This is a genomic window from Devosia sp. RR2S18 (assembly GCF_030177755.1).
Classification (GTDB): domain Bacteria; phylum Pseudomonadota; class Alphaproteobacteria; order Rhizobiales; family Devosiaceae; genus Devosia; species Devosia rhizosphaerae.
Genome location: NZ_CP126539.1, coordinates 1,200,105 through 1,254,038 on the forward strand (window position 1 = coordinate 1,200,105; position 53,934 = coordinate 1,254,038).

58 protein-coding genes and 1 pseudogene (2 of these 59 running past the window's edge) are annotated in these 53,934 nt (G+C 62.2%); 24 read left to right on the forward strand and 35 right to left on the reverse strand.

What is annotated here, in order from left to right:
* Nucleotides 1-130, forward strand: partial view of a branched-chain amino acid aminotransferase gene (locus QOV41_RS05790; protein WP_284580140.1) — the 3' end only. 761 nt of this gene lie to the left of the window's left edge; the window shows 130 of its 891 coding nt (coding positions 762-891); its start codon lies off the left edge, out of view; the stop codon is at nucleotides 128-130.
* Between the two features lie 48 nt (nucleotides 131-178).
* Here the strand turns inward: QOV41_RS05790 and QOV41_RS05795 are convergent, their stop codons facing one another.
* The 6 genes from QOV41_RS05795 to QOV41_RS05820 all read right to left on the reverse strand — a co-directional run bounded on the left by QOV41_RS05795 (nucleotide 179) and on the right by QOV41_RS05820 (nucleotide 5,618).
* Entirely contained in the window at nucleotides 179-625 is a 447-nt protein-coding gene (locus QOV41_RS05795; RefSeq protein ID WP_284580141.1) for a molybdenum cofactor biosynthesis protein MoaE, read from the reverse strand.
* Between the two features lies 1 nt (nucleotide 626).
* Nucleotides 627-878: a MoaD/ThiS family protein gene (locus QOV41_RS05800; RefSeq protein WP_284580142.1), complete on the reverse strand. Its 252-nt coding sequence runs from the start codon at nucleotides 876-878 to the stop codon at nucleotides 627-629.
* Nucleotides 875-1,441, reverse strand: coding sequence for a CDP-diacylglycerol--glycerol-3-phosphate 3-phosphatidyltransferase (gene pgsA / locus QOV41_RS05805; protein WP_284580143.1), 567 nt, complete (start codon nucleotides 1,439-1,441; stop codon nucleotides 875-877). The genes QOV41_RS05800 and pgsA overlap by 4 nt, the downstream gene beginning before the upstream one ends.
* A 145-nt stretch (nucleotides 1,442-1,586) precedes the next feature.
* A complete protein-coding gene (locus QOV41_RS05810; protein ID WP_284580145.1) occupies nucleotides 1,587-2,660 on the reverse strand; it encodes a 3-deoxy-7-phosphoheptulonate synthase in 1,074 nt (357 codons plus the stop codon).
* Nucleotides 2,661-2,961: 301 nt separating this feature from the next.
* On the reverse strand, nucleotides 2,962-4,842 hold the full coding sequence (gene uvrC, locus QOV41_RS05815; RefSeq protein WP_350150711.1) for an excinuclease ABC subunit UvrC: 1,881 nt from the start codon (nucleotides 4,840-4,842) through the stop codon (nucleotides 2,962-2,964).
* A complete protein-coding gene (locus QOV41_RS05820) occupies nucleotides 4,839-5,618 on the reverse strand; it encodes an SDR family oxidoreductase (protein WP_284580146.1) in 780 nt (259 codons plus the stop codon). Before QOV41_RS05820 ends, uvrC begins: the two co-directional genes overlap by 4 nt.
* Nucleotides 5,619-5,819: 201 nt before the next feature.
* Here QOV41_RS05820 and QOV41_RS05825 point away from each other — a divergent pair, with 201 nt between their 5' ends.
* A complete protein-coding gene (locus tag QOV41_RS05825; protein ID WP_284580147.1) occupies nucleotides 5,820-6,740 on the forward strand; it encodes a DMT family transporter in 921 nt (306 codons plus the stop codon).
* Here the strand turns inward: QOV41_RS05825 and QOV41_RS05830 are convergent, their stop codons facing one another.
* Nucleotides 6,741-7,136: a DUF2177 family protein gene (locus tag QOV41_RS05830; protein WP_284580148.1), complete on the reverse strand. Its 396-nt coding sequence runs from the start codon at nucleotides 7,134-7,136 to the stop codon at nucleotides 6,741-6,743. It lies immediately after the preceding gene.
* Nucleotides 7,137-7,258: 122 nt separating this feature from the next.
* On the opposite strand from QOV41_RS05830, the gene QOV41_RS05835 reads away from it, so the two are divergent.
* Complete coding sequence (locus tag QOV41_RS05835; protein WP_284580149.1) at nucleotides 7,259-7,702, forward strand: hypothetical protein; 444 nt, start codon at nucleotides 7,259-7,261, stop codon at nucleotides 7,700-7,702.
* Between the two features lie 26 nt (nucleotides 7,703-7,728).
* On the opposite strand, the gene QOV41_RS05840 is transcribed toward QOV41_RS05835, so the two are convergent.
* Nucleotides 7,729-8,223: an SH3 domain-containing protein gene (locus QOV41_RS05840; protein WP_284580150.1), complete on the reverse strand. Its 495-nt coding sequence runs from the start codon at nucleotides 8,221-8,223 to the stop codon at nucleotides 7,729-7,731.
* Nucleotides 8,224-8,366: 143 nt separating this feature from the next.
* Nucleotides 8,367-8,762 (reverse strand): MarR family winged helix-turn-helix transcriptional regulator, encoded by a 396-nt coding sequence (locus tag QOV41_RS05845; protein ID WP_284580151.1) that lies wholly within the window; start codon nucleotides 8,760-8,762, stop codon nucleotides 8,367-8,369.
* A 171-nt stretch (nucleotides 8,763-8,933) separates the two neighbouring features.
* Between QOV41_RS05845 and QOV41_RS05850 the strand changes: the two genes are divergently transcribed.
* The 3 genes from QOV41_RS05850 to hemH all read left to right on the forward strand — a co-directional run bounded on the left by QOV41_RS05850 (nucleotide 8,934) and on the right by hemH (nucleotide 12,619).
* Nucleotides 8,934-9,833 (forward strand): LysR family transcriptional regulator, encoded by a 900-nt coding sequence (locus QOV41_RS05850; protein ID WP_284580152.1) that lies wholly within the window; start codon nucleotides 8,934-8,936, stop codon nucleotides 9,831-9,833.
* A gap of 22 nt (nucleotides 9,834-9,855) precedes the next feature.
* Nucleotides 9,856-11,502, forward strand: a complete 1,647-nt coding sequence (locus QOV41_RS05855) for a HoxN/HupN/NixA family nickel/cobalt transporter (protein WP_284580153.1) — start codon at nucleotides 9,856-9,858, stop codon at nucleotides 11,500-11,502.
* A 79-nt stretch (nucleotides 11,503-11,581) separates the two neighbouring features.
* Nucleotides 11,582-12,619, forward strand: a complete 1,038-nt coding sequence (hemH, locus tag QOV41_RS05860) for a ferrochelatase (protein WP_284580154.1) — start codon at nucleotides 11,582-11,584, stop codon at nucleotides 12,617-12,619.
* On the opposite strand, the gene QOV41_RS05865 is transcribed toward hemH, so the two are convergent.
* The 3 genes from QOV41_RS05865 to QOV41_RS05875 form a co-directional block, all read right to left on the reverse strand.
* Nucleotides 12,620-12,985 (reverse strand): SH3 domain-containing protein, encoded by a 366-nt coding sequence (locus QOV41_RS05865; RefSeq protein ID WP_284580156.1) that lies wholly within the window; start codon nucleotides 12,983-12,985, stop codon nucleotides 12,620-12,622.
* Between the two features lie 75 nt (nucleotides 12,986-13,060).
* On the reverse strand, nucleotides 13,061-13,567 hold the full coding sequence (locus QOV41_RS05870) for a pyridoxamine 5'-phosphate oxidase family protein (protein ID WP_284580158.1): 507 nt from the start codon (nucleotides 13,565-13,567) through the stop codon (nucleotides 13,061-13,063).
* 676 nt (nucleotides 13,568-14,243) lie between these two features.
* Nucleotides 14,244-14,438 (reverse strand): hypothetical protein, encoded by a 195-nt coding sequence (locus QOV41_RS05875; RefSeq protein WP_284580159.1) that lies wholly within the window; start codon nucleotides 14,436-14,438, stop codon nucleotides 14,244-14,246.
* A 158-nt stretch (nucleotides 14,439-14,596) separates the two neighbouring features.
* On the opposite strand from QOV41_RS05875, the gene QOV41_RS05880 reads away from it, so the two are divergent.
* The 3 genes from QOV41_RS05880 to QOV41_RS05890 all read left to right on the forward strand — a co-directional run bounded on the left by QOV41_RS05880 (nucleotide 14,597) and on the right by QOV41_RS05890 (nucleotide 15,906).
* A complete protein-coding gene (locus tag QOV41_RS05880; RefSeq protein WP_284580161.1) occupies nucleotides 14,597-15,172 on the forward strand; it encodes an NAD(P)H-dependent oxidoreductase in 576 nt (191 codons plus the stop codon).
* Between the two features lie 147 nt (nucleotides 15,173-15,319).
* Nucleotides 15,320-15,670 (forward strand): endonuclease domain-containing protein, encoded by a 351-nt coding sequence (locus QOV41_RS05885; protein ID WP_284580162.1) that lies wholly within the window; start codon nucleotides 15,320-15,322, stop codon nucleotides 15,668-15,670.
* A gap of 110 nt (nucleotides 15,671-15,780) precedes the next feature.
* The gene (locus QOV41_RS05890) at nucleotides 15,781-15,906 is read left to right on the forward strand and encodes a hypothetical protein (RefSeq protein ID WP_284580163.1); all 126 of its coding nucleotides are present in this window, start codon (nucleotides 15,781-15,783) and stop codon (nucleotides 15,904-15,906) included.
* A 211-nt stretch (nucleotides 15,907-16,117) separates the two neighbouring features.
* Here the strand turns inward: QOV41_RS05890 and uvrB are convergent.
* Nucleotides 16,118-18,223, reverse strand: a pseudogene (gene uvrB / locus QOV41_RS05895) (excinuclease ABC subunit UvrB); the annotation flags it as partial.
* A 641-nt stretch (nucleotides 18,224-18,864) separates the two neighbouring features.
* A complete protein-coding gene (locus QOV41_RS05900; protein WP_284580164.1) occupies nucleotides 18,865-19,263 on the reverse strand; it encodes a hypothetical protein in 399 nt (132 codons plus the stop codon).
* Nucleotides 19,264-19,530: 267 nt separating this feature from the next.
* Here QOV41_RS05900 and QOV41_RS05905 point away from each other — a divergent pair, with 267 nt between their 5' ends.
* On the forward strand, nucleotides 19,531-20,655 hold the full coding sequence (locus tag QOV41_RS05905) for a mechanosensitive ion channel family protein (RefSeq protein ID WP_284580166.1): 1,125 nt from the start codon (nucleotides 19,531-19,533) through the stop codon (nucleotides 20,653-20,655).
* Nucleotides 20,656-20,658: 3 nt separating this feature from the next.
* Here QOV41_RS05905 and QOV41_RS05910 read toward each other — a convergent pair whose 3' ends face one another.
* The 6 genes from QOV41_RS05910 to QOV41_RS05935 all read right to left on the reverse strand — a co-directional run bounded on the left by QOV41_RS05910 (nucleotide 20,659) and on the right by QOV41_RS05935 (nucleotide 24,804).
* A complete protein-coding gene (locus tag QOV41_RS05910) occupies nucleotides 20,659-21,165 on the reverse strand; it encodes an HIT family protein (protein ID WP_284580167.1) in 507 nt (168 codons plus the stop codon).
* A 97-nt stretch (nucleotides 21,166-21,262) separates the two neighbouring features.
* On the reverse strand, nucleotides 21,263-21,889 hold the full coding sequence (locus QOV41_RS05915) for an SH3 domain-containing protein (RefSeq protein ID WP_284580168.1): 627 nt from the start codon (nucleotides 21,887-21,889) through the stop codon (nucleotides 21,263-21,265).
* A gap of 347 nt (nucleotides 21,890-22,236) precedes the next feature.
* Complete coding sequence (locus tag QOV41_RS05920; protein WP_284580170.1) at nucleotides 22,237-22,818, reverse strand: SH3 domain-containing protein; 582 nt, start codon at nucleotides 22,816-22,818, stop codon at nucleotides 22,237-22,239.
* Nucleotides 22,819-22,940: 122 nt separating this feature from the next.
* Nucleotides 22,941-23,606, reverse strand: a complete 666-nt coding sequence (locus tag QOV41_RS05925; protein ID WP_284580171.1) for an SH3 domain-containing protein — start codon at nucleotides 23,604-23,606, stop codon at nucleotides 22,941-22,943.
* A gap of 205 nt (nucleotides 23,607-23,811) precedes the next feature.
* On the reverse strand, nucleotides 23,812-24,207 hold the full coding sequence (locus QOV41_RS05930) for an acyl-CoA thioesterase (protein WP_284580172.1): 396 nt from the start codon (nucleotides 24,205-24,207) through the stop codon (nucleotides 23,812-23,814).
* 3 nt (nucleotides 24,208-24,210) lie between these two features.
* Nucleotides 24,211-24,804 (reverse strand): thymidine kinase, encoded by a 594-nt coding sequence (locus QOV41_RS05935; RefSeq protein WP_284580173.1) that lies wholly within the window; start codon nucleotides 24,802-24,804, stop codon nucleotides 24,211-24,213.
* A 324-nt stretch (nucleotides 24,805-25,128) separates the two neighbouring features.
* Between QOV41_RS05935 and QOV41_RS05940 the strand changes: the two genes are divergently transcribed.
* On the forward strand, nucleotides 25,129-25,518 hold the full coding sequence (locus QOV41_RS05940; protein ID WP_284580174.1) for a DUF2147 domain-containing protein: 390 nt from the start codon (nucleotides 25,129-25,131) through the stop codon (nucleotides 25,516-25,518).
* Here QOV41_RS05940 and QOV41_RS05945 read toward each other — a convergent pair.
* The 3 genes from QOV41_RS05945 to QOV41_RS05955 all read right to left on the reverse strand — a co-directional run bounded on the left by QOV41_RS05945 (nucleotide 25,506) and on the right by QOV41_RS05955 (nucleotide 28,445).
* Nucleotides 25,506-26,402: a DMT family transporter gene (locus QOV41_RS05945; RefSeq protein ID WP_284580175.1), complete on the reverse strand. Its 897-nt coding sequence runs from the start codon at nucleotides 26,400-26,402 to the stop codon at nucleotides 25,506-25,508. The two genes, QOV41_RS05940 and QOV41_RS05945, sit on opposite strands and share 13 nt — an antisense overlap.
* A gap of 3 nt (nucleotides 26,403-26,405) precedes the next feature.
* Entirely contained in the window at nucleotides 26,406-27,638 is a 1,233-nt protein-coding gene (locus QOV41_RS05950; protein WP_284580176.1) for an aminotransferase class V-fold PLP-dependent enzyme, read from the reverse strand.
* A 174-nt stretch (nucleotides 27,639-27,812) separates the two neighbouring features.
* Nucleotides 27,813-28,445, reverse strand: coding sequence for a hypothetical protein (locus QOV41_RS05955; protein WP_284580177.1), 633 nt, complete (start codon nucleotides 28,443-28,445; stop codon nucleotides 27,813-27,815).
* Between the two features lie 113 nt (nucleotides 28,446-28,558).
* Between QOV41_RS05955 and QOV41_RS05960 the strand changes: the two genes are divergently transcribed.
* From QOV41_RS05960 to QOV41_RS05970, 3 genes are all read left to right on the forward strand, one after another.
* Entirely contained in the window at nucleotides 28,559-28,945 is a 387-nt protein-coding gene (locus QOV41_RS05960) for a GNAT family N-acetyltransferase (RefSeq protein ID WP_284580178.1), read from the forward strand.
* 486 nt (nucleotides 28,946-29,431) lie between these two features.
* Nucleotides 29,432-29,851 (forward strand): DUF4864 domain-containing protein, encoded by a 420-nt coding sequence (locus QOV41_RS05965; RefSeq protein ID WP_284580180.1) that lies wholly within the window; start codon nucleotides 29,432-29,434, stop codon nucleotides 29,849-29,851.
* 73 nt (nucleotides 29,852-29,924) lie between these two features.
* Nucleotides 29,925-31,127 (forward strand): pyridoxal phosphate-dependent aminotransferase, encoded by a 1,203-nt coding sequence (locus QOV41_RS05970; protein WP_284580181.1) that lies wholly within the window; start codon nucleotides 29,925-29,927, stop codon nucleotides 31,125-31,127.
* A gap of 994 nt (nucleotides 31,128-32,121) precedes the next feature.
* Here the strand turns inward: QOV41_RS05970 and QOV41_RS05975 are convergent.
* The 5 genes from QOV41_RS05975 to QOV41_RS05995 all read right to left on the reverse strand — a co-directional run bounded on the left by QOV41_RS05975 (nucleotide 32,122) and on the right by QOV41_RS05995 (nucleotide 35,832).
* A complete protein-coding gene (locus QOV41_RS05975) occupies nucleotides 32,122-32,826 on the reverse strand; it encodes an HAD family hydrolase (RefSeq protein WP_284580182.1) in 705 nt (234 codons plus the stop codon).
* A 9-nt stretch (nucleotides 32,827-32,835) separates the two neighbouring features.
* Nucleotides 32,836-33,729: a LysR family transcriptional regulator gene (locus tag QOV41_RS05980; protein WP_284580183.1), complete on the reverse strand. Its 894-nt coding sequence runs from the start codon at nucleotides 33,727-33,729 to the stop codon at nucleotides 32,836-32,838.
* Nucleotides 33,730-33,766: 37 nt separating this feature from the next.
* Nucleotides 33,767-34,717: a thioredoxin-disulfide reductase gene (trxB, locus tag QOV41_RS05985; RefSeq protein WP_284580184.1), complete on the reverse strand. Its 951-nt coding sequence runs from the start codon at nucleotides 34,715-34,717 to the stop codon at nucleotides 33,767-33,769.
* A 164-nt stretch (nucleotides 34,718-34,881) separates the two neighbouring features.
* The gene (gene greA / locus QOV41_RS05990; RefSeq protein ID WP_284580185.1) at nucleotides 34,882-35,355 is read right to left on the reverse strand and encodes a transcription elongation factor GreA; all 474 of its coding nucleotides are present in this window, start codon (nucleotides 35,353-35,355) and stop codon (nucleotides 34,882-34,884) included.
* Nucleotides 35,356-35,622: 267 nt separating this feature from the next.
* Nucleotides 35,623-35,832 carry a cold-shock protein gene (locus tag QOV41_RS05995; protein ID WP_284580186.1) on the reverse strand — a complete coding sequence of 70 codons (210 nt, stop codon included), beginning with the start codon at nucleotides 35,830-35,832 and terminating at the stop codon, nucleotides 35,623-35,625.
* 482 nt (nucleotides 35,833-36,314) lie between these two features.
* On the opposite strand from QOV41_RS05995, the gene QOV41_RS06000 reads away from it, so the two are divergent.
* Both QOV41_RS06000 and ltaE read left to right on the forward strand, forming a co-directional pair.
* Entirely contained in the window at nucleotides 36,315-37,292 is a 978-nt protein-coding gene (locus QOV41_RS06000; RefSeq protein WP_284580187.1) for a methyltransferase, read from the forward strand.
* 53 nt (nucleotides 37,293-37,345) lie between these two features.
* On the forward strand, nucleotides 37,346-38,371 hold the full coding sequence (gene ltaE, locus QOV41_RS06005; protein WP_284580189.1) for a low-specificity L-threonine aldolase: 1,026 nt from the start codon (nucleotides 37,346-37,348) through the stop codon (nucleotides 38,369-38,371).
* Here the strand turns inward: ltaE and QOV41_RS06010 are convergent, their stop codons facing one another.
* Nucleotides 38,372-39,169 (reverse strand): phytanoyl-CoA dioxygenase family protein, encoded by a 798-nt coding sequence (locus QOV41_RS06010; protein ID WP_284580190.1) that lies wholly within the window; start codon nucleotides 39,167-39,169, stop codon nucleotides 38,372-38,374.
* 202 nt (nucleotides 39,170-39,371) lie between these two features.
* Complete coding sequence (gene carB / locus QOV41_RS06015) at nucleotides 39,372-42,683, reverse strand: carbamoyl-phosphate synthase large subunit (RefSeq protein WP_284580191.1); 3,312 nt, start codon at nucleotides 42,681-42,683, stop codon at nucleotides 39,372-39,374.
* 297 nt (nucleotides 42,684-42,980) lie between these two features.
* Here carB and QOV41_RS06020 point away from each other — a divergent pair, with 297 nt between their 5' ends.
* From QOV41_RS06020 to QOV41_RS06030, 3 genes are all read left to right on the forward strand, one after another.
* Nucleotides 42,981-44,723 (forward strand): sensor domain-containing diguanylate cyclase, encoded by a 1,743-nt coding sequence (locus QOV41_RS06020; RefSeq protein WP_284580192.1) that lies wholly within the window; start codon nucleotides 42,981-42,983, stop codon nucleotides 44,721-44,723.
* A 143-nt stretch (nucleotides 44,724-44,866) separates the two neighbouring features.
* Nucleotides 44,867-45,730 (forward strand): flagellar motor stator protein MotA, encoded by an 864-nt coding sequence (gene motA / locus QOV41_RS06025; protein WP_284580193.1) that lies wholly within the window; start codon nucleotides 44,867-44,869, stop codon nucleotides 45,728-45,730.
* A 12-nt stretch (nucleotides 45,731-45,742) separates the two neighbouring features.
* Nucleotides 45,743-46,663 (forward strand): flagellar motor protein MotB, encoded by a 921-nt coding sequence (locus QOV41_RS06030; protein WP_284580195.1) that lies wholly within the window; start codon nucleotides 45,743-45,745, stop codon nucleotides 46,661-46,663.
* 6 nt (nucleotides 46,664-46,669) lie between these two features.
* Here the strand turns inward: QOV41_RS06030 and clpS are convergent, their stop codons facing one another.
* Nucleotides 46,670-47,026: an ATP-dependent Clp protease adapter ClpS gene (clpS, locus tag QOV41_RS06035; RefSeq protein WP_284580196.1), complete on the reverse strand. Its 357-nt coding sequence runs from the start codon at nucleotides 47,024-47,026 to the stop codon at nucleotides 46,670-46,672.
* A gap of 19 nt (nucleotides 47,027-47,045) precedes the next feature.
* On the opposite strand from clpS, the gene QOV41_RS06040 reads away from it, so the two are divergent.
* A complete protein-coding gene (locus QOV41_RS06040) occupies nucleotides 47,046-47,219 on the forward strand; it encodes a DUF1328 family protein (protein ID WP_284580197.1) in 174 nt (57 codons plus the stop codon).
* 105 nt (nucleotides 47,220-47,324) lie between these two features.
* Entirely contained in the window at nucleotides 47,325-48,161 is an 837-nt protein-coding gene (locus QOV41_RS06045) for an aldo/keto reductase (RefSeq protein ID WP_284580199.1), read from the forward strand.
* On the opposite strand, the gene QOV41_RS06050 is transcribed toward QOV41_RS06045, so the two are convergent.
* Nucleotides 48,158-48,625 (reverse strand): GNAT family N-acetyltransferase, encoded by a 468-nt coding sequence (locus tag QOV41_RS06050; protein ID WP_284580200.1) that lies wholly within the window; start codon nucleotides 48,623-48,625, stop codon nucleotides 48,158-48,160. The genes QOV41_RS06045 and QOV41_RS06050 overlap by 4 nt on opposite strands.
* 104 nt (nucleotides 48,626-48,729) lie before the next feature.
* On the opposite strand from QOV41_RS06050, the gene QOV41_RS06055 reads away from it, so the two are divergent.
* Nucleotides 48,730-48,933, forward strand: a complete 204-nt coding sequence (locus tag QOV41_RS06055) for a hypothetical protein (protein WP_284580202.1) — start codon at nucleotides 48,730-48,732, stop codon at nucleotides 48,931-48,933.
* A 53-nt stretch (nucleotides 48,934-48,986) separates the two neighbouring features.
* Here QOV41_RS06055 and QOV41_RS06060 read toward each other — a convergent pair whose 3' ends face one another.
* On the reverse strand, nucleotides 48,987-49,421 hold the full coding sequence (locus QOV41_RS06060; protein ID WP_284580204.1) for an organic hydroperoxide resistance protein: 435 nt from the start codon (nucleotides 49,419-49,421) through the stop codon (nucleotides 48,987-48,989).
* A gap of 109 nt (nucleotides 49,422-49,530) precedes the next feature.
* Here QOV41_RS06060 and QOV41_RS06065 point away from each other — a divergent pair, with 109 nt between their 5' ends.
* Nucleotides 49,531-49,977, forward strand: coding sequence for a MarR family winged helix-turn-helix transcriptional regulator (locus QOV41_RS06065; RefSeq protein ID WP_284580205.1), 447 nt, complete (start codon nucleotides 49,531-49,533; stop codon nucleotides 49,975-49,977).
* 15 nt (nucleotides 49,978-49,992) lie between these two features.
* Here QOV41_RS06065 and QOV41_RS06070 read toward each other — a convergent pair whose 3' ends face one another.
* Together QOV41_RS06070 and QOV41_RS06075 are read right to left on the reverse strand one after the other, a co-directional pair.
* Nucleotides 49,993-50,709 (reverse strand): ribonuclease T2, encoded by a 717-nt coding sequence (locus QOV41_RS06070; RefSeq protein ID WP_284580208.1) that lies wholly within the window; start codon nucleotides 50,707-50,709, stop codon nucleotides 49,993-49,995.
* A gap of 53 nt (nucleotides 50,710-50,762) precedes the next feature.
* Complete coding sequence (locus QOV41_RS06075) at nucleotides 50,763-52,739, reverse strand: bifunctional 2',3'-cyclic-nucleotide 2'-phosphodiesterase/3'-nucleotidase (RefSeq protein ID WP_284580209.1); 1,977 nt, start codon at nucleotides 52,737-52,739, stop codon at nucleotides 50,763-50,765.
* Nucleotides 52,740-53,017: 278 nt separating this feature from the next.
* Here QOV41_RS06075 and ypfJ point away from each other — a divergent pair, with 278 nt between their 5' ends.
* Nucleotides 53,018-53,934, forward strand: the 5' portion of a protein-coding gene (ypfJ, locus tag QOV41_RS06080; protein WP_284580210.1) for a KPN_02809 family neutral zinc metallopeptidase. The gene runs 19 nt beyond the window's last position; the window shows 917 of its 936 coding nt (coding positions 1-917); it begins with the start codon at nucleotides 53,018-53,020; the stop codon falls past the right edge of the window.

Consider the following 53,934-nt stretch of genomic DNA (forward strand, 5'->3'; position numbering starts at 1 on the left):
CGGCACCGCGGCGGAAGTTACGCCAGTCAGCGAGATCGGCGAGTTCAAGTTCGCACCGGGCGAGGGCTGCCGTACATTGATCGACGCCTATGCAGCGGAAGTGCAACCCAAGCGGGCCGCCGCGGAGTAATCTGCCCCCACTACCTGCTTCGAAAAGCCGGGTTCATGCCCGGCTTTTTCATGTCCAGCGTTGCCGGGCGGCATCGTCATCCGGCTTGGCCTCGACCCAATCCGTGCCGGCGGCAGTCTCCTCCTGTTTCCAGAAGGGGGCGTCGGTCTTGAGATAGTCCATCAGGAACTGTGCGCCATCGAAGGCAGCCTGCCGATGGGAGGCCAGGGTCATGACCTGCATGATCGGCTGGCCGGGCAGCAAGCGACCATGGCGATGCACAATGCTGGCATCGAGCAAGGCGAAACGTTTTATGGCTTCCGCGCGCAGGGTGGCGATCTCGTTTTCGGCCAGTTCAACATAGCATTCGAGGATCAGGGCGGTGATAGGCCGATCCGGTGTAGAGCGGACGATGCCGGTGAAGGTCACGGCGGCACCGGCGCTGTCGCTTTGCGCGAGAAATGCGTTGCTGAGCGCGCCGGGGTCAAAGGGGGCGCCGGTGATGGTGACGCTCATCTCACCCGCCCGTCATGGGGGGCAGAATGGCGATGGTCGAGGCTCCGGCGATCGGTGCGTCGTGCGGCTGGATCCGAGCGTCGAGCGAAACTTTGAACTGCGCAGGGTTGGCGAGGGCGAGCGCAAGGGCTTCGTCCTGGTTGGCGAGCCAATTGAGAAGGTCTGCAATGGTGGTGACACTCGGAGGCGGTGTTACCTCGTCTTCCCCGCGATTGAGGCGTTCGCGGAGCCAGGCGAAATAGAGGATTTTCACTTCGCGGTTTCCGAAAGGTGCGGCCAGGCGGAGCGGAAATAGTCGATCCCGGTCCAGAGAGTCAAAATGCCGGCGAGCCAAAGCAAGGCGTCGCTGAGCAGCCAGATGGCGGGGAAAACACCTTCGAGCAGCACCATTGCGAGGGCAACCAGTTGAATGGTGGTCTTCCACTTAGCGAGGTTCGTCACGTGGAGAACGACTTGGGCATTGCCCAAAAACTCGCGCAGGCCGGGGATAAAAAGCTCGCGGAAGAGGATGGCCACGACAGGGATCATATCCAGGGCCGAGAAGCTACCATCCCAGGCGAGCGCCGTAACGAGAATACCAACCAGCATCTTGTCAGCGATTGGATCAAGCATGCGCCCGAGCGGGGAGCCCTGGTCCCAGGCCCGTGCTAGATAGCCGTCGACCCAGTCGGATGCCGCTGCGACCACATAGAGCACGAGTGCGATGAGCCGCATGATGGGGTCATCCGCCATCACCAACGCAACGATCGGAATGATCGCCAATATACGGGCGATGGTGATCTGATTGGGGATGAGTAGCAGCGGGTTTTGGGCCATGGACCGACAGAACAGGATGGATGTTTGGGGGTCAAGCCACTGCGGCGCTGTTGGTTGCTTCTCTCGCTCGCCCCAACCTTAGAAGTAACCCCCGCCCCGACCCTCCCCCTGAGAGGGGGAGGGAGGAAGGTGCTTTCGGCGGGAGCTAGGCGACGGCCCTGCTGGTGACAGAGCGGCGTCGCTCGACGGCGCGGGCGAGATCCTCCAGAGCGGTGACTGTGGTATTCCAGTCGATGCAACCATCGGTGATGGACTGGCCGTAGACTAGATCTTGGCCAGGCACGAGGTCCTGCCGTCCGGCGACCAGGTTGGACTCTACCATCACGCCGATGATGCGGCGCTCACCTGCGGCCAGTTGCTGGCCGACATCCGCCAGCACTAGGGGCTGGTTCTCGGGCTTCTTGCTGGAGTTAGCGTGGCTCGCATCAATCATGATGGCTGAATTCACGCCCGCCTTTTTGGCTGCAGCGGCGGCAGCTTCGACGCTGGCGGCATCGTAGTTGGTCGTTTTGCCGCCGCGCAGAATGATGTGGCAGTCGGGATTGCCACTAGTCGCCGCGATCGCCGAGCGACCATCCTTGGTGACGGCCATGAAATGATGCGGCTGGCCGGCCGAGCTGACCGCGTCGAGGGCGATCTTCACATTCCCATCGGTGCCGTTTTTGAATCCGACGGGACAGGAGAGGCCCGATGCCAGTTCACGGTGGATCTGCGATTCCGTGGTCCGGGCGCCGATGGCGGCCCAACTGACGAGGTCGGCAATGTATTGTGGGGTTGTCATGTCGAGGAATTCGCAGGCGGCGGGCAGGCCCAGATTGCTGATCTGGAGGAGCAGGTCGCGGGCGATATGAAGTCCTTGATCAATGGCGAAACTGCCGTCGAGATTAGGGTCGTTGATAAGACCTTTCCAGCCAACGGTGGTACGGGGTTTTTCGAAATATACCCGCATGATGATCTCCAGCCGGTCGCCCAGGGACTTGCGCAGCACCACTAGGCGCTTGGCATAGTCCAGCGCCGCGGCGGGATCATGGATAGAGCAGGGGCCGACAACCACCGCCAGCCGATCATCCTGACCGGTGATGATATTATGGAAGTCATGACGTGCGGCGATCACGGTGCGGGTCGCGGCGTCGGTGCGCGGATGGGTTCGCATGACCTCGATAGGGGTGGTCAGCGGTTTTATTTCGGTGATGCGCAGGTCGTCGGTGGATTTGAGCATTGGTGGTCTCCTCGGGATTTTTCCTGGGGAGGCGGCCAACAAAAAAGCCGCCTCGGAGGTCGGGCGGCGGGCTTCGGGTTTGGTCTTATCGTGTGAGATCAGATCAAGCGCGCGGTAGCCTCCGCCGGGAGCGGATAGCTAAAATACCAAAACGAGAAGGTCGCGACGGTGATCATGGCAGAAGCATAGCGGGAGATCAGATGGATTGTCGAGTCTTGGTTCACTCGAAAATTTTGCCCCCGCCTGACCTCTCCCCGGGAGGGGCAGGACGCGGGCTCCACTCTGTGGCCGATGGAGCTCGTTAGCGGCTGGCGTTGAAGTGGTCGTAGATCAGCTGGGCCATGGCGCTGGAGATGCCCGGGACGGCTTCGAGATCGTTGAGGCTGGCACGGCCGACGGCCTTGGCTGAGCCGAAGTGATTGAGCAGGGCACGCTTGCGGGTGGGGCCGATGCCCTCGATCTCGTCGAGCGGGTTCTTGATCTGCTCTTTCTTGCGGCGAGCCCGGTGCGTGCCTATGGCAAAACGGTGGGCTTCGTCGCGCAGGCGTTGCACATAGTAGAGCACCGGGTCACGATGGGGCAGCATGAAAGGCTCCTTGCCCTCCATGTGGAATTTCTCGCGGCCGGCGTCGCGATCCTCGCCCTTGGCGATGCCGATAAAGGTCACATCCTTGGGCAGGTTCATTTCGGCGATGACCTGGCGCACAGCATTGAGTTGTCCAACGCCGCCATCGATGAGGACGACGTCAGGGCAGTCGGGCATGCCGCTGACCTCGTCCTCGTCTTCATCCTCGCTCTCGTTGGCGAGGCGGGTAAACCGGCGAGTCAGCACTTCACGCATCATGCCGAAATCGTCGCCGGGAGTGATGTCGGTCGATTTGATGTTGAAGGTTCGGTAGTGCTTCTTGGAGAAGCCTTCCTCACCGGCCACGATCATCGCGCCCACCGCGTTGGTGCCAGAAATGTGGGAGTTGTCGTAAACCTCGATGCGGCGCGGCGGCTCGTCGAGACCAAAGCAATTGGCGACGCCCTCGAGCAGCTTGCGATTGGTGGCGCCTTCCGCCATCTGCCGGCCAAGCGCCTCCCGGGCATTGTTGAGCGCATGCTGGACAAGATCGCGCTTTTCGCCCCGCTTTGGCGCCTCGATGTGGACGCGGCGACCGGCGCGAGTGGATAGAGCCTCTTCCATGACCTCCGGTTCTGCCAGGTCATGGCTGACCAGCACCAGCCGGGCAGGCGTGCGGTTCTCGTAAAACTGGCCGATAAAGGCCTCCAGCACCTCGATGTCGCTCAGACTCGCATCTGCGCGGGGTCGATAGGGGTAGTTACCCCAGTTCTGGTAGGCTCGGAAAAAGAACACTTGGACGCAGAACTGCCCGCCCTCGTGGTGGATGGCAAAGACGTCCGCCTCCTCAACGGTGCGGGCACTAGCCCCGCCTTGAGACTGGATGAGCGAAAGCGCGGAAAGACGATCCCGCAACAGGGCGGCGCGCTCGAAGTCCAGCTGTTCGGCGGCCTGGTTCATCTCCTGCTGGATGTGGTCGCGAACGTTTTGCGACTTGCCCGAGAGGAACTGACGCGCTTCGTCGACCAGTTCGCCATAGTCCTCAAGCGATACCTCGCGCGTGCAGGGCCCAGCACAGCGCTTGATCTGATGCATGAGGCAGGGGCGGGTGCGAGCCGCGTAGAAACTGTCCGAGCAATTGCGCAGCAGGAATGCCTTTTGCAGGCTGGTGATGGTGCGGCCCACCGCCGTGGCGGAGGCAAAGGGGCCGAAATAGTGACCTTTGCGGCGGCGCGAGCCGCGATGCTTGGTGAGTTCGGGCGCCTCGTGATCGGTGGCGATGAGGATATAGGGAAAGCTCTTGTCGTCGCGCAGCAATACGTTGAAGCGCGGCTTCAAGCGCTTGATCAAATTGGCTTCAAGCAGCAGCGCCTCGGACTCGGTCTCGGTCCGGACGAACTCCATGCTGACGGTCGCCGCGATCATGCGCTGGAGGCGCAGTTCGAGGCCTTCAGGACGGGTATAGTTGGTGACGCGCGCCTTGAGGTTGCGCGCCTTGCCCACATACATGACCTCGCCATTGGCATCGATCATGCGATAGACGCCGGGCGCGGCGGGCAGGGTGCGGACGAACTCCCGAATAACCTCATGACCGCTTCTGGAAGGGGTCTCGGTCATGCGCGTGGTGTGGGCTTGCTCTTGGGCAGGTATTCGAGGTGCTCGCCGCCATCGAGTGCCAGCATTTGCCCGGTCATCGAGGGTGTGCGCAGCAGGAACAGCACGCCATCGGCTATGGCATCAGGACCAGCGTGACGCTGCAACGGCAAGGCCGCCACCGAAGCGGCAAACTCCTCATCGCTCTGTCGGCTATGCGGCAAGACCGGCCCAGGACCTATGGCGTTGACTCGAATTGCGGGAGCGAGCGTCTGGGCCAACGTGCGGGTGGCATTCCAGAGCACCGCCTTGGAGAGCGAATAGGTGAAATAGGCGGGCGAGAGGTGCAGCACGCGTTCATCGACAATGTTGATCACATTGCCTTTGGCACCCTCAGGCAACTGATTGGCAAAATCGCGAGCCAGAAAGAGCGGCGCTTCGGCATGGATGCCAAAGTGCTGATCCCATAGGGCCTCGTCAAAATCCAAGGCGCTGTCGGGATCGAAGAGAGAGGCGTTGTTGACGAGAGTGGTGAGCGGGCCGAAGAGCCCGCTGGCGCGGCTAATGAGGTCACGCCGCTGCGCACGGTCGGCAAGATCTGCTCCGATGATCTCTGCCTGGCCGGCAGCTTCAACGATGTCCTGCCGCACCGCCCGTGCTCCGGCTTCGTCGGACCGATAGTGGATGACCACGGCAAAACCGGCTGTCGCCAAGCGTCGCGCGATGGTCGCGCCAATCCGGTCGCTCGCCCCGGTAACGAGGGCGACAGGCACAGGTGAGGACGGCTGCTGGACGATCATGGGCGGGCGGGGACCTGGGAGCGGAGAAAACACCGCAGCGAAACATCTGGAACAAGCGCACAGATAGTGAACGGCGAGGCAAATGCCAACTGCAGGTTAGCGGTTGGCTGCTGACAAATTGCGGCGGCAGGCGGATCGGACTGGCGTGCAGCAAGCCGTTCAGCTACCCCTTGGAACACCACTTCTTCCGGCCCAAAACCAATGTCCAGCATCGGCATCACCCGCACCGACAATATCAGCCGGGCAATCCTTCTTACCATTATCACCATCATCATCTTCGGCATTCAGGACGCCATTTCCAAATTTCTGGTGCAGACCTATTCGCCCTTCCAGGTGACGATGATGCGGTTTTGGGGCGTAGCTGCCTTTTCGCTGATCCTGGTGCTGCGGCAAGCGCCGCTGCGGCAGGCGCTTTCGTCCGGGGCGCCGGGGTGGCAGCTGCTGCGGGCAACTCTGTTGATCGTTGAGATCTGGTGCTTCGCGCGGGCACTGCAAACGGTGCCGCTGGGTGAGTTGCAGGCGATCTCGCTGGTTTATCCGCTCCTCGTGACGCTTTTTGCCATTCCTTTGCTTGGAGAGAAGGTGGGCATTTTCCGATTCACGGCGGTGGGCGTGGGCTTTCTCGGGGCGATGGTGATTGTGCGTCCGGGCGGCTTGCCACTTGACTGGGGGCTGTTCTTTGCCGTGCTCTCGGCGACGCTCTACTCGCTTTATATCGTCATCACCCGAAAGGTCAGCCAGTACGACACGGCCGCCACCAGCATGGCGTACACCGGGATTATCGGTCTCCTGCTCTCGAGTGTCGTGGGGGTATTCTTCTGGCAACCCATGTCCTGGACCGATGTGGCGCTGGTTTTCACCATGATGGTGACCACCTGCGCCGGCCACGGGCTGATGGTGTTTGCCTTGTCTATGGCCCCGGCAAGCGTGGTGCAGCCCTTCAACTATTTTTCTCTGCCCTGGGCGATCTTTCTCAGCATCGTGGTGTTCGGTCAGTGGATCGATGGCATTGCCTTGATCGGTGGTGCGGTGATCGTCGGCGCCGGGCTGGTGGTGATGGCGCGCGAACGGCAGAAACGGACCACGGTCGCTGCTGCGACAGCGATGCCGGGGACGGAGTGATTAGACGAAGAACTGGCTGATCCACACCCCTCCTGCGGCACTGGCGGCAGTGAGCGCCGTGCCCCAGGCAATATCGATCGTTGCCACCAAGGGGCTGAACCCCCGCACGGTCGACAGATTAGTGAGATCATAGGTGCCGTAAGCGACAAAGCCGAGCACTGCGCCAAGCAGCAGCGCCTTGACGACGTCACCCTCCGCTGGCGCAGCAACGAGGATGACCACGCCGATAAGGTAGGCAAGGTAGAAAAGCCCGGCGATGGCCAGGTTTGGATTGGGAAGGAGAAGGTCTCCAAGCTCACGCTGGTAGAGACCTTTACCCATGGTCGAGAGCCAGATGAAGTCGAGCGGGAAAAAGATCAGGGCGCAAGCCGCATAGAGGATGAGGTATTTGGTCATGAATGTGGTGCCCCGCTGTTTCAGCTTCTACGAAGGATTGGTGCGGAAGGATCACTCTTTGGCCTTGAACTCCACGCTGCCGGGGGACATGTCAGCCGGTAAGCGAAACCGGAGGGGCGGCGATGATCTGGCTGATTGAAATTGCGCTGGTGCTGCTGCTGGTTGCCGGCGGCTGGAAGGTGCTGACCGGCGGCGGCAAAGGCACCGACAAGCGGGAGGCGCTCACGATGCGCCGGGTCGACGCCTATATCGAGACCATCCGACGCGAGCGGCGCAATCCGGATCTCGCGGCCATGAGCGATCTGGAATTGCGCGATTTGCTGCATTCGGGCGCCCGCAACCTCAAGATCGCCAAGGAACGCCGGGGCTGGGTGCTGATCGGCACCGGTGTGGCGACGTTGGTGAGTTCGTTCATCGCCGCCGAGCAGGATGGCTTGCGGGGCTTTGCGATCGTTTTGGTGGTGGGCGCCGTGGTGGGCTACGGACTCAACGAGTATTTGACCCGCCGGGCGCGGGAGCCGCTGGAGCGGCGCGGTATCGATATCGAACGGCTGCGGGTGGAATAAGCGCCGCCCGAAGGCGGCGCTCAGGCTTAGTTTCCGACGCAGAAGGAGCCGTTCGCACCGTTGAAGCAGACGCTGCTGTCGGGGCGTCGCGGATAGCTGGGGTAGCTAGGATAATGCGGCCGCGGACGTGGATTCCAGTGCGGTGGCCGTGGCCGAGGATCCCAGTGCGGCGGCCGGGGTGGATACTGATCATCCCAACGCGGCGGGCGCGGGGGACGGGGAGACCAGCCGTCATCCCAATTGTCATCATCATGCCAGCCGCCGCCACGGCTGAGATAGTTGGCAGAAACCCAGCCATCGGGGCCACGCTTTTCGATGTAGCACCAGCTACCACGGCAGTTCTGGACGTCGACCCGTTCGCCGCGGCGGAGGACATCCACAACGCCGTAGCCGGTGCCGGGACCGGAGCGGACATTCACATTGGCGGTAGCCGCCGCTGGCGCCGCCATGGCGGCTCCCGTCGCGGCAAGAAGGGTCAAGCCAGCAAGAGCGCCCGTAACGAACTTCTTGGTCAAAGCCATTCTAGATCTCCTTTCCCTAGGCACTTCGTGCCTTTGGAGGGAACTCAAAACCTTCTCGCATGAACGGAACCTGAATGGATTGTTGAGACGCTGGTCCAGCGATTAGCCAGTGAACGCATCCGCTCTGGGCAGGTTGCCTATGGCTAGAGGCGGAGCAGATCCACGAACCGCTTCAGCGTGTCGGTGAGCCGATCACGATGCTTGGGCTTGAGCTCGCCAAGGAGGGCTTCCTCCAGCTGCGCCCAGTGGTCGGCCAGATGGTTGCGAATGCGCGTACCGCGTTCGGTGAGCGCCACTCCGGGGGCGAGCTCCGGTCCCACCGCCTGGCGGGTGATCAGTTCGCGCTCCGCCAACCGGGCCAGGCGGGGTGCCAGAGACTCAGGGGTCGCGCCCAACTCGTGGGCCAGATCGGTTTCGGTTTTACCAGAGCGGCCGAGTTCGAACAGGACGGCATCGTCTCCGGGTTCCAGCCCGCGCTCCAGCAAGGGCTGTAGCAGCGCCTTATGCGCCAGCTGCCCGGCTTGAATAAGTCGGTACAACGCGGACCGGGATGAGGGTTTGGCCATAGGTGGGAAAATAGTCTGAACTCCTCCGCTACGTCGATTGGTGTTCCAATCCTATCGTTAATCGTGCAACGGCCAAGGCACGTTGTTGTTCACGTGGCTCATATCGGATATGCGTCGGGCATTCTCCCGGTGCCGCAGGATGGTATGACGCAGGACCTGGCCCGCATCCGCGCTTTCGTTCAGGTCTTCGACGCCGGAGGCTTTTCGTCGGCTGCTCGACAGCATGGCCGGTCCAAGGCGCTCCTCAGCAAATATGTCACCGATCTCGAGGATTACCTCGGTGTGCGGTTGATGAACCGGACCACCCGCAAGCTCAGCCTGACTGAAGCGGGCGAGGCGTATTACCGAGAGGCCAGCAGCCTCCTGCAGCAACTCGATGATCTCGATGCGACCATAACTGAGCAGACGGCCGAACCGCGTGGCTTGTTGCGCGTGTCGGCGCCCCGTAATTTCGGCGAGGATTCCCTAGCGCCGGCCATCTACGACTATCTCAAGCAGCACCCCAAGGTGACGCTCGATCTGCGGCTCGAAGATCGTTACGTCGATCTCGTCGATGAGGGAATCGACGTGGCGCTGCGCATCTCGACGCTCGCCGACTCCTCGCTGATTGCGCGCAAGATTGCCGACATGCATGTGGTGGTGGGCGCATCCCCCGAACTGCTGAAGGCGCATGGCACCCCCCAGCACCCCGAAGATTTGCGGCATCTGCCCTGCGTTGTCGATGTCAATCTGCAGGGGCAATCCAATTGGCGGTTCACCGAAGATGGCAAGACCATTTCAGTGCCCGTCACTGGTCCGCTGCGGGTGAACTCGCCGCTGGCGGCACGAACGGCGGCAGTGATGGGACTCGGTTTTGTCGTATTGCCTTCCTACCTTGCCGATCCTGTGGTCGCACGAGGGGAATTGGTGCCAGTGCTCAAGGATTTCCTGCCCACGGGGCAGACGTTGCAGGCGGTTTATCCGCACCGGCGGCATTTGGCGGGCAAGGTGCGGGCACTGATCGACCATTTGGTCGAGTGGTTCCAGCGGCATCCCATCACTTGAATTTGGGCGGATTGAGCAGATCGTGACGTTCCCTCGTTTTGGGCGCCGGCTGGCAGCGTTCGGCCTTTGCTTCCTCGGATTGACCGCGGGGGCCCTCGCCCATCCGCACATCTTTATCGACGCCAAGGTCGCTGTTGTCTTCGATGACGCCGGCCATGTCAGCGGCCTGCGGCATGATTGGACGTTCGACTCGGCTTTCTCTGCCTGGATGGTGCAGGGGCTCGACACCAATGGCGATGGCGAGACCTCTTCGGACGAACTGCAGGAGCTGGCCGACGAGAACATGATCGGCTTGGCCGATTACGGCTTTTATACTTATGCCGGCGCCGCGAATGCGCCGATGCAGTTCAGCCCGCTCGGCGACCAGCAGATGGTCTTTGAGAATGGGCGCACCACGCTCAGCTATTCCCTCACTGGGCAGGCGCCGCAGCCGGTGAGGGGGCCATTCGAGCTCGCCGTCTATGACCCGGAATACTATGTTGCGATCACCGTAGCTGACGGCGCCGACGTTTCGCTGGAGAATGCTCCCGAAAGCTGCGCGGTCCAGGTCGAGCCGCCCAAGCCGATGGACCCTGCAGTGGAAGAACGCCTTTATGCGTTGGGGCCGGAGGTTCTTGAGTTGCCACCGGATCTGGCCGCAGCGATGCGTGGCACCCAAGGGCTGATCGTCGTGAACTGCGACGGTGTGGTCCCCCCGGCGGCGTCCGCGCTTGACGCGGTCAACCAGGTGGCGCAAGCGCGGCCGGCAACCCCATTCGGCGGACCACCACCTGAGATTGGTCTACCCATGCCGCGGACCGGCTTTTTCGGCTGGCTGCAGAACCAGCAGCGGCAGTTCTATGGCGCCCTGACGGGAGCACTCGAAGAGCTGCAGACCGACTGGACGGCATTTTGGGTGCTGGGTGGCCTGAGCTTTCTTTATGGCGTCTTCCATGCTGCTGGGCCAGGGCACGGCAAGGTGGTGATCTCTTCCTATGTGCTGGCCAATGAGCGGCAATTGCGGCGCGGGGTGCTGCTGAGCGTTGCATCGGCCATGTTGCAGTCGCTAGTCGCGGTGGGCTTTGTTGTCGTGGCGGCTGGCCTATTGGGTCTCAGCAGCATGGCGATGGGGGAGGCCGCGCGGTGGGTGGAGATTGTATCCTACGCGCTGGTGGTGCTGCTGGGGCTGTGGCTGATCGCGCGCAAGGCGTTTGGCTGGGACCATGCCCATGGGCATCAACCCGATATGACCGAGCGCGCCCGTGCCCATCTGCATGCAGGCCAGGATCATCACCACTCCCACTCTCATGATCACCATCATCACGACCATGATCATCACGATCACATGCATGTGGTGACGCCCGAAGCCGCGGAACGCGGATGGAGGGAACAATTGGCGGTGGTGTTCGCTGTGGGCCTGCGGCCCTGTTCGGGGGCCTTGGTGGTATTGGTATTCGCTCTCTCGCAAGGCTTGCTACCGGCTGGCATCGCCGCCGTTTTCCTGATGGGCGTGGGGACGGCGGTCACCGTGGCGCTGCTCGCGACGGTGGCTGTCATGGCCAAGGGCCTCGCCGCGCGGGTGGGTGGGCTTGATACCCCCCTGGCGGGGAGTGTGGTCTGGTGGCTCGAACTGCTGGGTGCCTGCGCGGTCCTCGGCTTTGGCACTGTGCTGTTGATCGCCAGCCTGTAACGCGACCCATCGCCGCCTTGCGGTGGCCGTGGGAGTGGTTAATGGTGCGGCAGTCTAGAAGCTTTCCAAACCGGCAGCCATGTCCAACCAGAACCAGCCTCGTCACGCGCCGCCCGACCATCCTCCCGTTCCCCAGCAAAAGATTGGCGTCGTCCTCCTCAATCTAGGTACGCCCGACGCCACCGATTACTTAAGCGTGCGGCGCTATCTCAAGGAATTCCTGTCGGACCCGCGCGTGATCGAGACCAACAAGCTGGTCTGGTGGCCCATACTCAACGGCGTGATCCTGTCGTTTCGGCCGCAAAAGAGCGGACATGCCTATGCGCAGATCTGGGACAAGGAGCGCAATGAAAGCCCGCTGCGGGTGATCACGCGGGCGCAGACCGAAAAGCTCGCCGAACGGATGGCGGAAGATGGCGTGGTGGTGGATTTCGCCATGCGCTATGGCAATCCCTCTACCAAAAGCGTGCTGGATCGGATGCAGCAGCAGGGCTGCCAAAAGATTCTCCTCGTACCGCTCTACCCGCAATACTCGGCGACAACGACGGCGACGGCCAATGACAAGGCCTTCGATGCACTCCAAACCATGCGTTGGCAGCCGGCGGTGCGGACGGCACCAGCTTATTTCGAGGATCCCAAATACATTCAGGTGCTGGGCGATTCCATCCGTGACGGCGTGGCGGCGCTGCCGTTCGAGCCCGATGTGGTGATCACCTCCTACCATGGCATGCCGGTGGAGTATCTCAAGCGCGGCGACCCCTACCACTGCCAGTGCTACAAGACCACGCGGCTGGTGCGGGAGTATCTGGACTGGCCCAAGGAAAAGCTGATGGTCACCTTCCAGAGCCGGTTCGGGCCAACGCAGTGGCTGGAGCCCTATACCGATGTGACGCTGGAAGAGTTGCCCAAAAACGGTGTGAAGAAGGTGGCGATCCTGGCGCCGGCGTTTTCGGCCGATTGCATCGAGACGCTGGAAGAAATCGCCATGCAGGGCAAGGAGACCTTTATGGAGGCGGGTGGCGAAGAGTTCGCCTATATTCCCTGCCTCAACGATAGTCCCGCCGGCATGGACATGATCGAAGCCATGGTGCGGCGGGAGCTGGGTGGCTGGCTCTAGCTACCAGCCCGGGCCGAGAAAATCGGGCGGGGTGACATTGACCAGGCCCCGGCCGACGATCCAGGAGCGGTCGACCCATCCATAATCGGGGATGCGGCACCATTGCGTGGCATTGGCGCCGCGCAGGGGCACGCCGGCATCGCCCCAGCTGCCCCAGCGGGAATCGCTGTCGTTTTGCGTGCACTGGTCGATCGGGATCTCGGTGCCATCGGGAATGCGGGCGACCACGCCATAGCCGCTGCCGGGGCCGGAGCGCACGGCGATGTCACCGCCCGACACGCGGGCCGTAATGGTGAGCGCCTGGGCGGGCGCGGCAAACGCCAGCACAGCGAGGGCAGCGAGGGCAAGGGGGCGGGTGGGGCGCATCGGGCGGGCTCCGGGAAACCTCTCCTATTCTACAAGGGAATGCGGCGACGCAAGGGCTGCGCCGCCAGCATCGGTTTAGATACCCACCTTGGCGTTGTCGCCCATGTCCGGGCGACCATTGGTGACGGCGGCGGCCAGCATCTTGGCAGCAGCGACGGCGCGGCCGGGGCTATCCCACAGCTCGCCATCCTCGGGCGTCACGGTGATGAGGCGGATGGCTGGGTCCTCGGGGCTGTCCCACCAGGCCTTGTCGAAGCCGGTCCAGAGATCCTTGATCTTCTGGCGGTCATTGCTGAGCTCGGCGCGGCCCGAGACCACCACATATTTGTGGCCGGGATTATCGGCAAAGGCGAGCGAGACGAAGGGGAAGCGCTCGAGTTCGTCGTTCTTGTGGCCGCTTTCGTCCACCAGGAAATAGATGGCATGGCGGGCGCGCTCGGGGCGCGCGGCGAGGGGGCGCGAGCGCTGGCGCTGGCCGTCCCACGTGGTGAACATGGCGAAGTTGATCTTGTCCATCAGCTCCCAGATGCGGTCCTGGACTTCGGCTGCGGTCTTGTCGGTCTCGCTGAGATCGGTGGCCATGGTGGCGCTCTCCTTGAGTTCTCGGAAAATCTGGGAGGCGAACGGCTGGCAAGGCGGGAGGTTGCGCGGGATTTTTTGTGGCGGGGGGTGATCCAACCGGATAGGCGGGCGCGCCGCACGCGCGGGGCGCTGCGGTTGCTCAAAGGTGGAGCGGACCCCGAGGCGACGCCGCCTCTTGGGATTGGTAGTAGGTGAGACGACTTCGCCTCGGGGTTAGCCGGGATTTGCCGGACCAGCTGGTGTTGCGTCTCCCCAAAGCAGGCAGGGAGAGGCGTATATCCGACCAACACCGCTCGGACCCACTCCGGGGGCGATCTCCCCAGAGTCCCGTGGTTCCACCCGCCTGTCTGGTCGCTGCAGCGCCGCTCCTGCGGGGGAATGGAGGGGAGTGTAACGCAGGTTTTGGGGAGGGGGATAAGATGGATAAGTGGGTAAGTTTGGGTGGTGGAGACCCCCACCTAGCCTCCCCTAGGAGGGGGAGGGACGGCTCCACTCTGGTTTGGGCACTGAGCCCCTCTTCACCTCCCCCTCCTAGGGGGAGGCTGGGTGGGGGTGTTCTGTGGCATCGCGCCGGATGAGAGATCTCGGGATGGGCCCCGGCCCAGGGCCGGGGTGACACCGGGGGTGGGGGGTGTGGGGCAGGCGTGGGCGGTTTGGGGGGCGGGTACCCGGCCGTTCACTGGCGGATGGTCAGCACGCCCTTTTCGGGGATCATCACCAGCTCATAGGGCTGGGACAGGCGGAAGCGGTTTTGTTCGGGGTTGAACTCGGCGAAGCGGAAGCCGCGCTGGTGCAGTTCGAGCGCTTCGGCAGGGGTGAGGGGAATGTCGCGCTGGGTGCGGCCGGCAAGATCGGTGGTGAAGGTGAGCATGGTCGGGACTCGGGGGATCGGCTGCTGTATGTTCTCTTTTTGTTCTAGAGTGGCGGCGGGGCAGGAGTCCAGAGGGGAGATGATCACGTTCGCAATTGCGCTGGGTCAAGGCGGCGTGAGGCGCTATGGGGTGAGGTAAGGCGAATGGAGGGCGGGCAATGCGGATCTATCTGACCCTGGGGCATCCCGACCGGGAGAGCTTTTGCGGCGCCATCGCCGACGCCTACCAAGCGGCGGCGCGGGCGGCGGGACACGAGGTGGAGCGGCAGGATCTCGGCGCGCTCCGCTTCGATCCGGTGCTGCATCGGGGCTACAAGGCGGTCCAGCCGCTGGAGCCGGACTTGGTGCGGGCGCAGGAGTTGATCGGCTGGTGCGAGCACTGGGTGATCGTCTATCCCCTCTGGTGGGGCGCGACGCCGGCCCTGCTCAAGGGCTTTTTCGACCGGGTGCTGCTGCCCGGCTTCGCCTTCGAACCGCATGCGGAAGGGCCGCTCTGGGACAAGCTGCTCGGGGGCCGCTCGGCCCATCTCATCACCACCTCGGATGCGCCCAACCTCTATACGCTCCTGGCCTATCGCAATGCCGATGTGACGGCGATGAAGACGGCGACCCTGCAGTTCTGCGGCATCAAGCCGGTGCGGGTGACGCGGTTTGGCGGGATCAAGGACGCGGGGGCAGGGAGGCTGGCGGGGTATCTGGAGCGGGTGCGGCGGGTGGCGGGGACCCCCACCTAACCTCCCCCTGAGAGGGGGGAGGGACCGATCAGGTGTGTCGCCCTCTTCACCTCCCCCTCGTGAGGGGGAGGCCGGGTGGAGGGCCTTCTCCCACTTGGCTCTTTTCTTCCGCACTCCCACTGCTATCCTCCCTGCGGGAGGGCAGCCATGGACGATCCGGTTTCTTTTGCCCGCCGATTGCGCGGGGAGCAGACGCCGGCCGAGCGGCGGTTCTGGGCGCTGCTCCATCCGTTCCGCGCGGGCGGCTGGCACTGGCGGCGGCAGGCGCCTATCGGCCCTTATGTAGTGGATTTCGTCTGCAAGCGCGCCCTTCTGGTGGTCGAGATCGATGGCGACAGCCACTATGGGGCGGAAGGTATCGCGCATGACGCGCGCCGCACCGCCTATCTGGCACGCCTCGGCTATCGCGTTCAGCGCTTCACCAATCTTGATGTGCTGGACAATGAGGATGGTGTGTTCAACACGGTGCGCGGCATTCTGGGCGAGCCCGAACCCTGAGCCCCTCTTCTCCTCCCCCTACGAGGGGGAGGCCGGGTGGGGGTGTTTCTCTCTTGTCCCTCGAGACCCCCACCTAACCTCCCCCTGAGAGGGGGAGGGACGGATCGAGTGTGCCGGTCGCCCATCTGGCACGCCTCGGCTATTGCGTTCAGCGCTTCACCAATCTCGAGGTGCTGGGCAATGAAAATGCCGTCTTCGACAGGCTGCGCGGCATTCTGGGCGAGTCGGCGCCCTAGCCCTTACTTCTCCTCCCCCTCCGAGAGGGAGGGCGGGTGGGGGTGTTTCTCCTCTGGCGCGGTGAGACCCCCACCTAGCCTCCCCCTGGAAGGGGGAGGGACGGACCGAGAGTGCCGGTCGCATTGTGGCGCGCCCTTCAACACTTCTTCTCCGCCCACGAGCTCCCTTTTTAGCCTCGTCCGCCTAGCTGACTTCCCCCTCCAGCGTATCCAGCTCCATCTCCTTCAATCGCTTGACCTCGTCGCGCAGCCTTGCGGCCTTTTCGAATTCGAGGTTCGTGGCGGCTTCGCGCATCTGGGCTTCAAGGTCGCGAATAACCGCCGCGAGATTGTCGCCGGCGACGATCTTTTCCTTGCCGTCCTTGCCCTTGCCGATCGAAACCGTGACGTGGTCGCGTTCGTAGACGCTGTCGACGATGTCGTGGATGTTGGACTTGACCGATTGCGGGGTGATGCCGTTGGCCTCGTTATAGGCGATCTGCTTTTCGCGGCGCCGGCTGGTTTCGGCGAGGGCGCGTTCCATCGAGCCGGTGGTCCGATCGGCATAAAGGAGGACGCGGCCGTCGACATTGCGCGCGGCGCGGCCGATGGTCTGGATCAGCGAGGTTTCGGAGCGGAGGAACCCTTCCTTGTCGGCGTCGAGAATGGCCACCAGCCCGCATTCGGGAATATCGAGGCCTTCGCGCAGGAGGTTGATGCCGACCAGCACGTCGAAGGCGCCCAGGCGCAGATCGCGGATGATCTCGATGCGCTCGATGGTGTCGACATCCGAGTGCATGTAGCGCACGCGGATGCCCTGTTCGTGCAGATATTCGGTGAGGTCCTCGGCCATCTTCTTGGTGAGGACGGTGACGAGGGTCCGGTAGCCGGTCTTGATGGTGGTGCGAATCTCGTCGATGACGTCGTCCACCTGGGACTTGGCCGGGCGGATTTCGACTGGCGGGTCGATGAGGCCGGTGGGGCGGATGACCTGTTCGGCGAAGACGCCGCCGGTCTGCTCCATTTCCCAGGAGCCGGGCGTGGCCGAGACATAGACCGATTGCGGGCGCATGGCGTTCCACTCCTCGAAGCGGAGGGGGCGATTGTCCATGCAGGAGGGGAGGCGGAAGCCGTATTCGGCCAGGGTCGCCTTGCGACGGAGGTCGCCGCGATACATGGCGCCGAGCTGGCCGATGGTAACGTGGCTCTCGTCGACAAAGACCAGGGAATTGTCGGGCAGATATTCGAACAGCGTCGGGGGCGGCTCGCCGGGCTTGCGGCCGGAGAAGTAGCGGCTGTAGTTCTCGATGCCGGCGCAGGAGCCGGTGGCTTCCATCATTTCGAGATCGAACAGGGAGCGCTGCTCAAGGCGCTGGGCCTCAAGGAAGCGGCCGGCGCCGTTGAGCTCCTGAAGGCGTGCGGCCAAGTCCGAGCGGATCTGCTTGATCGCCTGGTTCATGGTGGTGCGCGGCGTCACGTGGTGGGAATTGGCGTAGACGCGGATAAAGGTGAGGTCGGCCGATTTCTTGCCGGTGAGCGGGTCGAATTCGGTGATCGCCTCGATCTCGTTGCCGAACAACGAGACGCGCCAGGCGGCGGCTTCATAGTGGGCGGGGAAGATTTCCACCGTATCGCCGCGCACGCGGAAGGTGCCGCGCACAAAGCCGGTGTCGCCGCGCTTGTACTGGAGGGCCACGAGCTTGGCGATCAGCTCGCGCTGGTCGATCTTCTGGCCCTTCTGCACGTCGATGGTCATGGCGGTATAGTCTTCCACCGAGCCGATACCGTAGATGCAGGACACCGAGGCGACGATGATGACATCGTCGCGTTCCAGGATCGCCCGCGTGGCCGAGTGGCGCATGCGGTCGATCTGCTCGTTGATGGTGGATTCCTTCTCGATATAGGTGTCGGTGCGCGGGACGTAGGCCTCGGGCTGGTAGTAGTCGTAGTAGGAGACGAAGTACTCCACCGCATTGTCGGGGAAGAAGCTCTTGAACTCGCCATAAAGCTGGGCGGCCAGCGTCTTGTTGGGCGCCAGGATCAGCGCGGGGCGCTGGGTGCGCTCGATCACCTGGGCGGCGGTAAAGGTCTTGCCCGAACCGGTGACGCCCAGCAGCACCTGATCGGTCTCGCCATTCTCGACGCCTTCCACCAGTTCGGCGATGGCAGTGGGCTGGTCGCCGCGCGGCTCATAGGGCGTGACCATGCGGAAGGGGCGCGAGGCGCCGCGCTTGGCCGGGCGCATGGGGCGGTGCGGCATCCAGGGGGCGGAGCCTTCCACCTCCTTGCGGCCATGCAGGATGATCTGTTCGAGCGCCTTGACGGTGGCGGTGACGCCGACAGTGGTGGCGTTGGAGACGTCCTCGTTCTTGCGCGCCTTGTTCTTTTTGACCGAGGCGTCGAGGGCCTCGCGCAGCTTGGCCTGCGCCTCGGGATCAGCCGCGGCAGCGCGGGAGATCTCGCGGGCGGTGACGCGCTGGCTGGGCACGTGGCCGAAGCCGGCCTGCGGAGCCTCGCCCATGCCGTCGAAGTCGATGCGGTCAACCGAATTGATCTTGGTCTTGCCGGACTTCGGCGCCATGCCGGTGACGGTGTCGTGAGAGCTCTTGCGCGTGCGACGCTTTTCGAGCGCCGTCTTGGGTTCAGCAGCGGCGGCCTTTTCGGCGGCTTCGGCGCGGTCCAGGGCGCGCTTGTTCTTCATGCGCTCGGCATAGAGCGGCTTGGAGGCGGCGATGTCCTCGGCCTTTTCGATCTCGCTGAGGAAATCGTCGATGGAAAAGTCGGCTTTGCCGGGACGTGCGGACTTGTCGGCCATGAAACACCAATGCGCTGGGGAGACCCATCAGATGGGAAGCGGGTCGGGCAAAATCAATGTGCCGGCGAGCTTAGCACCGCAAGAACGGAGAAGGAACAGGGGGTGCTGACAGCAGGTGTCAGGAAGATGTGAAGGCGACCCCGCCGGAGCGGGGCCGCAGGAGCTTATTCTGCCGGGCGCAGGGCAATACGGGCGCTGGTTGGCGTAAAGATCACCCAGGCAAAGATCAGCACCGCAGCGAAGGTGACGAGTGAACTGACGGCGACCAGCGGCTCCATGGCCAGATTGCCCTGCAGCAGCAGGTAGAGCGAAGCGGTCATCACCGCGACGCCGAGCGTATAGACGCCGAAGTGGATCATCGGCAGCTTGCCCTCAGCCTTGGCGGGGTTGAGCGCGTAATAGCCGCCGAACAGGGCGCTCGTAACCCAGCCGAGCAGGTTGATGTGGGCGTGGGCACCCGTCACGTTGTGGTTCTGACTGATCGACATATGCAAGCCGATGGCAATGCCAACCAAAAGAAAGACGATAGCAGTCCGAAAGAAGAGTTCAGAGACTCTTGGCATGATGTTCCCCCTCATGGGCGGCGACCCCAACTTCCACCTGGAAGCATTCGCGGCCCATGGGCAGAATACGCCTGCCGCGATGCTGTGAAAAGCAGGTGTTTGCGCGGAAATCATGCGGGCTGCTACTGATGCACAGCTTGTTGTGAATACTGGGGCAAGGAGCGCCCAGGAGTTGTGCAGGTCGGGTGCGCTTGTGCCGCAGGGCTCCTGCCGCAACTCTTTGGAGAGCCAGAGCATAACAGACGAGACGGCCCACAGGAGTAGTGCATGGTAGAACTGCAACGCGGACTTGCTGAACTGGAGCGTTTCCTCCGCTGGTTGCCGGATTGGCTGATCGCGCTGATCATGCTGGGGATTGCAATTTTGGCAGCCTTGGTTGCCCATGACCTGCTGATGCGGATGTTGCGGCGCATGGTGGCGAACCGCTCGATGTTCTGGCGGTCGCTGGTGTCGCGGCTGTCCGATCCCTTCCGATGGGCCTCGATCATCGGCTTTGTGGCGATTGCGTCAGTGATCATGCCGCTGGGGCGAACAGCATCGGACATCCTGCGGCACATTCTGCTGCTGGGCGGCATCGCCCTCGCGGTCATTGCCGCGCGCACCGTTCTGCATATCTGGATGACGCTTTATCTTCGCCGCTTCAAGCTTGATGCAGAAGACAATCTGCTGGCCCGCAAGCATGCGACGCAGAGCAAGATATTGGAGCGCGTGGGCGTCATCATCTTCGTGCTGGTGGGCTTGGCGGCAGCGCTGATGACGTTTGAAGGCGCTGCGCAGTATGGCGCCAGCATACTGGCTTCGGCAGGTGCCGCCGGTTTGATCGTTGGCTTGGCCCTGCAGCCGCTGTTCAAGAACCTTTTCGCCGGCGTGCAATTGGCCATCACCCAGCCGATCCGCATCGACGATGCGGTGCTAATCGAAGGCGAGTGGGGCAAGATCGAAGAGATCACCGCCACCTATGTGGTGGTGAAGATCTGGGATCTGCGCCGGCTCGTGGTGCCGCTCAGCTATTTCCTCGAGAACCCCATTCAGAATTGGACGCGCGAAGGGGCAACGCTGATCGGCTCGATCATCATCTATCTCGACCATTCCGTGCCCGTGGAACCGCTGCGCCGCAAGGCAGAAGAGATCGTCAAAGGCTCACCGCTCTGGGATGGAGATGTGTTTGCCTTGCAGGTGACCGACTTCAAGGAGTTCACCATGGAAGTACGGGTGCTCATGTCAGCCCGGAACTCCGGCGATGCGTTCGACCTGCGCTGCCTCGTGCGCGAGCAATTGGTGGCTTATGTGCAGGCGGAATATCCAGGTGGGCTGCCGCGCTATCGCGCCGATGTGGTGGAACAGCGTACCAAGGGCGGCGGCGGCGAGCTGGAGGATGCTCGTGCCGAGTAAGGCTTACGAGGCTGCAATCTCGGCCTGAAAGGCCTTTGTAACTTTCCCTGCCAAGCGTTCCATCTCATTGTCCGCAATGTGCAGGATGCCGTGTTCGGCCATGAGCGCGTGATATTGCTGCTGCTCGAGCGGTATGCCGGGTGGGAGCGGTACCACGTGGAAATGCAGGTGACTGTTGGCCTGCTGGCTTCCCAAGGACAAGACATAGATACGCTCAGCGGCAAAGACCTGCTTGAGGGCACGGGATAGACGATGCACGTGAGCCTGGAGCCGCAGATATTGTTCGGTGGTGAGATCAACAGCCAAGTCCTCCCGGTGCGCCTTTGGGCAGACAAGGCAATAGCCAGGAAGAGTAGGATATTTGCTGAGAAAGATGATGGTCTCGGCGTCTTCGAAGACCAGATGGTGGAAAAACTCGGGATCCCCGCGCACCACCCCGCAGATAAAGCAGGGCCGCGAGCCGATGCCATCGAGATAGGTCGCAAGATCGAACGGCTGACGCTCAGACATGCGCAATCTCACCAGACAAGCGCGCTTTGATCAAGTTTGCCGCAAACGAAAACAGCGCCGCCCGAAGGCGACGCTGTCGTGTGGTTCAACTCTAGGTTTAGCGAACGCGAACCGAAGAGATGATGTCATTGTTGCGGCCCGTAAGGCGACGCTGGTTGTCGTCGATCACCGCACAGCGGCCGCGGAAGTTGTAGTCCTCGCAGACCTGGGCCTGAGCGTTACCAAAGACGCGGATCGAGGAGATGCGATCGTTGAAGTTGTTGAGCTGGCTGTAGCGCTGGCCAGGGCGCACGCAGAAGCTCGAGCCCTGGTAATCCCAGTCCTCATAGAAACACACGCGGCCGCCACGATTGCCCGGCTGCGGACGGAAGTCGCCGCCATTACCGATCGAGAAGCTGAAGCCGCCTGGTACGGAGAACGAGAAGTTCACGTCGGGCTCACTGGCCTGCGGACGACGCGGGCGCTCGCGTTCGCTTTCGGTGAGATAGCGGGCTGAGGCCCAGCCATCTGGACCGGACTTTTCCACGAAACACCAATTGCCGCGACATTCACGGATATCAACGTCCTGGCCGGGACGCAGAACGTCAACGACGCCATAGTTCGTGCCGGGGCCGGAGCGCACATTGAGGGTGGTGGTGGCCTGAGCCGCAAAGGCGCTGCCGGTCATCAGGAAAGCGGAAGTAATGGCGGCGCCGGCGACGGCGGCCTTACGCAAGAAGGTCATGTCAGTCTCCGTTTTATCTGGTTGCTGCCTGTGAGTCCCCAACCGGGAAATCGGCAGATCGTTGCAGATTAATTCTCGAGTTTATCCGCTGCGGGATAGACTGGATGAATTGCAACTGGGTGGCGGACTAATGGAGGTCGCATGAACCACGCCTGAACAGCAGGTTCAGCCCGTCGTGTTTGTGGATTCTAGTGCAAAGAGCATCATGAGCGAGCGGCGCTGCCGCATTTGTTCTGTATGAATGCTGTAAGCTGATGACAGCTTTCAGTCAGCTTGCGGCTAAATACTATCAGGTGGACAAAGCAAAGGGGCTCCTTGCGGAGCCCCTAGACGATCGTTGCGAAGCGTCAGTAAACGCGGATCGAGGAGACGCTGTTGATGAGGTACCGGTCGAGCACTGGTTGAGAAGCGATAATGCGCTCACAATAGCTTTGAAAGAAGCGGTCGCGGCAGGTCGCTACCGAGACATCACCGGTTACCTGAACGGAGGCGAAGCGGTTGTCCAATCCGGCAAGGGCGAGGTCCTGAAACACCTGGCCGGGACCCGCACAGATCGCGGTGCCGGAATAATGCGTTCCGGTGAAGAAGCAGACCTTGCCGGGGCCGCCGCTGGGATAGTCGGGGCGGATAGTGAACAGCGGGCCGTCCGGTCCAAGTCCGAAGGAAATATGGTCTTTGCTGGTCCAGCCGCGTCCACCGTGGCCTTCGACAACGCACCAGAGCCGCTGACACCGCAGCACCTTGATGGCGACCTCACCTGCTATTTCCCCCGTTGCTTCATAAGCGGCACCGGGACCGCTGCGCAGAACCAGGGGTTTGTTGCTCCAGGCGGCGGAACCCGACTTGGTTAGGGCAGCGGCCGGCGAGGCGCCAAGCAGGGCGGTGGCAAGAAGTGCCAGAATTGCGAAGAAGGAGCCGAAGCGGGTCATAGGAACATCCGAGGCTGACTGATTGAGTGCCACCCTAGCGCGGCTCGACGGGCTGGCCAAGGCCAGCAATGGAAAAGGCGCCCGTAAATACGGACGCCTTTAATTCATTCCGCCATAGATCCTTAGCGGACGCGGACTGAAACGATGTAGTCGTCGAAATCACCGAGCGAGCGGGCGCTGGTGGTGTAGGTGCGGCAATTGCGGAAGTTGCGTTCCGAGCAGACCTGAACCGAATAGCCATCGGGATTGTCGATGGAGGAGATGCGGTCGGCCCAATCGCCAAGATTGCGGATGCTCTCGCCTTCTTCGACGCAGAAGCTGCTGCCCCGGAAGCGAGTGCGGTCAAAAAAGCAAACCTCACCAACGACGGGCTCCACTACGATGGGTGGACGCGGGCGGGGATTTTGGTTCTGGTTCTGATTGCCGACTCCAAAATTGATCGAGGGCTGGCCGTCACCACCAATGGAGAAGCCGAAGGAGATCCCCGGATTACCAGGGTTCACGCGGGTGCCGCCGGCGCTGAGATAGTTGGCGGAGACCCAGCCGTCCGGGCCCGATTTGGTGATATAGCACCAGGAGCCTTCGCACTGCTCCACATCCACCTGGGTGCCGCTACGGACTACGTCGACGACGCCATAGCTGGTGCCCGGGCCGGAGCGCAGGTTGACATTGGCGGTGACGGTGCCAGGAGCCGCCTGGGCGGCCGGCAGGAAGACCACCACGGCGGTGGCGGCCACAGCAACGCCGGTGGCCAGGTTCAGCATTTTCTTGCGAGTATTGCGGTTCATGTTCTTGGCTCCTCTGCCAACCTGTCGCGCCTGATGCGGGAGGGCATCGGGCAGCCACAAGCGGCGCAATTTGGTTGATCCTGAAACGGGCCCGATCCGAAAAGGGTTCCGGGCGGCTGCAGGACTTGTGCCGTTCTGGGGCACAGCGCTGAGTACGCATCGCAGAGAAATCATTGCGAAGCTGAACGGTAGCTGAACGATGAATTCAGCGTGATAGCGGGGGGATAGGTCGCTTCTTGCCGTCTTCGCCAAGCGAGACATAGACAAAGCGCCCGTCGGTGACCTTCACCCGATGATCGAGCATGCGGCGGCGTACCCACGCCTCCACGGAGATGGTAATCGAGGTGTTCCCGACGCGCTCGATGTCGGTGTAGACGCACAGCACGTCGCCCACCTTGACGGGTGCGATAAAAGTCATGGCTTCGACTGCGATGGTTGCGACGCGACCCTGGACGCGCTCGACGGCGCAGATGGAGCCGGCGATGTCCATCTGGCTCATCACCCAGCCGCCGAAGATGTCGCCGGCTGGATTGGTGTCGGAGGGCATGGCGAGGGTGCGGATGGTCAGCGCGCCCTTGGGTTCGTCATTGTCGTTCAACATGGGTCAGGGTCCTTTTACCGGCCAGCGGCCAATTGCTTCTTCCCAGTGCTTGCGGCAGAGCGAAACATAGACCGATTTCTCAATCGATACCTGCTCGCCTTCTGTGAGAACGCGGCCATCGGTGTTCTGGCGCACGACCATGGTGGCCTTGGCGCCGCACTCGCAGATGGTGCGGATCTCGCGCAGCGTGTCGGCGACGGCGAGCAGTTCGCTCGATCCGGGGAAGAGTTTGCCCTGGAAATCGGTGCGCAGGCCAAAGCACATGACGGGGATCTTGAGGCGATCGGCGACGCGGGCCAATTGCCACACCTGATCGGGGGAGAGGAACTGAGCTTCGTCGACGAAAACGCAGTCGATCTTGCCGGCTTCAAGGTGGTCGCGGACGGAATGGTAGAGATCGTCAGCGGCGCCGTAGAGCTCGGCAGGTTCGGAAATGCCGATGCGCGAGGAGATGAGGCCGATGCCGTCCTCGACATAGAGCGAGGAGGTGAACAGCAGCGGCCGCATGCCGCGCTCTCGGTAGTTATAGGCGGCCTGCAGGAGCATGGTCGACTTGCCGGCATTCATCGTCGAATAGGAGAAGTAGAGCTTGGCCATGGTCCCGCCTGGTGCGTGCCTCCTTGTGCCGGAGGTGGCGGCGCGGCGCGAGGGGGCGGGTGGATTGCTCCACAAAAAAGAGGCCGCCCGCAGGCGGCCTAAAATGCCGAATGGATCGGCGGGAGATGCGGGGTTGGCGGTCCATCTCTCCCAAGGCCAGCGCGACGGTGGGGACGTGGCGCGGCAGGTCCAGGCCGCATGGGGGACCGGGAACAAGGCGAGCCTAGCGGGGTTCTATGACGACTGGGTGACGCCCTTGTTCACCCCCGGTTCAGCTATGGCCGGAGATGGTGGGGGACAATCGTTTTGCGTGGAGAAAGCGTCTTGAGAACTCTGGTCAGAACACTTGTTGCGGCGTCTTTGTCGGTGGTGCTGGTGGTGCCAGCCAGTGCCAATCTCTCTGGTATCTGGGAGATTGAAACCAAGGACTCCCGGTATGATGTCACCATGTGTGGCGACGGTACGGAGTTGTGCGCAGAGCTGATCTGGCTGGGCAATGGCGGCGACACGGCCGAGAACCTGCCCTATCTCAACACCCTGCTGATCGACGAGGCGCGGCCGGTGGGTCCCAACAAGTGGAAGGGCGAGCTCAACCTCTTTGGCCAGACGGCCTCAGGGACCATTACACGGCTGGGCGAAGACACGGTGCGGATCCAGGGATGCGTGCTGTTCGTGGTGTGCAAGAGCTACAAGCTCCACCGCTACGTGGAGTAGGATCGGCGCCGGGCCCAGAGTGGCGGAATGGCCTCGACCAGCACGATGGCCGTGAAGATCAGGCCGGCTCCCAAATAGCCGATCGGCGGGAGACGCTCGCCCAGCACCACGGCGCCGCCCAGGGCTGCAAAGAGACTTTCAGCGGAGAGGATGATGGCGGCATTGGCCGGCGGCACATGCTGCTGACCGATGGCCTGAAGCGTGAAGCCAATGGCGGTTGAGGCGATCCCCGCATAGGCGATGGCGATCCAGGCCTGGGAGAGCCCCTCGACGGAAGGCGTTTCGAAGACCAGCGCAAGAAGAGTGGAAAGCAGGCCCGCCGCCAGGAAGGTGATGCAGGAGACAAGGATGGGGCGGGCGGTCTGGTGCGCGATGACGCCTAGCAGCAGGATGTGGATGGCCCAGAACACGGCGCAGGAAATGATAAGCAAGTCGCCGGAGTTGAGGCCGTCGAGGCGCCCGCCATTGAGCAGGTAGATGCCGAACAGGGCCAACGGCACCCCGAGCAAGAGGATTGGGTGCGAGCGCTGGCGCGTGACGAGATAGGCAATCAGCGGCACGAACATGACGTAGAGCCCGGTGAGAAACCCGCCATTGGTGACCGTGGTGGTCTCAAGCCCCCATTGCTGCAACCAGGTGCCCAGGAAGAACACAAGGCTCAACGCCAAGGTGGCATGCCAGTGACGCCGGCTGAGGGGACGACGGACCTGCCGCCGCCCTTCGATCATGGCAATGGGCAGGACCAGAAGCCCGCCCAGGAGGTATCGCGCACCGGTGAAGCTCAGGGGATCGAGCGACTGCATGGCCGATTTTTGAGCGAGGAAGGCGAAGCCCCAAAGCATGGTGGCGACAAGCAGCAGCAGGGCAGCGATAGGACGCGGCATGGATCAGGGCAGTTCCGCATCGAGGGCGGCGATCAGCCGGTCGATTTCTTCAGGCGTGGTGTAGTGCACGAAAGACAGGCGCAGCACGCCATGATCGGGCGCAATGCCGACGCCTTCGAGCAGACGATAGGCGTAGAAGTGACCGCCGCTTGCCATGATGCCGTGCCGGGCGAGCCGGGCGGCGACGGCGGCTCCGGGCTCGGACAGGGCCATAGCAATGGTGGGCGCCCGCTCGGCGGGATTGTCGGGGCCGATAAGGCGCACGGAGTTCTTGCGGCTGAGATAGGCGAGCAGGGGCGTGGCCAGGGCGATTTCCTGGGCACGCATGGCGGCATGGGCGCGGCGGAAGGGGTCGAAGCCCTCGACCTTGTCGCCGGCAATCTCGGCGACGGCTTCGAGATAGTCGATCATGCCGGAAAGGGCGGCGATCTGGGCGTGGTCAGGGCCGGCGGGTGTCAGGCGGTAGCGCGGCTTGGCATCGTTGAAGAAGTGGCCCTGATTGGGCAATTGTGCCGCGAGCTCAGGCCGAACGGCCAGGACGCCCTGATGGGGTCCATAGACCTTATAGGCCGAGAAGAAATAGATGTCGGCGCCAAGCGCGGCGAGGTCAGGGAGGCCATGGGGCGCATAGCTGACCCCGTCGATGGCCACCACTGCGCTATTGGCATGCGCGCGCGCCGCAATGTCAGCGACCGGATTGATCTCGCCGGCAATATTGGAGCAGTGCGGTGCGGCGATCAGGCGAACCTTGCTGTCGAGGAGCTTGTCCAGTTCGGCCAGGGCCAGTCGTCCGGTTTGCGCATCGACGCGCCACTCGCGGATTTCGATGCCATGGTTGGCGAGGCGTCGCCAGACGCCGGTGTTGGTCTCGTGATCCTGATTGGTGACGATGATGGCGTCGCCGGGGCGCAGCCAGCCGGCAAGGGCGTGTGCCAGCACATAGGTGTTGGCCGACGACGATGGGCCGAAGTGGATCCAGTCAGCCGACACATTGAGCGCCTGGGCCATCCGCCGATAGCTCTCGTCCATGGCTTCGCCGGCCGCCTGCGAGGCTGCGTAGACCCCATAGGGCTGCACCTTGGTGGCGCGATAGAAGTGCTCGAGCTTGTCGAGGACGGGCGCGGCGGTGAAGGAGCCGCCGGCGTTCTCAAAAAAAGCCTGGCCGGCAAGCGATGGTTCGGAGAAGGCCGGGAAAAGCGCCCGGACACGGGCAGGATTAAGGGGCAGGGCAGTCATCAAAGCGGTCCATCAAGAGGGGCCGCCGATTGGTAGAGGAGAATGGCTGGAAAGCAAAGGCTGGGACGAACAGGGGAGCCCGCCGGCTGTGCCGGCGAGCCCAGGCGCGCTATCCCCGAGGGTGAGGGCTTATGGGATCGCGCCTCGCGGTCCCTGGGCCTGCGGATTGTTTGGCTAGCCGCGAGGCGCCTGGCCAGGAGCCATTCGATCGTCGCCGAAGCCGCGGTTCACAGGACCACGGTGCTCGCGCTGGCCGGGCTTGCCATGGAAGTGACCATCGCCGCGGTGAGGCGCCAACTGCGCCAACTGATCGTCGGTGAGACTATCGAAGAAGGCGGTGGCTGCGGGTTGAACGGCTTCCAGCCCCGCAAGGCGGGCGCGGGTCAGCGCGATTCGGTCGGCCAGAAGCTGGGCGGGATCGATGAGGGTCTGCTCTGCCGAGTCAGAGGCGGCCGTGCGTAGCGACGTTTGGGCGGCGGACGCGTCTTCAGCAGCCGCAACGGCGGCGGCGCGGAACGCGTCAAAGAGCGGCTGCTGCTCGACCCTTAGCTCGATGCGATAGCTGAGCCGCACTAGGGCTATTTCCACGGCTTCGGCACCACGGCCGAAGTTGAGCAGGTTACCCGCTCGAGCCGGACCGCGGAACTGAACGGGAGCGGGAGCATCCGTCTGGGTTGGGGCGGGGCTCGTGGTCTCTGCTGCTGGTGCCGGGGCAAGGGAGCCCTGCGCGAAGACCGGCGCAATTGCGGTTGCACCGATAGAGGCGGTGAGGAATGCCGCGATAGCAGTGGTCGTGATGGTTCTCATTGTAGTCTTCCTTTCCATGGGGGGCGGTTCGAGCCGACAGGAAGAAAGCTAGCGCTGGCGAGTTGTCTTCGGCCTTGCGGGCAGATGAAGGTTTGGACAGTTGAGTAGCTACCATGATCGCCATCAAGACCGATCCGTTTCCATCCGACGCCATGATGCGGGAGCTTTGGCAGCTTGCCTGGGGCATCCCTGGACCCGAGAGCTTCCAGCCCATTCTCAAGCACAGCCTGGCGCATGTCGGCGCATATCACAGTGAGCGGCTCGTCGGCTTCGTCAACGTTGCCTGGGACGGCGGCGTGCACGCCTTTCTGCTCGACACCTGTGTGCTGCCGGAGCTGCGTCGCCGAGGAATCGCCTCGCGCCTTGTGGGGCGCGCCCAGGCTCTGGCGACACAACGCGGTGCGGAGTGGCTGCACGTCGATTTCGAGCCGCAGTTGGGAGGCTTCTATCGGGCATGCGGCTTTCAGCCCACCAAAGCAGGCCTAATCCGGCTGACCTAAAAAGAAAGGCCGGCGTAAGGCCGGCCAAGTCGTGACGTTCGTCAGGAAACTCGAGTGGAGGTCACCCCTCGCGCTGGGCCGGGGACCAGTGCTCAGGGGATTGCCGCCGCCGGACAGGAGCTTCGGTCGGCAGGGGGCCGCGCATGGCAAAACGCGCAACCTCGAACAGCATCACGAGTAGCAGAAGCGTCAAAGGAACCATAAACACCGCGATCTGGGTGTCTGGCTGGTTAGCCAGATCGGCTGCTGCGGCTGGAGTAATCCCCGCAAGCAATGCCCCAACCGCACCCAAAATGCCGAAAGCAGCAGAGGCGACGGCATACGGTTTGAAACTTTTCCGACGGGGAGACGTAGATTTATGCATGGGATCGACGTCTGACCTCGTGGTGATAACGCGATCAATAGGCCAGCTGATTGCGGTTCCAATTTGCGGCCAATCTGGTGCAGACCGTACCATTTGGTGTCAGCATTGTGGCGGAGGCGCTTATGCGTACGATCCTTTTAGCACTGGCTCTGTTGGTTAACAGCTTCTTGCCGAGCGTGGCTGGGGAAGTTGCGGCGCCGCCCTGGCAAGAGGTGGTGGAGGGGCAGATAGAAGCCTTTCGCTCGGGCGACGCAGAAGCGGCGCTGGGCTTTGCCGCCACAGGGTTTCAGGCGCAATTCACCGAGCCCGAAGCTTTCATGATCGCCATCGCGGCGAGCGGCTACTCTCCCATCCTAGAATCCCGGAGCCACAGCTTGGGCTCGTCGCGCCGGATCGGCCAAGACGCGGCGGTGCAGGTGGTGAACTTTGTAGGTTATGACCAGCGGCTGCATGAAGGTGTCTATCAAATGGTGCGGGAAGAGGATGAGACCTGGCGCGTGCAGGGCGTGGTGCTGCGGCGTCGCGACGGCGTTGGTATCTGACGGCCCCTAGGGCCCGCTTGCCGGGCACTGCGCCACCAATTATCACTTCCCGCAGGTGAAGCGGGAGTAAGTTATGGGGTTCTTGTCGGAGGCGTTGGGCCGGGTAGCGCCGTCAGCAACGGTGGGCATCACGCAGAAGGCGCGCGAGATGGCGCGAGCCGGGCGTGACGTGATTGCGCTGTCGGCTGGCGAGCCGGACTTCGACACGCCATTGCATGTGCGGCAGGCTGCCATCGAGGCGATGAACGCGGGCAAGACGCGCTACACCAATGTGGATGGCATTCCCGAACTCAAGGAGGCCGTCGCTGCCAAGTTCCGGCGCGACAATGGGCTCGAGGTAACTGCGGCCGATTGCTTTGTATCGTCGGGCGGCAAGCAGATCATCTTCAATGCGCTGATGGCGACGCTCAATCCCGGCGACGAAGTGGTGGTGCCGGTGCCCTATTGGGTGAGCTACCCCGAAATCGTGCGGCTCTGTGGCGCAGAACCGGTCTTTGCGGTTGCGGATGCTTCGACCGGCTTCAAGCTGACGCCCGAAGTGTTGGAGCGGGCGATTACCCCGGCCACCAAGTGGCTGATCCTCAACACGCCGTCCAACCCTTCGGGCGCGGCTTATACGGCGGACGAGCTCAAGAACTTGGCCGCGGTGCTCCTGCGGCACGAGCATGTCCATATTCTCACCGACGATATTTATGAAGTGCTGGTCTATGACGGGGGGACCTTCGCTACCATTGCCCAGGTGGAGCCGGCGCTGCAGGCGCGCACTCTGACGATGAATGGCGTGTCCAAATCGCATGCCATGACCGGCTGGCGTATCGGCTATTGCACCGGGCCGCGGCAATTGCTGGGGGCGATGACCAAGCTGCAGAGCCAGTCGACCACTAATCCGAGCTCGATTTCGCAATGGGCGGCGGTGGCGGCGCTCGAGGGGCCGCAGGATTTCCTCGCCGAATGGCGCGAGGTGTTCCAGAACCGCCGCGACCTGGTGGTGGCGGGTTTGACGGCCGACACCGGGCTTGATTGCCTGACGCCCGAAGGGGCCTTCTATGTGTTCCCGTCGTGTCAAAGATTGTTGGGCAAGACCAGCGCCGGCGGCACGAGGCTTGCGACCGACGAAGAGTTCGTCCTCGCGCTGCTTGAAGAGACAGGCGTTGCCCTGGTGCATGGCATGGCCTTCGGCCTGCCAGGGCATTTCCGGTTGAGCTATGCGGCGAGTAATGCGGAGCTGGAGGAGGCGGTGCGCCGCATCCAAGCGTTCTGCGGCGGCATCTCCTGATCGCACAAAAGCGAAGGCCCTGCCTTGGGGGCAGGGCCAACGATAACCCAAAAGACTGACCCTTGGAGACGCGGCATCCACGACGCTGCCGCAGCGAGGTCGCCGGTACTATCCAACGGGTCGAGGCGCTGCACAATTGCTCGGGCGCGAGAAGCTGCCATGCAACTACATCAAGGCAAAAAAAGAGGCTCCAACCGAAGTTGGAGCCTAATGATAGGGCCGAAGCCAAATCGCAGTAATGGCCCCGCGCAAGGGAGGAGGATATGCGCCGGACCGGGTGGACCCAAGCCGAGGGAGGAGGATACGGCTTGAACCCGGGTGTCGGGCAACGCAGGTCCGAGGGAGGAGGATACGGACGGCGTCGCAGCGACGGGTTGAGATATATAATTTGACCGGATGGTCAGCAATGCGTCCGGTGACATGTCAGCCATGCGCCATCCACAGCGACAATCTGTCCATTTAGCCCGTAATGCGCCAGCAGCAGCCGAGTTCCTGCGGATGCAAAAAAAAAAGCCCTGTCCGAAGACAGGGCTTGATGACTGGGCCGAAGCCAAATCGAAAGTATGGCAGAGAGCAAGGGAGGAGGAGTATGCGCTCTGCCGGTGAACCGGGATCGAGGGAGGAGGATACGATCCAAGTTCGGTGTCGCGATACGGGGTCCGAGGGAGGAGGAGTTCGGAGCGCGCCTCAGCGACAGGTATGAATATGGACTCCATGGCTCCATCCAGCAATCCGCCTGGCCGTATGCCAGCCATGCAAGTGACGCACGTTCATCAGAAAAAAACATGGCCCCGCTCGAGGGGAGAGCGGGGCCACATAGGAGGCGGAAACGAGTTCCGCTAGGAGGGAACGCAGGAGCGCAAGGGAGGAGGAGAAGCGCTCACTGTGCTGATGGGGCATATATAAGCTGAGCTTTCGCCCATCAACCGGGCAAAGGACATGGCAGCTATGCGCCATGTGCAGGCAACACTGAATTGCGCTGAGATTTCAGTGTTTATCGAGAATCGAAAGACGTGATTGCCTGGGGAAGCTGCCCGAGATGCTCGATGCGGGCGTAGCGTTGCTCCCCCACAGGCTCTTCGGCGTGCTCATAGGGCCAGGTGAGTTCGTGCGGCACATAGACCGCGAAACCACCGGCAGCAAGCGCGGGCAGTATGTCGGATTTGAGCGAATTGCCGACCATCACAGTGCGGTCGGCGCCATCGGTATGCTGCGCGAAGATGCGGGCATAGGTTGCCGGCGTCTTGTCGGAGACGATCTCGATGGCAGCGAAGAACTCGGCGAGCCCGGAAGCTGCCAACTTGCGTTCCTGATCGAAGATGTCGCCCTTGGTGACGAGGATCAGCCGGTGGGTCTCCTGCAAGTGCGACAAAGCCTGATCCACATAGGGCAGGGTCTCCACCGGGTGGCTGAGGAGTTCACGGCCGGCGGCGAGAATCTCGGCGATGACGGTGCCGGGGACGCGGTGATCGGTGACTTCGAGGGCGGTTTCGACCATGGACAGGGTGAAGCCCTTGATGCCAAAGCCATAAAAAGAGAGGTTGCGCGTAACGGCTGTGATAAGCTGGTCACTGAGGTCGGGTGCGTCGGTATAGTCCTTGAGCAGCGCGGTAAAGCGCTGCTCGGTGAGGCGAAAGAACTGCTCGTTCTGCCAGAGGGTGTCGTCTGCATCGAGCGCAACCGTGGTGATGTGCGCCATCGCAGGAGCCTAGAAGCTCCACTCGCGTGCCTTGGTGACTAGATAATCACGGAAGACGCCGACGCGCTTGGAGCTCTTAAGAGCAGGCGGATAAACAAAGAAGGCCTCATAGGCCGGCAACTCGATCTCGGGCAGGATTTGCACGAGGGATTCGGTCTGCTCGGTCACATAGTCAGGCAGCATGGCGATGCCGATACCGGCCTGACAGGCCTGGAGCATGCCATAGATAGCGTTGACCTTAAGGACGGCGCGGCGAGGGCTGGAGTCGCTGCGGCCCAGGCGCTCGAGAAAGTTGATGTCGCCCAGATAAGACGGGACGGGCTCGCCGAAGCTGATGACGCGGTGATCGTCCAACTGATCCACGCTGGTGGGCGTGCCATGCTCCTCGACATAAGATTTGGACGCATAGAAGTGGTTGTGGACAGTGAAGAGCTTCCGCTGGATCATCTCGGACTGGTTGGGGCGATGGAGGCGGATAGCGACATCTGCCTCGCGCATGGCGAGGTCGAGCTCGGCGTCGTTGAGGCGGATTTCCAGCTGGATCAGCGGATAGAGCTTGAGGAACTCGTCCAGACGGGCGGAGAGCCAGGTCGAGCCGATGCCCACCGTGGTGGTGACGATCAGGGGACCCGTCGGAACGTCCTGGGACTCCGACATCTGTGTTTCCACCTGCTGCAATTCCCAGTGCATGCGGTGGGCCGTGCGGAACAGCTGCTCGCCGACTTCCGTCAGCACCAGGCCGCGGGCGTGACGGATAAACAGCTTGAGGCCCAGGTCGTCCTCGAGTGCCGAGATCTGGCGGGATACGGCTGACTGGCTCATCCCCAGCTTTTCAGCGGCATGGGTGAAGCTGCCCGACTCGGCGGCGGTGTGAAAAATCCGGAGCTTGTCCCAGTCGAGCATTTCTTGTGACGCCTTTGGTAGGGGGTAGTCGGGTCGTTTACTCCGCCGCTTCGGCGAGTTCGTGTTCTGCCAGGAAACGCTCGGCTTCGAGGGCAGCCATGCAGCCCATGCCGGCAGCGGTGATCGCCTGACGGTAGACATCGTCGGTCACGTCGCCAGCGGCAAAGACGCCCGGCACATTGGTTTCGGTGGTGCCCGGCTTAACCTGCAGATAGCCGCCCGGCTTCATGTCGAGCTTGCCGGCGAAGATAGAGGTTGCGGGGGCATGGCCGATGGCAACGAAAACGCCGTCGATCGGCTGCTCATAGGTGCGGCCGGTCGCCACGTCGCGCAAGGTGACGGAGTTGACCGATGGTGGCATGGCGGAGCCGCCGATATCGGCAATCTCGGTGTTCCAGCGCACTTCGATCTTGGGGTTCTTGAAGAGGCGATCCTGCAGGATTCTCTCGGCGCGGAACTCGTTGCGGCGGTGCACGAGGATCACCTTGGAAGCAAAATTGGTGAGGAACAGCGCTTCCTCGACAGCGGTGTTGCCGCCGCCGACCACCAGCACCTCCTTGTTGCGGTAGAAGAAGCCGTCGCAGGTGGCGCAGGCGGAAACACCAAAGCCCTGGAACTTCTGTTCGCTGGGCAGGCCCAGCCATTTCGCCTGCGCGCCCGTCGCGATGATGAGGCTGTCAGCCGTATAGGTCTCGCCGCTGTCGCCAGTCAGCACGAAGGGGCGCCGATCCAGGTCCACCGAGATGATCATGTCGCTGACGATCTTGGTGCCGACATGCTCGGCCTGCGCCTTCATCTGGTCCATGAGCCAAGGGCCCTGGATCACGTCGGCAAAGCCGGGATAGTTCTCGACATCGGTGGTGATGGTCAACTGCCCGCCGGGCTGTAGACCCTGGATCATCACTGGCTCCAGCATGGCGCGCGCCGCGTAGATCGCAGCGGTATAGCCCGCAGGGCCCGACCCGATGATGATGACTTTCGCGTGCATCGCGACGCTCTCCGGCTAATGCGAAACTCCCTCGGTGCCTAGTTAAGGCGCCAAGGGAGTTAGTTTCAAGGCAAACCCGACTTTTGCGGCCAAGCAGGAGAGAAACGCACTGAAAAGTTTCACGCTGCTCGGGGCAAGTGCCCACATTTTGGGCGGCGGTGTGGCTAGACGTACTTAATCTTGATGATCTCGTAGCTCTTGGAGCCGCCCGGCGCGGCGACTTCGAACGAATCGCCTTCTTCCTTGCCGATCATGGCACGGGCGATAGGCGAAGAAATCGAGATGCGGCCAGCCGAGGCGTCAGCTTCGGGATCACCAACCACCTGGTAGGTTTTCTCTTCCTCGGTGTCTTCGTCGATATAGGTGACTGTGGCGCCGAACTTGACGGTCTTGCCGCTCAGCTTGCTGACGTCAATGACATCCGCCAGGGCAAGGATGGTCTCGATTTCCTTGATGCGGCCTTCATTGAGGCTCTGCTGTTCCTTGGCGGCGGAGTACTCGGCGTTCTCGGAGAGATCCCCGTGAGCGCGCGCCTCGGAAATTGCATCGATGATGCGACGACGCTCGGTTGCGGTGCGGTGCTCGTACTCGGCGGTCAAAGCCTTGTGGCCATTGATCGTCAACGGGATCTTTTCCATCGGTTGCCTCCAATCGGGCACGGCTAGTAAAAAACAAAACCCCAGCGAAGGCCGTTCGGCTTGCGCGTCACGTCTGTCGTGTGGGGAGAGATCCGCAAACTGCCCGGCCACCACGCTGCGGTCAAGCCGGGATGGTCAGGAAATGGCGCTGTTCACACGGGCATTCAAGGGAAAGCCGGTGAGAAAGCCCCGCATGTGCCGACCAGGGGCACAAAAGGGGCGCATCCCTCCATGCGGACGCGCCCGTCTTCGCGTTATGCTCGTGGATCAGGAGGCGGTCAGATTGTCGGCGGCGGACTTGCCGGTGCGCTTGTCCTTGACGATCTCGTAGTTGATCTTTTGGCCTTCATCGAGGCCGTTGAGCCCCGAGCGCTGCACGGCGGAGATGTGGACGAAAACGTCCGCACCACCCTCGTCAGGCTGGATGAAGCCATAGCCTTTTTGGCCGTTGAACCACTTAACGGTGCCAGTTGCCATAATGCGCGTTTCCCTCGTCGCTGCTGGTAGGCATCTTGGCCGCGAGTGGCCAAGACTTATGATATCGAAATATCGGATAGTGACGTCAGCATGCGCGAATGAACATTCGCAGGATCAGATCAGTCGGCCGCAATATTCGATCCGCGGAAAATAGCCTGAAACACACTCCTGTTCAATATCTCGTTTGCACAACGCAAAACGCTCGGAGAACACAAGGTTTTCCGAGAGAACGAGGCGATAGCGTCAAGTTTCTGCGCCGAACCAAAAAGGTCCGAAGCCGTGCGCACCGATCTGAGACCCGTGGCACCTGACGGGCCGGAGGAGCCCGCGTGATCCACCATAGCGGAAAATACAGATTTGCCCACCGGGCAGATCGTCACAATCGCGAGGGTCGCGGTAAAGCCGCTTGATTTTGCCAGCGGCTTCCGGCACATCCCGCGCGCCGTCCGAGCGGGCCGGTGTTTTCCAGAGAACTTTTCGTCTTGAGCAAGGCGTTTCATTCCTCCGGCGATGTGATCGCCGACCGGCGCGCTGGCTATGCCCGCATGCTGGCTGAAGGCGGCGATCATGCCGCCGCTGCAGACCTGATGAACCAGGCATTGGAGCTGGCGCCGAACTGGGCAGCCGGCTGGGAGCTGCTGGGTAGTTACCAGGAGAAGGCCGGTGACCTTGCAGCCGCTATCGCAGCCTGGCGACGGCTCGAGGCGCTCGATGATTTGGGCCTCTTCGGCGCCAAGCTGAAGCTTGCGGCGCATGGTGCGGGCAGCGCCAGCGACGGCACGGCGCTGAGCTATGTCGAGGCGCTGTTCGACGAATATGCACCCAAGTTCGAAGATGCGTTGGTCGGCCGGTTGGGGTACCGCGTTCCCGAGATGCTCGACGATATGTTGAGCGCGGAGATGGTGCGCCTCGGTCTGGAGCGGTTCAACCAGGCGCTGGATCTGGGCTGCGGCACGGGGCTGATGGGGGAGCGCCTGCGCAGCAAGGCCAGCTTCCTCGAGGGCGTCGACATTTCGGCGGCCATGATCGCGGAGACGGCGCGCAAGGGTGTTTATGACCGGCTCGACAAGGCTGAACTGGTGGCGGCGCTCAACACGCGCCCCTCCCAGGCAGATGTCATCACCGCGGCCGATGTCTTCATCTATTGCGGTGCCCTAGGGCCGGTGCTGGCAGGCGTGGTCTCGGCGCTCCAGCCGGGTGGGCTGGTGGCCTTTTCACTTGAGGCGCACGACGGGGAAGAGCCTGTCTTCCTGCGCCCTTCGTTGCGCTATGCCCATGGCGTGCTGGCGACGCGAGACGCGCTTGCGTTGGCGGGTCTGGACGTGCTGCGGTTCGAAACCGCAGTGCTGCGATTTGATCGAGGCGCGCCGATCACCGGTATCCTCGTGGTCGCACGGCGGCCGCCGGTGGAAGTCACTGCAGCCAATGATGAACAGGACGGCGGCAACGTGGCGGCTTGAGGCAAGGGCAGGGCGCCGCTAGGGTGCGGCGCCTTTCCTCCAAGAGTGTGCCGATGAATACGATCCGCTTCGACTTCCGCTCCGACACCGTCACCAAGCCTTCCGCCGGTATGCGGGCCGTGATGGCCGAAGCCGAGGTCGGCGACGACGTGTTCGGCGATGATCCTACCGTCAACCGGCTGGAGCAGCGGATGGCCGGTATGCTTGGCAAGGAGGCGGCCTTATTTGTCCCGACCGGGACGCAGTCCAACCTCTTGGCGCTGATGAGCCATTGCGAGCGTGGCGACGAATTCATCGCCGGGCAAAAGGCGCATCTGTATGTCAACGAGGCGGGTGGCGCGGCCGTGCTGGGGTCGATCCAGCCGCAGCCTATCGCACATCAACCCGATGGCACGCTGGCGCTCGCCGATATCGAAGCAGCCATCAAGCCGGATGACGCGCATTTCGCCCGGACGCGGCTGATTGCGCTCGAAAACACCTTTGGCGGCAAGGTGATCCCCGTCGGCTATATGGAGCAGGTGGGGGAATTGGCGCGTCGGCACGGGCTGGCGTTCCACCTCGATGGGGCGCGAGCCTTCAATGCCTGCGCAGTGCTGGGCGCGGATATCGCCGAGTTCACGGCGCCGTTCGACAGCGTTTCGATTTGCCTGTCCAAGGGACTGGGGACGCCGGCCGGCTCGGTGCTGATCGGGTCGGCAGAGGTCATCGGGCGAGCGCGGCGGTTGCGCAAGATGCTCGGTGGCGGCATGCGGCAGGTGGGTATTCTGGCGGCGGCAGGGCTTTATGCTTTGGACCACAATGTTGGACGGCTCGGCGAGGATCACCGACGTGCCAAGCAGTTGGCGGAAGGCCTGTCAGCGTTTTCCGACCTGCGGGTGACCACGCCGGACACCAATATAATCTTTGTCGATATGGACGCCGAACTCGGCGGGCGGTTCACCCAATTTCTGGGCGAGCGCGGCGTGGGCATCACTGGCCGATATGGCCAGCAGCGCTGGGTAACCCATCTCGATCTCGACGACGATGCCGTGGAAGGGGCGCTGGCCGAAGTCCATGCGTTCTTCAGCCAGCGCCACTAGTCAGGGCTGTTTGTCCAGCGCAATGCGGATGGCGAGCTCGACCGGCGTGTAGTTGCCGTCGCGTCGGTCAATCTGCAGTGGCGCGCTGGGCAGGAGCGGCGGCTGGGCCATGAACTTGACCCGGCTGCCCCGGTGTGGCTGGGCAGCGTGCACGAGGAAAGGATGACAGAGATAGACCGTACCGGCTGGACCGGTGGCGAGTGTCTCTGGGCGATCCGCGCTCCAATCAAAACCATCATCAAGGAACTGCCGGAGCGAACGCCCCCCGTCGCCATGGGGCGCCAGATAGCGGGCGACATCGCGATGCGAGCCGATGCGGATCCGGGTGGGGGCGTCCTCTTCGCCGACATCGGAAAAGAGGAAGAGCATCAGTAAGGCCCGGCCCTGCGAGTGCAAATTGACCCGCCATTCAAAAAAGTCCGGGTTCTCCGTGCCAAAGCTCGCATCGACATGCCAACCGTCATCTCCTGGCGCCTCGGGGGAAGGGAAGCGGACGGGAAAGCTGCCCAACCCCCCGCGCGGAACCCAGCGGCCTTCGCCCACTAATTGATTGAAGGTGGAACGGAGAAGGGGCGTGTTGGCAGCCTCACGGAAAGGCGGATCGGCAAAGCCGGAGAGCCGGACGACAGGCTTGGCCCAAGTGGTGGGATCGTTGGGATCGCAGCCGGTAGCGCCCCAGAGAATGGGGAGCGCCGCCTCGGCGAGTGCGGATGGGAAAGCGTGGTCGAGGCGGACAAAGCCATCCTCGATGAAGGCTTCTATTTGCGCCGGCGAGAGCGCGGGCGATGGGGAAGTCATGAGTCAATCCATGCGTCTGCAGAGCCGTCGGAAGACGGCAAAGGGCCTTGGGAGGCGACAAAATGCTCCAATGAGCGCTTAGGCGCTCAGGAACACTGCAAACTTGTGGCTCTTGATCATCATCATGGTGGCGAATGATCCGCGCAAAGCGGGAAATAGTCAATCCGCCTCGCGCCAGGTGGCGGAGGCGGATCTGTCGAGCCTAATCGGCGAAGTAGCTCTGGAGCGGGCGAACCTGTAGGCTGCCTTGCTTAAGAGCGACAATGCCCTCCACGGCGGCAAGGGCGCCGTCGATGGTGGTGTAGTAGGGGATCTTTGACAGCAGGGCCGTGCGCCGGATGTCGCGGCTGTCGCTGATCGCCTTCATGCCGTCGGTGGTGTTGATCACCAGCTGCACGCCGCCATTTTTCATGGAGTCAACGATGTGCGGCCGGCCTTCAAGCACCTTGTTGATCTTGGTGGCGGCGATGCCGTTCTCGATCAGGTAGCGGGCCGTGCCGCCGGTCGCAAGAATGGTGAAGCCAGCTTCCTCGAGGTGACGGGCCATGTCGATGATCGTCGCCTTGTCCTCGTCGCGCACGGAGATGAAGGCGGCGCCCGAGGTCGGGACCTTGGAGCCGGCACCCATCTGCGATTTGGCAAAAGCAATGGCAAAGTTGGTGTCGAGGCCGATCACCTCGCCGGTCGATTTCATCTCGGGGCCAAGCACAGTGTCGACGCCGGGGAAGCGGCTGAAGGGGAAGACCGCTTCCTTGACCGCGACATGCTTGAGCTCGCGTTCAACGAGATTGAAGCTGGCAAGGCTCTCGCCCGCCATGATGCGGCTGGCGATCTTAGCGATGGGCTGGCCGATCACCTTAGCCACGAAGGGCACCGTGCGGCTGGCGCGCGGATTGACCTCGAGCAGGTAGATCACGCCGTCCTTGAGTGCATACTGCACGTTCATCAGGCCGCCGACCTTGAGCGCAAAGGCGAGCTCTGCCGTCTGCCGCTTGAGTTCGGCGATGATCTCGGGCGAGAGGTTTTGCGGGGGTAGGGAGCAAGCCGAGTCACCCGAATGGATGCCCGCTTCCTCGATATGCTCCATGATGCCCGCGACGAAAACGTCCTTGCCGTCGCAGAGAGCATCGACATCGATCTCGGTCGCGCCGGAGAGATAGGCATCAAACAAGAGCGGATTGTCGGAGAGGACCGAATTGATCTGCCCGGTCTTGTCGTTGGGGTAGCGGCTGAGGATTTCCGGTGGCACAAGGCCGGTTAGCGTATCCTGGACATAGCGCTCGAACTCGTTGGCTGAGTGCACGATAGCCATGGCGCGGCCGCCCAGCACATAGGAGGGGCGGATCACCAGCGGATAGCCCAGACGTTCGGCCACGAGCCGCGCCTGTTCCAAGGAATAGGCGATGCCGTTCTTGGGCTGGGTCAGCTCAAGCTTGTTGAGAAGCTTGGAGAAGAGGTCCCGGTCTTCGGCGAGGTCGATGGCGTCGGGCTGCGTGCCCAGGATCGGCACGCCCGCCTTCTGCACCGCCTCGGCCAGGTTGAGCGGGGTCTGGCCGCCGAACTGCACGATGACGCCGTGCAGGGTGCCGGCCTGCTTTTCGGTGGTAAGGATTTCGATGACGTCTTCTTCGGTCAGCGGCTCAAAGTAGAGCCGGTCAGAAGTGTCGTAGTCGGTCGAGACCGTTTCGGGGTTGCAGTTGACCATGATGGTCTCGTAGCCGGCATCGGCCAGCGCGAAGGCCGCATGGCAGCAGCAATAGTCGAACTCGATGCCCTGGCCGATGCGGTTGGGCCCGCCGCCGAGAATGACAACCTTCTTGCGATCGGATGGACGCGCCTCGTCTTCGGGCTCGCCGGCGAAGGGAGCCTCGTAGGTCGAATACATATAGGCGGTGGGCGAGGCGAACTCGGCCGCCGAAGTATCGATGCGCTTGAAGACCGGGCGGACGCCAAGGCTATGGCGTAGCTTGCGCACATCGGACGGCTTGCAATTGGCCAGTTGCGCCAGACGCGCATCGGAGAAGCCCATGGCCTTGAGCGAGCGCAGGATTGCGGCGTCCTGCGGCAGGCCAAACTGGCGCACCTTCTGCTCGGTGTCGACGATGCCCTGCATCTGCTCGAGGAACCAGGGGTCGATCTTGCAGGCGTCGAAGATGTCTTCTAGCGACAGACCCAGGCGCATTGCTTCGGCGACATAGAGGAGGCGCTGCGGCGTGGGTGTGCCGATGGCGGCGCGGATGGCGTTCTTGTCGTCGCCCTCGCCGAGGCCGGGGATGCCGATCTCATTTAGACCGTTGAGGCCGGTTTCGAGCGACCGAAGGGCCTTCTGGAGCGATTCCTGGAACGTGCGGCCGATCGCCATGGCCTCGCCCACAGACTTCATTGAAGTGGTGAGCCTGTTGTCGGCGCCGGGGAACTTCTCGAAGGCGAAGCGCGGGATCTTGGTGACGACGTAATCGATGGTGGGCTCGAAGGAGGCGGGGGTGGCGCCACCGGTGATGTCGTTTTCCAGTTCGTCCAGCGTATAGCCGACTGCCAGACGCGCCGCGACCTTGGCGATGGGGAAGCCCGTGGCTTTAGACGCGAGCGCCGAGGAGCGCGACACGCGCGGGTTCATCTCGATGACAACCATGCGGCCATCGGCCGGATTGACGCCGAACTGTACGTTGGAGCCGCCGGTTTCCACGCCAATCTCGCGCAGCACCGCCAAGGAGGCGTCGCGCATGATCTGGTATTCCTTGTCAGTCAGCGTCAGGGCCGGGGCCACCGTGATGGAATCGCCGGTATGGACGCCCATCGGGTCGATGTTCTCGATCGAGCAAACAATGATGCAGTTGTCCTTCTTGTCGCGGACAACCTCCATTTCGTACTCTTTCCAGCCGAGCACGCTTTCTTCAACCAGCACTTCGTTGGTTGGCGAAGCGTCGATGCCGCTTTCACAGATCGCGAGATATTCCTCGCGGTTGTAGGCAATGCCGCCGCCGGTGCCGCCCAAGGTGAAGCTGGGGCGAATGATGCATGGCAGGCCGATGACTTCGAGCGCCTGAAGGGCCTCGATGGTGTTGTGCGCGAGCATGGAGCGGGGCGTTTCGAGCCCAATCTTCTTCATGGCATCGCGGAAGAGTTCGCGATCCTCGGCCTTGTCGATTGCTTCGGCAGTGGCGCCGATCATCTCGACGCCGAATTTTTCGAGCACACCCATCTTGCGCAGCGAAAGCGCGCAGTTCAGTGCCGTTTGGCCCCCCATAGTGGGGAGGAGAGCGTCGGGGCGCTCCTTTTCGATGATCTTGGCGACCACTTCGGGCGTGATCGGCTCGACATAGGTGGCGTGCGCCAGATCCGGATCGGTCATGATCGTCGCCGGATTGGAGTTCACCAGGATGATGCGGTAGCCCTCGTCCTTGAGCGCCTTGCAAGCCTGCGTACCGGAATAGTCGAACTCGCAGGCCTGCCCGATAATGATCGGGCCCGCACCGATGATGAGGATCGATTTGATGTCGGTACGTTTGGGCATCTCAGGCTCGCTCTCTTAACGTGGCGGGCGACGAGATTCGCCCGGACAGCACTCGGCCCGCGCGAAACCGCGCGGCAACTGAGCGCTGCGGCGCGGGGAAAGGCTCGGACGGGGTGGTTAAGCCGGCTGTCTAGACGAGAAGAGCGGGGAAGGGAAGGGGTGAGCATGCCTCAGTTGTGGAGGCAAACGCCCGTAGCGCGGGATTGCGTACTGTTCGCTTAGATTGCGCTAACTAAGCTGCGAAGCACATTTTTGGGATTTGCTGTTTAGGCTCCTCTGATTGGCGGAGACAGATAGATGGCACGGCCCTACCGGATAATCACAGCTTTGCGGGAACGCATCTCACTGCGGGTGCAGCTAGCGGCCATCGCCGGATTGTTGTGCCTTGTTCTCGTCATGGTCTCGGCCGCAGTGACGGCGAACGCTGCACGCAGCCAAGGCCGGGAAGCTGCGCAAGAAAGATTAAGCGCTGTCGCCAGCGAACTTGCCGACCAGTTGGACTACCGCATGTTCGAACGCTATCGGGAAGTTCGCAACATTGCAGCCCTGCCGCCACTCAAGCAGATGTGGACCTCAGAGCCAGATGCCGTCCGCGCGGTGCTCGAGCAGATGCAGCAGACTTATCCGGACTATTCATGGATTGGCTACGCCAGCCTCGATGGCACCGTGGTTGCTGCAACTAACGGGCATCTTGAAGGCGTCTCCGTGGCGGAGCGGCCATGGTTCATCGATGGCAGCACGGGGCCCACCGTGAAGGACGTGCATGACGCCAAACTCTTGTCTGAACTCCTGGGTGCAAGTGCCGACGGCCAGCCGTTCCGCTTTGTCGACGTTGCCGTCCCGGTTCGCGACGAGTCCGGGCAGATCGTCGGTGTGCTCGGCGCCCATCTGAGCTGGTCATTTTCGCAGGCCACGATGCGCAGCTTGCTTATGCACATACCCGAGGAGCGCATGCTCGACGTCTGGATCGTAGACAGTGCTGGAGAAGCACTGACGGGTTCTCGGTTCGGCTCGGTGCCTTTCGATGCTGAAGGTCTCGCTCGACTGCGGTCGGGAGAGGCGCTGTACGACGCCGAGCAGGGGGTATTCATCACCGCTGCTGTCACTACGGGTTACCTTGAGTATCCTGGCCTCGGTTGGATCGCGGTTGCCGCGCAGCCAGAGAGCACGGCAATGGCGAACAGCCAGGAGCTGACGAGCCAAATTTTGCAAGCTGGATCGATGATTGCGCTTGCTGGCGCATTGGTCGTGGCTTTGCTTTCCGGCACAATGCTTGGCTCGTTGAGCAAGTTGTCGGCCGAAGTGGATCAGATTGGCCGCAGTGCCGACGCCAGGATCAGCCGCGTTGGCGGCTCTTTGGAGCTGGTGCATCTTTCCACTTCCATTCGAGCGCTAATGCGCCGACTAGGAGTGGCTGAACAAGAGGGCGAGGTTGCACGCCGCGCGGCCGCAGATGCCACGACGCGAATGGAAGAAAAAACCCGTCGTCTCGGCGAGGATCTGAGCGAAATGCGTCGCCTGGCCGACACCGATGCCTTGACTGGACTGCTTAACCGGCGCGCCTTCAATGTCTTCGCGGAGGACGCGTACCAACATTTCCGTCGCTACAAGCGTGGTGTTGCCGTCCTGATGATAGACATCGACTACTTCAAGCGCATCAACGACACTTGGGGGCACGCCGCCGGCGACGAAGTCATCAAGGCTGTGGGAGCCCAGGTGGGAGCGGCTATACGCACTACTGACAAGCTCGCGCGCTTTGGGGGAGAAGAGTTTGTCGTCATGTTGCGCGAGGTGGATCCGCCCACTGCCTGGAGCCTTGCAGAGCGAATGCGGCGGCAGATCGCCGATACCCCGGTAGACTATCGCGGGTCACCCGTTCACGTCACGGTCTCGATCGGTGTGGCCATAGTCAGCATGTCGGACCGCGATACTGGCGACGCTGTGGAACGCGCCGATCGCGCACTCTACGGCGCCAAGGCAATGGGTCGTAATCGCGTGGTTGCCGAATGGAATAACACCGACGCCAGCAACGCTGCCTAAGGTCACTTTGCTGGCCGTGTTGAACTTTCCCCTGCCACAATACACCGCCCGTTAAGCCGGGGACCCGATACTAGCGCTGGATCGAATAGGCTTTCCGGCGGCGCCTCCTATGCACCGCCTATCCAGAATGGGTTTCGAGACGCATGCGCCTCATTATCGGTATTGTTCTTGTTTTTGCCTGCGTGCTGGGCGGTTACATGGCCATGGGTGGCCATATCGAAGTGCTGTGGCAGCCTTTTGAAGGGGTGATTATCCTAGGTGCCGCATTGGGCGCCTATGTAATCGCTAATAGCGGGCCGGTGCTCAAGCAGTCGCTGGGCGTGTTCGGCATTCTCTTTAAGGGCAGCAAATACAACAAGGCGGCTTACCTCGAATTGCTGAGCCTGCAGTTCACCCTTTACAAGCTGGTCCAGGCAAAGGGTGTGCTGGCGCTCGAGCCGCATATTGAAGATCCCCACAATTCCCAGCTCTTCAACCGCTTCCCCACTTTCGCCAAGAACCACCATGCAGTGGAATTCATGTGCGACTATCTCCGCATGGTGACGCTGGGCTCCAACAATGTCCACGAGATGGAAGCCTTGATGGACGAGGAACTGGAAACGCATCACCAGGAACAGGAGCGTCTGGTGAGCGCGGTACAGGCGCTAGCAGACGGTACGCCGGCTCTGGGCATCGTCGCGGCCGTGCTGGGTGTGATCAAGACCATGGGTGCCATCAGCGAGCCTCCTGAGGTCCTGGGCCATCTTATCGGCGGCGCACTAGTGGGAACGTTCCTCGGCGTGTTCGTAGCTTACGGCTTCTTTGGTCCCATGGCACAATCGCTGCGCAGCACCTTTGAACAGGAGTCCAAGTACTTCCTGTCGATGAAGGCGGGCCTCCTTGCCCATATGTCGGGGCAAGTGCCCGTCATGGCTGTGGAGTTTGCCCGCAAGGCGGTCATGTCCGAGGATCGGCCGACCTTTGCCGAGGTCGATGCGGCCACCGCAGCCCTGCCGGCCGCGACCTAAAAACCCCAACCTATGGCCCTCAACAACCAGCCGATCATCATCAAGAAGGTCAAAAAGGGCGGCCATGCTCATCATGGTGGCGCCTGGAAGATCGCTTACGCGGACTTCGTAACCGCGATGATGGCGTTTTTTCTCCTGCTTTGGCTGATCAGCATGACCACGCCCGAGCAGAAGGAAGGCTTGTCGGACTATTTCGCGCCACCCAATACTACCCTTACCACCAGCGGTTCGGGGGGCATGATGGCGGGCGCGGCCATGGGCACTGCCGGGGCCAAGATGGCTGGCTCCACCGTCGATGCCAAGCAGGACGTCTCGGCTGCGCCTGAAAGCACCGAGCTGAGTTCTACGACGCCGGGGACGGGTAGCATCGAGGGCAAGGCTGGGCAGAATGATGCTGCCGCGGGCAAATCGAGCAATGAGCGCAAATCCCAAGACGATCAGGCGTTCCACAGTGCTGCGGCCAGTATCCGCCAGGCTTGGCAGGCCATGCCCAGCATCGCCGAGATTGCTGACAATCTGATCGTTGAAGAGACCAAAGACGGGCTCAATATTCAGCTAATCGATCAGGAAGGTCGCGCGATGTTCCCCGAAGGGTCCAAATACCCCTTCGAGGTGACGCGCATGGCAATCGCTGCCATTGCACCGATCCTGCAAAAGCTCCCCAACCAGATCGCCATCTCGGGGCACACCGCTGCCGGGGCAACCTACAGCAATCCCCGTTATGGTTCGTGGGAGCTTTCCAGCGACCGGGCCAATGTGGTTCGCACGCTGCTCGGCGAGTTCGGTCTCAACGAGGGCAAAGTGAGCTCGGTTGTCGGGCATGCTACCAACGAGCCGTTTTTTCCAAATGACCCCTATATGGCCGCCAATGAGCGTATCAAGATCACGGTGTTGTATGAAGCGCCGCCAGTGCCGCCGGGAATGGCGCCCTAGATAGCTTTATTCCTCCGGCTCAGTGGTGAAGAGCAGGGGGTAGCCATGATTGCGGGCGAACTCGGTTGCGCGGTTGGCCTTCTCCTCGGCGATCTCTCGGGTGAACACGGCGACCACGCATGATCCCTTGGTGTGGGCGGTCAGCATGATCACCTGTGCCTGCGCCTCGGACACGCGGAACTCGGCCTTGAGCAGGCGGACCACGAAATCGCGCGGCGTGAAGTCATCGTTGACGAGGATAACCTTGTGCAGCGGCGGCCTAGCTGGCTTTGTCACCGTGGCGCTGCGTGGCTTGGTGTCACTCTGGGGCCCTGCCGAGCGGATGGCGGAACGGCTGGCGCGCAAGATGCGTTCGAGCAGCATCTTAGCGTCAAGGTGCCTTATGCTTGGTCTGCTTATCACACTCATCATTATCGCTCTGATTGCGGGAGCCCTGGGCTTCACCGGGATTGCCGCAGGCGCAGCAACGCTTGCCAAGGTTATCTTCGGCATCATGCTGATTGGCATCGTGCTGATCCTGCTGCTCGGCTTTATGGGCCTAGCCATCATATTTTAGAGGCTTTTTGTCCGCGTGTCGCCGCTTTGCCCGCAACTGGTGACGGTGAACCGGTTCGCGCGGCATTCGTTATTTCACGATATTTGATCATCAGGAGAGTTTCGTATGGCGCAGGTTCCAACCGTCGCACTCAATGACGAGCGCAACATTCCCCAGCTCGGTTTTGGGGTATGGCAAGTTGGCAATGACGAGGTCGTCCGCGCCGTGCAGGTGGCGCTCGAAACCGGCTACCGGTCCATCGATACGGCGCAAATCTACGGTAATGAGGAGGGGGTGGGGCGCGCGATCCGCAACAGCGCGGTGCCGCGCGAGGAAATCTTCATCACCTCCAAGCTGCGCACCAGCCAGCAGAGCTATGACGATGCTATACGCTCCTTCGAGGATGCCCTGCAGCGGATGGGGCTCAACTATCTCGACCTCTTCTTGATCCACTGGCCGACACCGGCGCAAAACAAGTATCACGAGGCCTGGAAGGCTTTTGTGCACCTGCAGAAAGAAGGGCGGGTCCGCTCCATCGGCGTTTCGAACTTCCTGCCCGAGCACCTGGACAAGATTATCGATGAGACCGGGGTAGCGCCGGCGGTCAACCAGATCGAACTGCATCCCGAGTACCAGCAGCAAGACGTGCGCGACTTCCACCAGCGGCACCAGATCGCCATCGAGAGTTATAGTCCGCTGGGCAGCGGTGCCTTGCTGGAAAACCCCGCTATCGGCGACATCGCCCGCAAACATGGCGTTTCGCCAGCGCAGGTGATGATCCGCTGGCAGATCCAGGAAGGACTGATCGTTATCCCTAAATCCTCAAACCCGGAACGCATCCGCAGCAATTTCGATGTGTTCGCCTTTGAGCTTGATAAGGACGATCTCAGCAAGATTGCCAAGCTCGACAAAACAGATGGAAAGATCGGCAGCCATCCTAACGAGATGAACCGGCCGTTCTAGAACCGGAGCTTGAAACCTTCATGGGTCTTGCTGAAGCCTAGTCGCTCGTAGAAGCGGTGGGCTTCGATCCGCACCTTGTTGGAGGTGAGTTGCACCATGCCGCAGCCCGCCTCGCGGCAACGCTCGATGGCCCACTGCATCATTTGCGAGCCGTAGCCATGGGCGCGGCAGTCTGGCCGGATGTGCACATTCTCGATGATGCCGCGTTTCATGCCGAAATTGGGCAGCCCGGGAATAAAGCTCAACTGCAGGGTGCCGATGACCTCACCGGCACGCTCCACCGCGATCAACCGGTGCGCGGGATCTGCTGCGATCTCGTCCAAGGCGGCGCGGTAGCGGACATCCGTGAGCGTTGCCGGATCAAGCGGCGGCGTATCTTTTCCGCGCGCGTCGCCCTCGTGGCTCAGCCGCACCAGAGTGGGAATATCGTCTGGATGGGCGTCGCGAAAAGTCAGAGTGGTCATCAGCGGCTCCCGCGTTAACGACAATCAGCGTTCCGATCTGATGGGAGGAACTCGGCTCCAGATCAAGTCGTTGTGAGCATCATCAAAGGACGGAGAACAATATCATGGCTATCCGAGAGCGTGAGACGGTGATCGTTGATCGCGATGGTGGCAGCAGCGCTGGTGGCGTGATCATCGGCATCGTCGTGGCCGTGGCAGTGATTGCCATCGCCTATTTGGTCTTTTTCAACAACGCTGGTGGCGGGGGCGGGACACTTGATGTCGACGTCCCAGCCGTCAGCGTGGACGTCGCGCCGGACGGGCAATAGACCCTCCGAAGGCCAAGTCGGAACGGGCGCTCCTTGGAGCGCCCGTTTTTCGTTCAGCCCACGCTCAGGGCAACATCGATATTGCCGCGGGTAGCGTTGGAATAGGGACAGACCTGATGGGCCTTTTCGACGAGGTCTTGGACCTGAGCGCGGTCCATACCGGGCACGGTGACCTTTAACTCCACTGCGATATTGAAGCCTTTGCCGCCTTGATTGGCGTTCTCGCCGAAGGAGACGGAGGCGTCGATCTTGGCATCGTCGGGAATGGTGACCTTCTCGCCACGAGCGACGGCCTTGATCGCGCCTAGGAAGCAGGCCGAGTAACCGGCCGCGAAGAGCTGTTCGGGATTGGTGCCGGGTCCACCATTGCCGCCCATTTCCTTGGGAGTGTCGAGCGTGACGGACAACCGGCCGTCATCGGTCGCGCTGGTGCCGGTGCGGCCGCCGGTCGTGCTGGCATGGGCGGTGTAGACGGGTGACTTGATCATGGTCTTGTCTCGCTGCTGAAGTTGGGAACGTCGGAATGCAATTTTCTCTAGCTCACAATTCAATTGTGTGCAATATATTTCTTGCCTGACCAGTTGGTGGAACGCAGCGATGACCGACCCGCTGAAACTCGACTCCATGCTCTGCTTTGCCGTCTATGCGGCGGGGCATGCTTTTACGCGCTTCTATAAGCCGAGGCTGGACGGTCTGGGACTGACCTACCCGCAGTATCTAGTCTTTCTGGTGCTGTGGGAGCAGGACGGTCTGACGGTCAAAGCGTTGGGCGAGAGATTGTTCCTCGACAGCGGTACGATTACGCCCCTTGTGAAGCGGCTCGAGGGCAGGGGCCTGTTGCGGCGCGAACGGGACAAGGCAGACGAACGGCTGGTCCGGGTCTTTCTTACCGAAGAGGGTCGAGCATTGCGCGGGCAGGCGGAGGCGATACCGCTCGCGGTGGGATCAGCACTTGGGCGCGAGCGGGAAGCTATCGATAGCCTGCGGGAGAGCCTAACGCTCCTCCGCGAGCAGCTGGACGCGGCCGAGCCAAAAAAGAAATAGAACGCTTTGGGCTTGCTATTGCAGGCCAATCGGATCGACGATGCCGGCGTCGCAACCCCCGTCGGTGGGCCGGGCATCCATGATGCGGTCAGCAAAGCTCTCCGGCCTGTTGATATCGCCGGTGAGCCCGATGGTGAGTTCGTTGATGAGGCGGCGGCTGCCGTCATCGACACAAGCGAGGCGCACGCGCTCTCCGGCGCCATCACCGAACGCGGCGTCGAAGGCAGCCCGGACGTCCTCCTGCGTCAGGCTTTTGCCCGTTGCACTCGCGAAGAGACTAGCCACTTCTGAGGCGTTGATGGCTTCGAGCATGGCCAGAGAGTCGGCATAGTATTCTTCGGCATCTCCGTCATAACAGGTGCCATGCTTGATCCATTCGTGCCGGTCCAATCCCGATTGGGTCCCCGGCATTACCTGCTCGAGCTCCTCTCGCAATGAAGGGGAGAGATCAGGTTCGGGAAGCAGATCCCAATCTCCGGCTTCGTCTCGCCGCACGGTTTGGGCATCGACACCGCAATAGTCGCGCGAGCGGGGCTGCGGCCAGAGGCCATGAAGCGAGAAGTTTGCCGCGTCAAAGCGGTCTTCGGTCTGGCTTTCGCACTCCGGGCGGTCGGGGCGCGTCTCGCAGAAGGCCGGTTGCCAGCTGATCGCCAGGACATATTGCGTCCGCTCCTGCGCCTGGCCCGCCATGGTGGAGGCAATGAAACAATGCGTGGTGAGGAGCGTCCGCATGATGATCCCAATGGTGAGTGGCGGGCGGCACCAGCGCCGCCCGCCCCATGATTTTAGAGGGAGATGCGATAGATGCCAAAGCCCTCTTCGTTGGTTTCGCCAGTCGCTTCGATGTCAACTGCGGTGACGTCGTCGAGGTGCTCTTCGGCTTTGGGCCCAGTGGCGAACAGCACGGTGGTGTCGCCGATGGGAGCGAGGGACCAGTTGCTGTCGGCCTTGGGGTTGATGGTGCCGTTTTCCACGATATAGCGGACGATCAGGTCGCGATTGGTATCTGGACCCTTGAAGATGATCTTGTCCGACCCGATCCCCGGGAACGAGCCGCCACCACCGGCGCGGTAGTTATTAGAGGCGACGACAAAGCGTGCCTCCGGATCGATCGGCTCGCCATTGTACTGCAGGTCGACGATGCGGTTAGCGTCGGGATTGATCTCTTCCTTGCCGTCCGAGGAGTACTTGGAAGGCTGGGTGAGATCGATCTTGTAGGTCACGCCATCGATCACGTCGAAATTGTAAGACGGGAAGTCGGGATTGATGAGGTCGGCGTCGGTGGCACCGGCCTCGACCTGGTTGAAGATACCGGCGGAACGCTCGAGCCAGTTCTTGATGTCAGCGCCGCTGACTTCGAGCGCCTGGATGGTGTTGGGATAGAGGTAGAGGTCCGCCACGTTCTTGATGGCGACCGGCCCAACCGGCACGTCGGTGTAGTAGTCCGGGCCACCGCGACCGCCAGACTTGAACGGAGCGGCAGCCGAGAGCACGGGAAGGCCCTCCCACTCGGTGCCCTTCATCATCTGCTCGATATACCAGGTCTGGGCCTGGGAGACGATCTGGACGGACGGATCATCGGCCACGAGCGCGAAGTAGGAGTGGAGCGGTGCCGCGGTTTCACCAACGGCACGCCGGATGTAGTCCAGCGTTTCCTGGTGTTCGTCCTCGGCCGCTGCAGCGACCTCTTCTTCATTCTCGACCAGTGCCACGACCGTGCCGTCGACACGCTCGGAGATCGGGCGGGCTTCGGAGGTATGGGAGACGACGGTCCAGTTGCCCTCGGCATCCTCTTCGATCAGCAGGTCGATCAGGCCCATATGCGAGCCCCAGAAGCCGGGCATGACTGCGGGGGTGCCGTTGAGGGTACCCGCTTCGATGTCGGCGCCTTCGACGTCAGCATAGTCCGGGCCGGGGAAGACGAGGTGGTGGTGGCCGGTCAGGACGGCATCAATGCCCTCGACGGCAGCCAACTGCAGCGACGCGTTCTCAGCACCTTCGCCCTGGTCGGCGGCGATGCCGGAGTGCGACAGGGCGATGATGATATCGGCGCCTTCTTCGCGCATCTTGGGCACGTAGGCGCGGGCGGTCTCGACGATGTCGCGCGTTTCAACCTTGCCGGTGAGGTGCGTTGCGTCCCACGTCATGATCTGGGGCGGGAGGAAACCGATAACGCCGACCTTGATGGTCTTGGTTTCGCCAGCACCAGTGGTCAGTTCCTTGTCGATGATGAGGTAGGGCTGGATGTAGGTATCGTCGCTCAGCGGATCGGCTGCCAACTCGCCCCGCACGAGGTTAGCCGAGACGAAGGGGAATTCCGCGCCGTCGAGTGCCTTGTCGAGATATTCGAGGCCGTAGTTGAACTCGTGATTGCCCAGCGTGGCGGCGTCGTAGCCCAGAGTGTTCATCGCTGCGATGATGGGGTGGACGTTGCCATCGAGACCCTTCTCATAGGCGATATAGTCGCCCATCGGGTTGCCCTGAATGATGTCGCCGTTGTCGAACAGCATCGAATTGCCGGCTTCGGCGCGGATCGATTCGATGATGGAGGCGGTGCGCGCCAGGCCCATCGTGTCGTTCGGGGCATCGGCATAATAGTCATAGGGGAAAACGGCGACGTGCAGGTCGGTCGTTTCCATGATGCGCAGATGCGCCTGGTTGGATTGGGCAAGTGCGGCGAAGGGGTGCATCGCGGCGATAGCGCCAATGCTTGCGGAACCCGCAAGGAAGGTGCGCCGCGAAATCTTGGGCATGAAATTCATGATGATCTCCCTGAAGCTGTGATTGGCGCCGGGGGCGCTTGGCTCGCTCCCGGGCAGAACGGGCGCAAGGCCCGCAGATACTCCCGAGGGAGCAAAGATGCTCATGCCGTTCCCAAATGACGCTCTGATGACGGCGGAGAGTAGAAGCTAGGCAGATTTTTACCAGGCGGTCAATTTGTGACAGTTCAGTGACACTGCTGTGCCGCGTGGTTGGACCTGGAACTGATCTCGGCGCCTGTGCCTTGTTGCTGACGGTCGCGTGACCAGGAGGTATGTGCATGAAGTGGCGTGGGCGTCGGCAGAGTTCCAACATCGAAGATCGGCGGGGACGCGGTGGTGGTCGCATGGGCGGGTTCGGAATGAGCCCGTTCGGTCGCCGCGGTGGTGGCGGAATGCGCATCCCCATGGGCGGTCGCCGCACCGGCGGCGGCATCGGTGGTATTCTGGGGATCATCGTCATCCTCGGGATTGTTTGGATGCTGACAGGTCAGAACCCGCTCGACATGTTGTCCGGCGGCGCGGCCGGGCCGAGCCCATCCATCTCCTCTTCCGAGCGGGTTCCAACTACGGGCGAGCAGGGTGAGCTGCGCGACTTCGTGGGCGTAGTGGTCCAGGAAACCGAGGATCTCTGGACCGATGTCTTTGCCGCCTCCGGCGAGGATTACCCCGAACCCACCGTAGTCCTGTTCACCGGCGCCACCAACACTGGATGCGGCATGGCCGATGCGCGGACCGGACCTTTTTACTGTCCGGCAGACGAGCAGGTGTATATCGACCTGAGCTTTTACGATCAGTTGCGCGATCGTTTCGGCGCACCCGGCGATTTCGCGCAAGCCTATGTGCTGGCCCATGAGGTGGGCCATCATATTCAGCAGATCACGGGCGTGCTGCCCGAGTTTAATGCGCGGCGGCAGAGCCTCAGCCAGGAAGATGCCAACGCCTACTCCGTGCGGATTGAGCTACAGGCGGACTGCTATGCGGGCGTGTGGGCGAACTATGCCGGTCAGCAGAACCTCGTGGAGGCTGGCGATTTCGAGGAGGCGCTGAACGCAGCAGAGCAGATCGGTGACGACGCCCTCCAGATGCGCAGCCAGGGTTTCGTGGTGCCAAAGACCTTCAATCATGGCACCTCGGAGCAGCGCCAGCGCTGGTTTGCACGAGGGTACGAATCGGGCGATCCGGCCCAATGTGATAC

Coding starts and splice junctions, on each gene's coding strand:
- QOV41_RS05795 (WP_284580141.1), bottom strand. CDS start 625: ATGAGCGTCACCATCACCGGCGCCCCCTTTGACCCCGGCGCGCTCAGC.
- pgsA (WP_284580143.1), bottom strand. CDS start 1,441: ATGGCCCAAAACCCGCTGCTACTCATCCCCAATCAGATCACCATCGCC.
- QOV41_RS05810 (WP_284580145.1), bottom strand. CDS start 2,660: ATGCTCAAATCCACCGACGACCTGCGCATCACCGAAATAAAACCGCTG.
- uvrC (WP_350150711.1), bottom strand. CDS start 4,842: ATGACCGAGACCCCTTCCAGAAGCGGTCATGAGGTTATTCGGGAGTTC.
- QOV41_RS05820 (WP_284580146.1), bottom strand. CDS start 5,618: ATGATCGTCCAGCAGCCGTCCTCACCTGTGCCTGTCGCCCTCGTTACC.
- QOV41_RS05825 (WP_284580147.1), top strand. CDS start 5,820: ATGTCCAGCATCGGCATCACCCGCACCGACAATATCAGCCGGGCAATC.
- QOV41_RS05830 (WP_284580148.1), bottom strand. CDS start 7,136: ATGACCAAATACCTCATCCTCTATGCGGCTTGCGCCCTGATCTTTTTC.
- QOV41_RS05835 (WP_284580149.1), top strand. CDS start 7,259: ATGATCTGGCTGATTGAAATTGCGCTGGTGCTGCTGCTGGTTGCCGGC.
- QOV41_RS05840 (WP_284580150.1), bottom strand. CDS start 8,223: ATGGCTTTGACCAAGAAGTTCGTTACGGGCGCTCTTGCTGGCTTGACC.
- QOV41_RS05850 (WP_284580152.1), top strand. CDS start 8,934: ATGACGCAGGACCTGGCCCGCATCCGCGCTTTCGTTCAGGTCTTCGAC.
- hemH (WP_284580154.1), top strand. CDS start 11,582: ATGTCCAACCAGAACCAGCCTCGTCACGCGCCGCCCGACCATCCTCCC.
- QOV41_RS05865 (WP_284580156.1), bottom strand. CDS start 12,985: ATGCGCCCCACCCGCCCCCTTGCCCTCGCTGCCCTCGCTGTGCTGGCG.
- QOV41_RS05870 (WP_284580158.1), bottom strand. CDS start 13,567: ATGGCCACCGATCTCAGCGAGACCGACAAGACCGCAGCCGAAGTCCAG.
- QOV41_RS05875 (WP_284580159.1), bottom strand. CDS start 14,438: ATGCTCACCTTCACCACCGATCTTGCCGGCCGCACCCAGCGCGACATT.
- QOV41_RS05880 (WP_284580161.1), top strand. CDS start 14,597: ATGCGGATCTATCTGACCCTGGGGCATCCCGACCGGGAGAGCTTTTGC.
- QOV41_RS05885 (WP_284580162.1), top strand. CDS start 15,320: ATGGACGATCCGGTTTCTTTTGCCCGCCGATTGCGCGGGGAGCAGACG.
- QOV41_RS05900 (WP_284580164.1), bottom strand. CDS start 19,263: ATGCCAAGAGTCTCTGAACTCTTCTTTCGGACTGCTATCGTCTTTCTT.
- QOV41_RS05905 (WP_284580166.1), top strand. CDS start 19,531: ATGGTAGAACTGCAACGCGGACTTGCTGAACTGGAGCGTTTCCTCCGC.
- QOV41_RS05910 (WP_284580167.1), bottom strand. CDS start 21,165: ATGTCTGAGCGTCAGCCGTTCGATCTTGCGACCTATCTCGATGGCATC.
- QOV41_RS05915 (WP_284580168.1), bottom strand. CDS start 21,889: ATGACCTTCTTGCGTAAGGCCGCCGTCGCCGGCGCCGCCATTACTTCC.
- QOV41_RS05920 (WP_284580170.1), bottom strand. CDS start 22,818: ATGACCCGCTTCGGCTCCTTCTTCGCAATTCTGGCACTTCTTGCCACC.
- QOV41_RS05925 (WP_284580171.1), bottom strand. CDS start 23,606: ATGAACCGCAATACTCGCAAGAAAATGCTGAACCTGGCCACCGGCGTT.
- QOV41_RS05930 (WP_284580172.1), bottom strand. CDS start 24,207: ATGTTGAACGACAATGACGAACCCAAGGGCGCGCTGACCATCCGCACC.
- QOV41_RS05935 (WP_284580173.1), bottom strand. CDS start 24,804: ATGGCCAAGCTCTACTTCTCCTATTCGACGATGAATGCCGGCAAGTCG.
- QOV41_RS05945 (WP_284580175.1), bottom strand. CDS start 26,402: ATGCCGCGTCCTATCGCTGCCCTGCTGCTGCTTGTCGCCACCATGCTT.
- QOV41_RS05950 (WP_284580176.1), bottom strand. CDS start 27,638: ATGACTGCCCTGCCCCTTAATCCTGCCCGTGTCCGGGCGCTTTTCCCG.
- QOV41_RS05955 (WP_284580177.1), bottom strand. CDS start 28,445: ATGAGAACCATCACGACCACTGCTATCGCGGCATTCCTCACCGCCTCT.
- QOV41_RS05960 (WP_284580178.1), top strand. CDS start 28,559: ATGATCGCCATCAAGACCGATCCGTTTCCATCCGACGCCATGATGCGG.
- QOV41_RS05965 (WP_284580180.1), top strand. CDS start 29,432: ATGCGTACGATCCTTTTAGCACTGGCTCTGTTGGTTAACAGCTTCTTG.
- QOV41_RS05970 (WP_284580181.1), top strand. CDS start 29,925: ATGGGGTTCTTGTCGGAGGCGTTGGGCCGGGTAGCGCCGTCAGCAACG.
- QOV41_RS05975 (WP_284580182.1), bottom strand. CDS start 32,826: ATGGCGCACATCACCACGGTTGCGCTCGATGCAGACGACACCCTCTGG.
- QOV41_RS05980 (WP_284580183.1), bottom strand. CDS start 33,729: ATGCTCGACTGGGACAAGCTCCGGATTTTTCACACCGCCGCCGAGTCG.
- trxB (WP_284580184.1), bottom strand. CDS start 34,717: ATGCACGCGAAAGTCATCATCATCGGGTCGGGCCCTGCGGGCTATACC.
- greA (WP_284580185.1), bottom strand. CDS start 35,355: ATGGAAAAGATCCCGTTGACGATCAATGGCCACAAGGCTTTGACCGCC.
- QOV41_RS05995 (WP_284580186.1), bottom strand. CDS start 35,832: ATGGCAACTGGCACCGTTAAGTGGTTCAACGGCCAAAAAGGCTATGGC.
- ltaE (WP_284580189.1), top strand. CDS start 37,346: ATGAATACGATCCGCTTCGACTTCCGCTCCGACACCGTCACCAAGCCT.
- QOV41_RS06010 (WP_284580190.1), bottom strand. CDS start 39,169: ATGACTTCCCCATCGCCCGCGCTCTCGCCGGCGCAAATAGAAGCCTTC.
- carB (WP_284580191.1), bottom strand. CDS start 42,683: ATGCCCAAACGTACCGACATCAAATCGATCCTCATCATCGGTGCGGGC.
- QOV41_RS06020 (WP_284580192.1), top strand. CDS start 42,981: ATGGCACGGCCCTACCGGATAATCACAGCTTTGCGGGAACGCATCTCA.
- motA (WP_284580193.1), top strand. CDS start 44,867: ATGCGCCTCATTATCGGTATTGTTCTTGTTTTTGCCTGCGTGCTGGGC.
- QOV41_RS06030 (WP_284580195.1), top strand. CDS start 45,743: ATGGCCCTCAACAACCAGCCGATCATCATCAAGAAGGTCAAAAAGGGC.
- clpS (WP_284580196.1), bottom strand. CDS start 47,026: ATGCTGCTCGAACGCATCTTGCGCGCCAGCCGTTCCGCCATCCGCTCG.
- QOV41_RS06040 (WP_284580197.1), top strand. CDS start 47,046: ATGCTTGGTCTGCTTATCACACTCATCATTATCGCTCTGATTGCGGGA.
- QOV41_RS06045 (WP_284580199.1), top strand. CDS start 47,325: ATGGCGCAGGTTCCAACCGTCGCACTCAATGACGAGCGCAACATTCCC.
- QOV41_RS06050 (WP_284580200.1), bottom strand. CDS start 48,625: ATGACCACTCTGACTTTTCGCGACGCCCATCCAGACGATATTCCCACT.
- QOV41_RS06055 (WP_284580202.1), top strand. CDS start 48,730: ATGGCTATCCGAGAGCGTGAGACGGTGATCGTTGATCGCGATGGTGGC.
- QOV41_RS06060 (WP_284580204.1), bottom strand. CDS start 49,421: ATGATCAAGTCACCCGTCTACACCGCCCATGCCAGCACGACCGGCGGC.
- QOV41_RS06065 (WP_284580205.1), top strand. CDS start 49,531: ATGACCGACCCGCTGAAACTCGACTCCATGCTCTGCTTTGCCGTCTAT.
- QOV41_RS06070 (WP_284580208.1), bottom strand. CDS start 50,709: ATGCGGACGCTCCTCACCACGCATTGTTTCATTGCCTCCACCATGGCG.
- QOV41_RS06075 (WP_284580209.1), bottom strand. CDS start 52,739: ATGAATTTCATGCCCAAGATTTCGCGGCGCACCTTCCTTGCGGGTTCC.